This is a genomic window from Achromobacter pestifer, assembly GCF_013267355.1.
GTDB lineage: Bacteria > Pseudomonadota > Gammaproteobacteria > Burkholderiales > Burkholderiaceae_B > Achromobacter > Achromobacter pestifer_A.
The window spans coordinates 3036042-3092461 of sequence record NZ_CP053985.1 but is presented as its reverse complement, the minus strand read 5'-3'; the positions used below and the strand labels follow the sequence as shown (position 1 = coordinate 3092461).

Here is a 56420-nt window from a genome sequence, read left to right as displayed (position 1 = left end):
TGCTTGAAGGAGGTTTCGAAGTCGTAGATCGGTACGAAGGGCACGCGGACCCTGGCGGCCATCATCCGTATATGCGTTTTCTCAGGGACGCGGGCTATGGCGGACCGAACCCATGGGATGAATTCGTAATGTCCGCAACGGATGCAAACGGCAAGCGCGTCAGCGGCTGGAAAATGCGAAACGTGCATTTGCCGGCGCGCGTGCGCGAGGAGCACTCGGAAACCGCCTACACCACGGACGTGGCAATCGACTTTATCCGTCGGCAGGACGACCAGCCCTGGTTTCTGCACCTTTCGTACATCAAGCCGCACTGGCCTTACCTTGCTCCAGCGCCCTACAACGATATGTACGGTGTGGAGGATTGCCTGCCAACCGTCAAGTCCGACGCCGAGCTGATCAACCCGCATCCCGTTTACGCAGCCTATCTGAAGCATCGCGAGTCGGTGAACTTTGCGCGCGACGAGGTCGCGGCTCGCGTCAAGATTCCCTACATGGGGTTGGTTTCCCAGGTCGATCACCATCTTGGCCGCGTGATGGCCGCCTTGCGCGAAACCGGGCAGGACCGCAACACGCTCATCGTCTTCACCTCGGATCATGGTGATTATCTGGGCGATCATTGGCTGGGCGACAAGGACCTTTTCCATGAACCCTCAGTCCGCATTCCGATGATAGTGGTGGACCCTCACGATGATGCGTCGGCGAGCCGCGGCAATACTTCGACCGCGCTGGTCGAATCCATAGACTTCCTGCCAACGGTCATGGATGCGCTTGGGCTCGAACGCCCGAACCACTTGCTAGAAGGCGACTCCCTGCTTGGATTCACCCGCGGCCGCGGCCCAGGCTGGCGGGATGCGGCCATTAGCGAGATTGACTACGCCTATCGCGAGGCGCGCATCGCGCTGGGGCAGGATCCCAGGCGTTGCCGAGGCTACATGGTGCGCACCGAGCGCTGGAAGTACATCTTTTGGGACGGACACGCCGAGCAGCTATTCGACATGACGCTCGACCCCGATGAATTGCACGACGTCGGCGGCGACGAGGCGCTTTCCAGCGTGCGTTCGGAGCACAAGGAGCGACTCTTCGAATGGATGCGCACGCGCAAGCTCAGCGTAACCGTACCCGACCAGAACATCGTCGTCTCCCGTCACTCGATCGAACCGAGGCACGGCATCGAAATCGGCGTTTGGTAAGCGCGGCAAGTTGAACAAAAGCGGGACGCGCCACGCGCGTCCCGCGTAAAGCGCTAGCTGGCGCGGCGCGCAGTCAGCCACTGCGCGGGCTTGAGCGCCTTGTCCACGATGCGTATCTCGCCAATGCTTCCAAAGAAGCCGTCGGCGCGCTCGCCGTCCCACGAACCCGCTCCTATCACCCAGGGCATGTCGGCGGCCAGCGCCGCCAGTCCGGGCGCATTGCTGACGTTGCGCAGGACCGGCGCGCCCTCGATGTAAAGGATGGTCTCGTGCGTAGTCTCGTCGTTCACCACGGCGACATGGAACCATTTATCCGCGATGATCTCGCCCGACCAGTTGGTCTTGCCACCGCGCTCGCCCGCCACGACCGGCACGACTTCCCACTGGATCTCGCGCAGGCTGGACACGGCGAAGATCAGGGGCGGAGATTCCGGATCGCCGCCATTGAATCCCGTCAGGGCGCCGCGCTTGCCGTCGCGCGTCATCACGTTCATCCAGGCGTGCTTCTGCGCGCTCCAGTCCCGGTCGATCTTGAGGAACGCCTCGACCGTGTAGCCGTTGGGCATCGTGGCGCTGTTGATCGCCGCCGCCGCATCGGTGGTGAAGTAGCTCATGCGCGCGCTGTTCTTGTCCGTGTTCAGGAAACGCACCGAACCGGGCGCGGCGGACAGGTAGTGGCGATCGTCCGACCAGAGCAGGTCGCCTTCCTGCGCCCCAGCCACGCCGTCCACGTTGAGCGCCGCGCGGCGGATCGGATTCATGCCGGTCATATCGGCGATGGTCTGCCCCACCTTGACCGGCTGGCCAGCCTGGCCGCCGAAGAAGCGCCAGTGCGCCAGCGTCCCCGCCACCAGCGGGTAGTCATTGATGTCGGCAGCCGGCTTCTGTTCGACGGTCGCGGGATCCGTGTAGTTGGCGAGGATGAGCGCCGAGGCCTGTTCGACCAGCGAAGTATGCGTGGGCGCCGCAGCCTTGAACGTCTTGTTGAAGCCGGAGAAGCGGCTGGCGAAGTCCATCTTGATGGTGAACTGCTCATTGGGCGCGGTCAGCACCGCCTGGTCGAACGCGTTGAGCGTATCCTTGGGCTTCTGCGGTACCCAGGGCGAGAAGGACAGCACCCGGATCTCATTGTTGCCGAGATCGAACTCGTACAGCCGCATCAGGCCGTTGCCGCCCTGATAGGCCATCTGGTAGTCCACCACCATTTCCTCCACCGCATGGCCGTAGGCATTGGTCTTGGTCAGGCGAGTGGCGCCATGATAGTGGCCGTTGAGCGTCATGAAGATCTGATCGTTGTCGCGGATCAGCTTGTCCCACAACATCTTGCCGTAGGGGACTTCTAGCGGGCTCACGCCGTCCTTGTCGATGTTCAGCAGTTGGTGGTTGATCAGGATGGCGGGCAGCGTGGGATGGGCGCGCAGCACCTGGTTGGCCCAGGCCAGCGCTTCGTTCGACGCGCGCCAGGACAGCGACAGCACCAGGAACTTCTGCCCTTCGGCTTCGAACACGTGGTACTCGTGAAAGCCGCTGGCGTCGCGGCCGCCGAAGGTGGCCTGTTGCTTGGCCCGCGTGACGCTGAAGTGCTGCAGGTAGGGTTCCTTGGCCAGATCGCGCTGCGCGTCGGTATTGGCCGACTGGCTGTTCTCGTCGACATAATCGCGGTCGACGATCACGTCGTGGTTGCCCGCCAGGATCGAGTACGGCACCTTGGCGTCTTCCAGCACCTTCATCGCGGCGCTGGCCACCTTCCATTGGTCGGGCTTGCCCTGCTGGTCGACCACGTCGCCCAGATGGACCAGGAACGGAATATTGAGCGCCTTCGCGTGCTCGGCCACCCAGCGCGTCTGCGCCTGGTAGGGCTCGCTGCCGTACTTGCGCATGAACTGCTGGTTTTCGGCGTCGGTGGCATAGCGCGAATAGAACTGCGTATCCGGCAGCACCGCGAGCGCGAAACTCGACACCAGGGCAGGTTGAGGCTTGCCCGTGCCACCGTCATCATCGTCGTCGTCATCGCCGCCGCCGTTGCAGCCGCTGAGCAGGAAGCTGCCGCCCATGGGCAACAGCGTCACGCCCAGGCCCGCGCGCAACAGGCTGCGCCGCCGGTTGTCGGGCGCCGGCGGCAAGGCCTGCGCCGCCTGTTCCACGATCTGCGTATCACCCTGACCGTGCTTGCTGTCCTTCGTCATCTCTGCTGCCTGTTCAAAAAAGATGGCAGTCTAGAGAGGCCGAATGACGGCGGCATGACTGAGCCCTTGCTGCACGCAAGGACGCAGGCACTCACTGCGCCAGGAATCCCTCGCGCGCAAGCCGGCCTTCCTGGCTGTCGCGGCAGACCAGGGCCTGATCCGCGTCCATGTAGATGCCCAGGCGGTCAAGCGCGCCAGCGTGCAGGTTGACGGACTCCTTGGTCATGCGCAGGATCGCGGGCGGCGTCTGGTTCGCGCGCGCGGCCAGGGCCTGGGCCTGGGCGAGCGCCCTGCCCTGCGGCGCGATTTCATCGATCAGCCCCCAATCCAGGGCCTGCGCCATCCCCAGGCGCTCGGCCAGCAGAATGGCGCGCTTGGTGCGCGGCCCGCCGATCAGATTGACCATGCGCGGGATGGCGCCCCAGCCCATGTTCAGCCCCACCTTGGCTTCAGGCAGGTAAAAAATGGAGTTCTCCGCCGCCACGCGCCAGTCGCAGGCCAGCGCCAGCGCCACCGAGCCCCCGACCGCGGCGCCCTCGATGGCCGCGACGGTCAGCTGGGGCAGTTCTTCCCACAGGCGGCACAGGCGCGCGCCGCGCTGCGCGATGTCGCGCCGGGCCAGCAGCTGCGTATCGTTCTCCTGCCACTTCTGCGGATCCTTCAGATCGATGCCCGCCGAGAATATATCCGCCGCACCGGTCAGGACCACGGCATGGATCGTCAGAGACTCCGCCAAGTCGCGCGCCACCTGCGTGAGCGCCAGCAGCGTGTCCTGGTCGAGCGCGTTGCGATTGACGCCACGGTCGAACCGCACCAAGGCCTGCGTCCCTTCTATCTCGACCGTGACACTCTTGCCATACTTGTTCTGCATTGCGACTTCCTCTTGCGGGTTATGAATGATCAACTTCGTGCCTTGTGCTTCCCTTCGCTGCGCGACAGCCGGGTGACATAGCGGAATTCGTAAGGGGGATAGAAGCTGACCGCGACCTCCAGCAGCTTGCCCGCCGGGTTGCGGAACGAGCGGATGATGAGCAAGGCGGGATCCACGGTTTCATACTCCAGGAAGCGCGCCACCCGTGGCGGAAAGCGCGAGGCCGAGATTTCCATCTCGATCACCTCCACCACCTCGCCGCAGTGCTCTTCCAGCAGGGGATAGACGCCTCCCGGCTTGGAGGAGATGAAATCGGCCACCGCGGCATACTCGTTGCGCAGGTAGATGTCGGTCCAGGAAATGGCCCGCCTGGTTCCCGGCACGCAACGATAGGTCTCGACCTTGAACCACTCCGACGGCTCGCCTTCCAGCTCCGTCTCCCGCGGCTGCTTGGTCAGGTTCATGACGCGCTTGTATACGTGCAGGTCGGTGAACTCCAGATATCGCTGCAACTGGTCCGTCGTTTCCAGCTCCAGGCCGAACTGGGCCTTGGGGTGCTGGCGCACCACCGTGGTCCCAGCGCGGCGGCGGCGCTCGACCACGCCCAGATCGGTGAGCTTGCGCACCGCTTCCCGAGCCGTGTGGCGGCCCACGCCAAACATGTCGCACAGCTCCATCTCGGTGGGCAGTTTGGCACCCACAGGAAACTGCCCGTCGCGGATCATCTCCAGCAGATGGTCGCTGATGCTCTGGTAGAGCGAGGGCTTGGCAGCCGGAGTCTGCGTTTTGTTGGTCATACTGAGGTCGGTCTATAGAGACAGGCGGGCCATGGCGGCGCGCGTGTCCTGATAAAAGGGCTCCGGGCACTCGCTTTGCGGAAAATGCCCGACGTTGCTCCATTCTATATATTCCACCGGGATGCTGGCCGTGCGCAGCTGCCGCGCCACTTCGCGCGCGGATTCGGGCGGCACGGACCAATCCTCCAGGCCTTCGACGATCACCACCGGGCAGCGTATGGCGTGCAATATCTGCTCCATGCGAAAGCCGCCAAAAGCGCAGATATCCGCGTAGGCGACGGCCGGATTGCAGCGGCGCGCATCCCAGATGATGTCGTCGACGCGGCCGGCTTCCACGGCGCTCCCCATCAGCGTGCGGAATGTCACCTCGAACCAGTCGCCCGGATTGATGCGGGCCATGCTGAGGATGTGCGGGTTGTATCCCGAGGACTTCACCACATTGACCGAGGCGCCATCCACCAGGACCAGTCCGCGCACCCGCTCGGGCGCGAACGCCGCCGCCTGCGCCACGATGCCGCCGCCCATGGAATGCCCCATCAGCACGGCCTGGGCTATCCCCATGGCGTCCAGGAACTGCAGCACGTAGCGCGCATTGTCCGGCGTGGCGTCATTCGGCCCGCCCGCGGGCAGGCTGCTCTTGCCATGGCCCGGCAGGTCCAGCACATAGACGCTGTAGTGCCGCGCGTACAGGTCGATCACGTACTTCCACGACAGGCTGCACTGGCTCGCGCCGTGCACCATCACCAGAGCCGGCCCCGCGCCCGCATGATCGTAGTAGGCTCGCACGCCATCGGCGGTCATCACGTAAGGCATCGTCAGGGTTCCAGGTTCGCGGTCAGGCGGGTCAAGGCGTAGAGCAGCAGCCAGTTCTGCACACAGCGGCGCAGATCGCCGCTAACGGTCAGGCGGTGCTGGCGCACGAGGCGGTTGAAAGGAAAGCCCCGGCCGAGGTCGTCAAAGGCGTCCTGCGCTCCCTCCAGATGGAACGCCACGCCATCCAAGCCTAGGCCGCCTTGCACGCCTGCTTCCGTGACGGATAGCCAGAGGGTCTCGCCGCTGTCGGTATTGCGCAGGCCCAGCCGCAGATCGGCCAGCACCGACTGGCGCGCGACGAGGCCGTCGGCCGATGCCAGGCGCGTCCAGGCCGCCAGCACGGTGGGATCGAACAGATTGAGCGTATTGGATGTGGTCATGATAGAAATAGCTCCCGCAGGCGGAATTTCTGCACCTTGCCGGAGGATGACTGCGGCAAGGAATCTACGATGAAAATGCGCTTGGGCACCTTGAAGCCCGACAGCTGATTGCGGCAATGCTCGCGCAAGTCGGCCACATCGGGGCTGCGTCCGGCCGCCGGCACCACCGCCGCCACCAGCTCCTCGCCCCAGTATTCATGCGGCAGCCCGAAAGCGGCGGCCTCGCGCACGTCGGTATGGCCGGTCAGGCAATTCTCGACTTCGAGCGCCGCGACGTTCTCGCCGCCCGTCTTGATCATGTCCTTGCTGCGTCCCAGGAAATGCGCGTAGCCGTCGCCGTCGATACGGATCAGGTCGCCTGTGTGCAGCCAGCCCTGGCCGTCCAGCATCTGCGCGGTCAGTTCCGGCTGCTTCCAGTAGCCCTTGAATACCGTGGGGCCTCTGACCTGCAGTTCGCCGGGACCGCGCTGGTCTTCCAGCACGTCGCCGTCGGCGTTCACCAGGCGGTACTGCACATGCCGCCAAAGGTAGCCGATGGAACCCGGATGATCCAGGATCTCGCGGGTGTAGCGGTTCTTGATGGTCGTGACGCAGCTTTCCGTCATGCCGAAACCCCAGCTGAATTCAGCGTTTGGAAACACGCTGCGTATCAGCGCCTGGCGCCACTCGCCCAGGGGCGCGGCCGCCGTCTGCACGAACGTCACCGACGGCAGGCGGTGCGAGCCGAAACCGGGATGGTCGGTCAGCCCCACCCACATCGCCGACAGCAGGAACAGGTGCGTGGGCTGGTGCCGCAGCAGGGCCTGGATCACAGCGTCGGCATCGAAGCGCGGCACGACGTGCAGGCTGCCGCCGGCATACAGGATCGGGCCATTGACCACGCCGAAGCCGCCGATGTGAAACAGCGGCGTCGCCAGCAGCGAGTGCGCCTGCGAATCGATGCCCAGCTCCATGATGTAGTTGACCGCGTTGGCGGACAGGTTGCCATGCGTCAGCATGGCTCCCTTGGGGGTGGAGGTGGTGCCCGATGTGTACATGATGATGGCGACATCGCCATCCTGCACCGTGCCGAATCGGCGCGTGACCGGATCGGCGGGAGGATCGGGCAGTTCGGCAGGCAAGGTTTCCAGCCAGACCGGCTGCGCCGACAATTCCCGGTCCTGCCGCAGCGCCTCCACCAGTGGCTGGTGCACGGCGTCGTACAGGCAGACCTTGGGCTCCGCGTCACGCACCAGGTGCTTCAATTCCGCCAGGCCGTAGCGGGTATTGACCGGAACCAGCGCAAACCCGCCCAGCGCGGTCGCATGCAACAGGGCCAGGTAGTCAATGGAGTTGCCCGTCATCACGGCCACCCGGTCGCCGTGCGCCACGCCCAATCCGGCCAGATAGCGCGCCAGCGCCCGCGCCCGTTCGCATAGCTGCGCGAACGTCAATTGCTGCCTGTCGTCAGACACCGCCGTCTTGCCGGGATGCCGCTCGGCGTTGAACATGGCAACCTGATAGATGTTAGGCATGGTGGGTAGTCTCGGCTCCGTGCCCCAGGTACGCCGCCGCCACCTGGGGATTGTTCAAAATCGACACGCTGTCGCCGGCCAGGACCAGACGCCCGGTTTCCAGCACGACCGCGTGGTGGGATAGTTTGAGCGCAAGCCGCGCATTCTGCTCGACCAGGATGATGGTGGTGCCATCCTGGCTGATCTGCCTGATCGCGCGGGCCATCTCCAGCGTCACCGCCGGCGCCAGGCCCAGGGAAGGCTCGTCCAGCAGCAACAGCCGCGGGCGCGACATCAGCGCGCGGCCGATGGCCGCCATCTGCTGCTCGCCGCCGGACAGATGCCTGCCCTGGCTGCATTCGCGCTCCTTCAGTCTGGGGAAGTAGCCGTAGACACGCGCGATGTCCGCCTGGATTGCGGCACGGTCGTGGCGCAGGTACGCGCCCATCATCAGGTTCTCGCGCACGCTGAGTTCCGGGAACAGCCGCCGCCCCTCCGGCGACAAGGCCAGGCCCATGGCCACGCGTTTCTCCGTTCCTAGCGCATGAACCGCCGTGCCCTGCAGGCGGATTTCGCCGCCGCGCACCGGGACCAGCCCAATGATGGCCTTCATCAGCGTGGACTTCCCCGCACCGTTGGCGCCGATCACCGCGCACACCGTGCCGGCGTCCACACTGAACGACACCTGGTCCAGGGCCAGAACCGCGCCGTAACTGACCGACAGGCGGTCGACTTCAAGCATCGTCAAGATCCGCTCCCAAATAGGCTTCGATCACCCTGGGGTCCCGCTGCACCTGCTCCCGTTCGCCCTCGGCCAGCAGCCTGCCGTTGACCAGTACCACCAGGCGCTGGCAGAGCCTCATGACCAGGCCCATGTCGTGCTCGACCACGACCACGTCGATGCCGGTGCCATGTATGCGTTCGATCAGGTCCGCCATCGCCACGGTTTCGACGGGATTCAGGCCCGCCGCAGGCTCATCCATCAGAAGCATGGCCGGCATCGCGGTCAAGGCCATGCCCACGCCCAGGATCTTCTGCAAGCCATACGCCAATGAACCCGCCTGCGCATCGGCCAGGGCCGTCTGGCCGATCAGCTCGAGCGCCTGCCCGGCCATGCGCGCCGCCTGCTGGCGGCCGCGCCGCAAGCCCCAGGGATTGAACAGCAACGGCGGCGACGGAAACTGGCGGAACAAGGCCGCGCGGTACAGATTCTCGTAGACGCTATGGCCTGCGAACACGTTGGTGGACTGGAAGGTCCTAACCAGCCCTTTCCTGGCCACGGCGGCCGCCGGCGTGCCGGTGAGAGTTTCGCCATTCATGCGCACCGTGCCGGCGGACGGACGCGCCGATCCGGCGATCAGGTTGAACAGGGTGGTCTTGCCGGCGCCATTGGGTCCGATCACGCCGGTAATCTGCCCAGGCACCGTGGCGAAGGACACGTCGTCGACGGCGCGGATGCCGCCGTAGAACCGGCTCAGGCCTTCCACGCTGAGTTGCGCCGTCATGGCTGGCCTCCGCGTTCGATGCGGACGCGCGCCACCACGGAGCGCGCCAGCGCGGTCAAGCCTTGCGGCATGAAGAGCAGCAGCAGGATCAGGGTAAGGCCGTAAATGAGCCGCTGATACTGCTGCAACCCACGCAGCAGTTCCGGCAACGGCACCAGCAGCATCGCTCCGATCACGGCTCCGATCAAGGCGCCGACCCCGCCCAGCACGTTCATGATGACGGCATTGACGGCGGTCCAGAATCCGAAGGCATCCGGTGAAATATAGCCCTGGTAGTGGGCGTAGAGGCTGCCCGCGAAACCCGTAATCGCGGCGCTCAGGACGAAGACGCTGACGCGGAAGCTGAGCACGTTGAGTCCGCCGGAAACCACCAGGGCTTCGTTCTGCTGCAGCGATGCCGCGATCATGCCCCACTCCCGCCGGTAGAGCAGACGCAGGCCGAAGTAGACCAGCAGGGCGAAGCACACCGCCACCAGATAGGCGCCGTAACGCCCTTCAGGCAGAGGCAGGCTGGCCGACATGGGCGGGATGTCTCCAAAGCCATTGTTGCCGCCGAACAGGCCATGGAACTCGATGAAGCACAGCACGACGGCCTCGCCCAGGGCGAAGGTCAGCAACGCAAAATGCACGCCCTTGATCCGCATGAACACCGGCCCCACTAGCCCGGCGAGCAGCGCAGTCACGATGCCCGCGCCTAGAAAGGCGGCGGGAAAGGAGAAGCCGTGGTCGCGGCTCAGGATCGCGGAGACGTAGGCGCCAAGTCCGAAAAGCGCCCCATGCGCAAGGGAAAGCTGGCCGATGCGCAGCAGCAGATTCATGCTCATGGCCAACACCGCATAGATGGCCACCATGATGGCCAGGTGCAGGTAGAAGCGCGGCTGTCCGGCCCACACGGGCCACCACAGCAACAGCAGGACGGCCAGGCCATGCAGCAGCCACTGCCAGCGCCCGTCCTTGCGGTACAGCGCGGAAGATCGCGATACGCTCATGATGATTTACCCATCAGGCCGCTGGGTTTGACCAGCAGCACCGCCATGACGATCAGGAACGACACCATGGTCGCGACCGTCGCGTTGTAGAAGGTCGAAGCGATCGCCTCGGTGAAACTGAGGATCAGCGACGCCACCACGGCCCCGGGCAGGCTTCCCAGACCGCCAAGCACCACGATGATGAAGGCCTTGACCACGACGGCCTCGCCCATGTACGGATGCACGGTGTAGACCGGCGCCATCAGCGCGCCGGACAGGCCGGCCAGGCCGCAGCTCAGCGCGAAGGTGAAGGCCATGATCTTCCAGGAACTCACTCCCTGCAGGCGCGCAACCTCGCGGTCCTGCGCCACCGCGCGGATGGTGATGCCCAGCCGCGTGCGTTCGATCAAGTAGTAGAACGCCGCCAGGGCGATCACACTCACGCCGACGATCAGCAACTGGTCCTTGGCGAAGAAGGCGGGGCCGACCTGCCATGCTCCCTCCACCGGGCGGCGCACCGATTGCTCGTCGACCGAGAACACCAGCGACATCGCCGCCTGCAGCGTGATGGCCAGGGCCAGCGACATGATCATCCCGCCCATTTCATCGCCGACGAGGCGGCGAAACAGGCCGCGCTCGACCAGCAGCCCGAGCGCGCCCACGGCCAGCGCGGCGGCCGCCAGAGAAGGCAGGTACGGCCAGGACAGCGTGCCGTAGAAAATGAACATCGCATAGGCGCCCAGCATGTAGAACTCGCCGTGCGCAAAATTGACGACGCGCAGGATGCCGAACACCAGTGTGAATCCCAGAGCCACGAGCGCGTAGACGAACGTCGACATCAACGCGATGATGACAATCTGCAAGGTAATTTGCATGGTGGTATGCCGTTATGGTCTTGGCCCCGCGCCAACCCGGCGCGGGACGATGCCGTGCTCAGCGGGCGTCGAACTTGCCTATGACCTCGGCCTTGCCGCCCTTGATGATCCCCAGGTAGGCGGGCGTGGCGATCTGGTGGTTGACGCCGTAGACGTCCTTGCCGCCCCAGACGATGCTGCCCTGGATGCCATCGAAGCTCGGGCTGGCCTCGATCTTCTTCACGACGGCGGCGGTATCGTCCACGGTGCCGGCCTCGGCGATCGCCTTGAACAGCAGGCGCGTGGCGTCATAAAAGTAGAAGGCGAAGTCGTCCATGCTGTTGCCATGGAACTTGGCGTATGCCGAGCTCAGGCGCGCATAGGGCGCGCTCGTCGGGTCCGCCGAGAGATAGACCAGCGTGCCCTCGGCGTTCTCCGCACCGGCGGACTTCACCGTCTCGGCCACGTTGTTGCCACCGAATTTGGTGAAGCGCCCCTTGAATCCCATCTCGCGCGCCTGCCGGATGACGATACCGGCCGGACCGGGCGGGACAGTGTCGAGTTCGATGAAGTCGACGTTCTTGGCCAGGATGCTGGTCAGCAGCGTGCGGAAATCGTTCTGCGAGCGCTCGAAGAACTTCGCTTCGGCCACGGTATAGCCCGCGTCCTCGTAAGCTTTCTTCTGCGTCTTCTGGGTGCTCCAGCCGGTGGCGTCATTGGGCGACAGGATCGCCAGACGCTTGAGTTCCGGTTGATTCGTCTTCAACCAGCCGATCAATTGGCTGTTGTATTCGTAGGTCGTCGGCAACACGCGGAACATGTAGCGCGTGTTCGCGTCCAGGATTTCCGTCGAATAGCTGTTGGACAGCAACACGACCTTGTTGCGCTCGGTGATGGGCTTCATGGCCATCACCGAGGCGGAGCCGATGGGCCCGATGATGAATTTGACGTCGTCCTGATCGATCAGACGGTTGGCGGCGGTGACGGCATCGGCCGCCTTGTAATGGTCGTCGTAGGTCACGACCTCGACCTTGTACTTCTTGCCGTTGACCGCCAAGCCGCCGGCCTGGTTGACCTCTTCGACCGCAACCTTGACGCCGCCGTCGATGGCCAGCCCCCACGGCGCGCCGGGTCCCGTCATGCCTCCCACCACGCCAAGCTTCAAGGTTTGCGCCTGCGCCGCCACTGCCACCAGCAGGCCCGCCGTGATGATTGCCCCTCGCACACCCATCTTCATTGTCTTTCCTCAAATTTAATTGACCGGACATATTTATTTATGATCCGAACAATAAGGTATCAAGGAAGGCGTGTCCAGAGAACTTTCGATTTTTTATTTTGATATTCCTGCGACAGGGGGAACGCCCTGCTGGGCCAGATCGAGGTTTTCCCGCCAGGGGAAGCCGGGCCGGCAGGACCGGAGCCTGCCCGCAACCGCCGATCGCGTCAGCGCAAGCGGCGGGGAAGAGCGGTGCGCCAAGGGTTAGCTGGAGCTCCGCGAGCGCAAGGCCATGTCCAGCGCGCGTCGCACGCCTTCGGTCTGCAAATTCTCTGCCGCGTGATAGCCCACGATCTTGTGCCAGTAGGCGGCGGTCACCAGGCTCAAGTAGGTGCACTGCGGGGCGGTCGGGAGGTAGGTGATGTCGGCCACCCAGACCTGCTCGGGGTGGCCTTTCCCCCTGCAAAGATCCGATAGGAGCCAGGGTTCGCCGACGGGTTGCCGGCGTCGATCAGTCGGACGCTCGGCGAAGAATCATCCGCGCCTGCGGCTGCGCCGGTAGTGCCGAGCAGTTCGCCATTCACCACCAGCGGCCGGATCGTCTGACCGTTCTGCACGCGTTGCAAGTTCTTGCCGTTGCCGTCGATCACCAGGGTCTGGTCTTGGCGCCGTCCTTGCCGTCAACCGCGCCGATCAGGTTGCCGTTGATGTCGTATTGGTATGTGGTCTGGCTCGGATCCAACGCCGTGCTGACGCCGGATAGCGTCACCTCGCGGCCGCCTTCTCCTTCTTAATGAGCATCGCGGAGTACAGGTAATCCCCGCCGTCGTAGCTATTGCGCCGCTGTTCGCCCGCCAGCCCAGATCGGTCAACGAACGCCTTACCGAGCGAACCGGCGCATTAACCCAAACCGTGCGCAGACTAAATTTGCAGGGCCCAGCCTGTTAAATCCACTTCACAAACACAAATATCTGCCCGCAAAAACTCATTCCCAGACTGTGCCTTGGGGACGCACTCCCGTTAAGCACCGCCTGAAAAACTAAAAAATATCAAACTTTAATTAATTTTAGATATCGTAGGCAAAGGCTGCTCAGGAGTCCAATTCCAACCCGTAATCTCCACAACATAATCTTCGAAATCACATGATGCAACGACAAATTTTGCGCGCTCCCGCAGCCAAATAATCATCTTCGAAACACCAAATCTAAATGCATCCTCAGAGCCTATCGCATCCGATTCCGCATCAATTTCAACATAATACCGCGACCGGTCTACTGGATAAGTCATCGACTCTGGTGTAGCGTTTGAAAAAAAAACTTCATTTCTGAACACGTCCCACTGAACGGCACCGCGACCAAAGAAAAGAGCAACCCCTTCACCTAGCAACGAATCCATAGTGGCTTTGTCAGCACTGGAATCGATGTAAATTTTGCAGTAACTCACAAACAACTCCTAAAGGAATGTATATACCAAGGCGTATTGAAGGCAGTTATCGAAGGCAATCAAAATGCAGATGAGAGAAATTTGCACGCCATCTGATGTCACTGCTATATTTTTGGCAACCAATCGACCGAGCTTACTTAACCCAACCTCCCCCGCATGAATGCGGCCATTTTCTATAGATGGCCGCCGTCGTGGGGGTTCGTGCATTTATTGCATTTTGGAAAACCCTGAGCAATAAAAATGCTCCTCTGAAACACGAATTCCCATGTCAATATTCGATTCAACATTTGCGGCCCCTCCAGCCCTTGAACCTATGACGGAAATACCATCTTCCAGTCCCATCGGGTCAGCGGTGGATCTAACTCCTGAAGATATACGATCGAACTGTCTAGCTGTAAGTCCTTGCGGAATATCGAGACCAGCGCAAACGGGGCCAAACGCCCCAGCACTGACTTCTGAAAATGTTCTTTCAGTCCATTCGCGCGTACTTTCAATCATTATCCGCCTAAAATATGCCGTAACCCAACAGCCGAAAGGCCGTTATTTATGGCTAGCAAAAAACCCCTCTGGATATGCAAACCAATCTGGTAGATTCTTCATCTCGAATAATTCTCTTTTTATAAAACTGTGTGCCCGCACAAGGAGAACCCGATGTATGAGTACCTCTAAAAATTGACTCAAATCATATTTGCAATACTAGCCGTAGGTGTAGATGATAATTTTCAACAGGATGCAAGCGGCCTTAACATCCAAGTCATCTGCCATCGCATTAAATTCCGCTTCAGCATGCACACCCCTAATTGGCGGCTTCACACAATTTACCGTTCATATCTCCGTCACGCTCTCTAAGCAGCGACAACATCTATATTTATACTCCCTGAAAAATCGACAAACACCTCCCCCCCCCACTTAGTGGTGAAATCTATTGGAAACAACGAATTAAATTCCAAACCCTCGTAGCCCCCCATATTAGAAATCAAATCCCTGAGCTGCTCTCTGGATATATCAGGTAGATTTTTATTTAAATGATAAATTGAATTTTTATAAAACAAACCGATAGAGAATATTCTTTCAACTCCGACTACATATCCGTCAAATCTTAAGCCTGAAGCTGTTACCAACTCCGCGCTGATGAACAAATCTCTCGTCCGCTCCGGCAGATCATTCATCTCTACAACTGGATGAAACAACTCACTGTCTTCGTCATACTTCCATACTGGGAAAAACTGAAAATCGGCCAACCTCAAGTACTCTCTCGTTTTATTTTCCAAGCTGGGCTCCTTTAATCATCCAATATTCCATAAGTAGTCGTTGCACAGCATCTCGACTAGATTTTGGAACAATCACAATACTCACACGTTCTCCAGCGATCGGGTCAAAACGATCGAGAAAACGACTCGCAACAGACGGATCCTTAATACTCACCACCTCGATACGCACATCTGGAACAAATGCCGCATTAAACGCGGCAAGACGACGATTGTCGATGGAAAAGGCTTCCCGTTATACATCACGATCTGTAACGGCCTACCTACCTCATCTGCGCTTATTTTTCCTGCCCTCAAGTCTGTCATCAGACTATCAATCGTTCCAATTTGGCGCTTGGTGCCAGCTTCAATAAAATTGGGCGACGCATCAAATTGCGAGAATCGTAATTGGCGAGGATCCGCCCGATGGTAATCCCCCCATTCTTAGCGATTGCCAGAAGTAGGAACGCTATGCGGCCATGGCTAGCCGCTGTTTGGGGGTGAAGCCGCCCAGTGCCATATTCGGGCGTTCGTAATTGTAGGACCACATCCATTCGGTCGCGGCGCGCTGCACGTGATCCAGGTCTTCCCAGTGGTACTGAGATAGCCACTCGTAGCGCACGGTCCTGTTGAATCGCTCGACATAGGCATTTTGCTGCGGCTTGCCCGGCTGGATGTATTCGAGCTTGATACCCCATTGCCCAGCCCACTCGGTAATAGCGGCGCTTAGATATTCCGGTCCGTTGTCGCAGCGTATCGCCAGCGGTTTTCCCCGCCAACCGATAATCTGCTTCAAGGATCGGATCACGCGCTCGGACGGCAGCGAAAAGTCGATTTCGATGCCCAGGGCCTCTCGATTGAAGTCATCGATCACGTTGAACAATCGGATGCTTCGGCCATCGGCCAACTGATCGTGCATGAAGTCCATCGACCATACATGGTTGAGCTGGTTTGGCACGGTCAGCGGCTCGGGCGCTTGACGCACCAGGCGCTTGCGCGGCTTGATACGAAGATTCAGCTCCAGATCCCGATAGATACGGTAGATCCGCTTGTGATTCCACGAGTAGCCTTTGACGTTGCGCAGATACAGGTAGCACAGCCCGAACCCCCAACTGCGGTGGTTGTCTGTAAGCCGCATCGCCAGTCTGCAATCTCATCGTTCTCGATGCTGCGCTTGCAGACGTACCGGTAGCAGGTCTGGCTGATGCCAACCACCTCGCAGGCCAGGCGCACTGAAATTCCTCGCTCGCGCACCATGTGTTGGGCCATCTCGCGTCGGCGAGATGGCCTCACCACTTTTTTTCGAGTGCCTCCGCTCGAAGCTCAGCTTTGAGCTTCTCCTCGACATACATCTTGCGAAGCCGGGCGTTCTCGGCCTCCAGCTCCTTCATCCGCGACATCATTGACACATCCATGCCGCCGAACTTGGCCCGCCATTTGTAGAACGTTGCCGAACTGATTCCCAGCTCGCGGCACAGCTCGGGCACTGCCAAGCCTGCCTCGGCCCGCTTGATCGCTTCGATGATCTGGCTGTCTGTAAATCTCGACTTCTTCATGCTGTAGAACTCCTCAACGAGAAAATTCTACTTCTGGATGCGACGCTTCTATGGGGGGATTACCTCACCACGTTAAGCCACCGGCCCTCAGCCAGAAAAAAAGCCCCTATGCCAATACCCGGTCGGGGCTTCCTCAGCACAGTCGCGTCAAACGTAGTCTGACACGTTAAATTGATGAATGAATTACTACCTTAACTCCAAGCTCATTTAATCTAGCTTTTACGGCACCAGCCAATATGGGATCACTTACTGGCAGATCAAAGTGTCTTCCCTTATCATTTACAAAACAAATTACCTCCCCCACAGGGGTTTTTTCGATGTAAAAATTTGACAATAAAAGCCCACCTCCGAACAAATATTCGTCGGCCATGGCTTCAAGCTTTTTGGCGTCCATATGATCTGAATTTTCCCTAACATAGGATCCTTACCAAACCCAAGATAAAAAAATGCATTATCCGAATTTTCTTCCTCCCAGAAAATACGAGATGGCTGAACACGAGCACTCGGCTTATCCCCCAACGCTCTAAAGTAGCGAACATTCACCATTTCCATATCCTCGGGAGCCGCCCAACGCTGGAAGAACTTTCATTCGGATGAACACACCCAACAAGCCGAGAATCACCTGGCACAGGGCTTACCCAAGCATCGCCACTATGGATTTTCTTAACCGATTGATCATTAACTCGTTAAAATTATCCCGAAACGTTAAATTTCTTGACACCCATCAGCGGCAATTTTTCAATCATCGATGATAAAAAGCCAGGAATACTCTTTCATATAGTTCCCCCTCGCCACCTCCGAGTTCACTATATAAACAACAAATGCGCAAAAATCCAGCTCTTCGTCCCCAGGCATCCCGTAAGCAGGAGAAGCGAGCGGAAAGTTTCGCCACCAAGATTCATAAGGTATCTCAACTTTAAAATCCGCATCGGCAGCGGAAAACCGTGTTACGCCTCCGTCAAGATGCTTATATTTCAGCTCCAAAACTGGGCCTTGCAGGTTTATCACCTTATCCGACACCCGAAGAAGAAGCTTTGCATCGCTCACATACAAGGCAACTAGGTTTCCGCCTACAAAGTCTCCTTCCCCGGACAGGGCCAGACCCTCAGCCCATGAGGCGCTTTCCCGAAACCCCCCATCCATTTCATCCACATAGATATAACTATTACTAGTAAATCTCTTCAGTATCATCACCAACCCCGATAGGCGTCATCAATCGCGATGAACTTCCATAGTGCAGGATCTTTCCTTAAAGAGCTAGCGATGCGGCATCGTCCGTTGCGTGTCTCCAATCAGCTTGGCCGGGTTGTAACGCCTGAAGGACTTGTAGTCATTGTGGTTGCCCAACACCCGGTTCGGGATCATCGCGTTAAGCCCTGAAGGCAATCAACAAACTCGCCGCGAACGCCAACGTCAGAGCCCTCGACGCCCGCATTGAGAGCAACTGCCGCAAAGCGTCGGCCGGCGCACGTGCGCCCAATCGGCTATGTCTCGGCAGACGCCACGGGGTATTTCGTCGGTAAATTGCACGATTGGGCCGCGGACCCGAGTTACAACGTAAGTCCACAGAGTAATTTTAGAATTACACGTAGTCTGACACGTTAAATTTCGTTAAACGCAGCCAGACACGTTTAATGTGAAATCCGCAACCAACCACGCCTAATTGAATTAGGCGCAGCAAAATCACTATTCACAGAGAAATTCTCAATCTGATAACCATTTCTGACTTCTTTTTCAAACAATTCATCCCATAAAATTTCAAAAACCCTTACCGGAGGATCGAGATCTGGCAGTGGACAATGGGATGAGCCCAACATACCCACGAGCGCTTCCTTGTTATTTTCCAAATAAAAACCAAATGACATTTTTATGTCTTCCCTATTTTTTTCATCAATAGATGAAAAATACGGAACTATCAAATTCTTAAAGACTTTTCTAATTTCCCCCTCAGAATCAGGACCAATAATACTCAGCTCATTTTTCTCATCATCATCGAGAAAAAGAAACGGCTCGAGGAGAATTTCAATTAAGTATGGATTAACAACCTTCACCCCATTCACCTCAGCAAAGGATATTGCGTCAAAATTCGCCCATTTTTAAATACGACAACAATCTTCGCTCTCTCAACACAGCCCAAGCCAAACCCATTCGACACCGCTTCAGTAATAATATTAACTATATTATCGTGCGCTTCCATTCTGACCGACGAAATTTGGTTCTGGAGTAGATCAACTGCGCACGCCGAATTTCCGAAACTTGATCTTGCGCAATAAGCAATCTTGAGGAATCGCTAAAAAAACTCTGCTGATATGCGGTCGAGCGGTCTCGCTGACTTACTCACCCTCCCCCCCCCGGGGGCATTAGCCTTAATACGTAAATCTGACGCTATATTTCCAATTGCCGTCTGACGCCTGCTCCAGCCGATACGTGACAGAACTCCACATCCTCCCATATTCTCTATACAAGTTAGAGAGCTTGTAGAGTCCAGCATGAATTTCCTCTGTCGGGCCAACGAGATCCCGATATCCCTCGGGACTCAAGATGGAAATGCTCATTCTTTCATGGGAAGCGTCATCATCTCGTTCCACCACCATTTCCGCCACACGCCAAGATTCTGGTGTGGCCACAATCAGTGCATTCGCCAATTCAAAATCAATTGGCGCCTGGCGCTTCACAAGCGATTCCATCATCATTCTCACAGGTCTATTTATTTACAATTGAAATGGTTTGAACGAGTTTTTTTATTTTCCAAAAAAATTGGACTGTACGCATCTACGACATATAACATATGACCCATAAATACCCCCAATAATTTGAAATTTACGCAAGAATCTTCACTTTCAATTTTCAAATACTATACAAACGGTCCCACTCCGAACCTCTTCCTGAGTTAGGCGAACGAAATCGTCAGTCTCCAGCGCAAGAATATTCTCATTTTTACTTCTATTAATAAGAATATGTTCTCGCACTTTTTCAATTTTCTGCCTTTCCTTTGCAGCGACATAAATTATCGCCCGCATCCCAAAGCAGTCGCTCAAAGCTCCCGATTTTTTGCATGCAAGAACAGTCATACCACTGGACAACAGAAACATATCTCTTACCACCAATGAAACTGACATTTCTGAAGGCCCTTATTTCTTGATATCTTGAGGATGCGAGCATCTTAAAGGACCCGATGTCGTTGAACGCCATCTCATCCAGCGAACCGCCGTACTTCCCCTGACCTTGCACGCCCTCCTGGGCTGCGAGATGGGGCGGCTGGAAGCGTTCCTTACATTCAATAAAGCCGGTCGTTTCCTGTCCGGAGTGGGTAACACGGCGAAAGAGACGTCAAAGACCATTGTTGGCGCTGTGCAGCAAATCGGCTATGTCTCGGCAGACGCTACAAGGTATTTCGTCGGTAAATTGCACGATTGGGCCGGGGACCCGAGTTACAACGTAAGTTCTCAGAGTAATTTTGGCAGACAAGTTGCCGACAAGGGCTTGGCCCTTGCTACCTCAAAACTGGGCATTGGGATAGTCGATGGCGTTATTGCACGCCCGCTTAGAGCTGTCTATCGAGGCAACCTGGAGGAATTGGGAGGGGTTGCGTTTGAACTGAGTCTGGGGGGGTATCCATCGGTCGGGTAGCCCAGAGAAGCAATTTTTCAAAAATGGTAGAGGAAGAATAAATGGGTACATATGACGATCTCTTGAGTTTGAAGGGAAGTGGCACTCCATTTGATAAGTTGAGAAAAATGCGACCCATTGTTCCGACGCAAGATAAAATTCCTCAGGATTATGTGGATTTCATCACGGATGTAGGGGCTGGAGAGCTAGGGGATGCGAGATTCATGTTGTACGATGGGTTGATCCCCTCTGAAGAGATATATGGAAAATTGCCTCCAGACTGGGGAAGGATTCTAATTTTTGGTGATGATTTTTCGGGTTACAACTCTGGATTCAGAGTGTCCGATTGGAGTGTTGTAGAAATTAATCCCTCTGATATGGAGATAGACGTGATCGCATCAAAATTTCAGATTTTTATTCGAGGAAAAATTAATAATATGATGTGATTTTTTATCGACTTTTTCGCCCTTAGGCGGTGAGAAAGGCGCTTTGATTTATTGGAGAAAATGAAAGTTTAGCGTGCCAGACTACGTTGAACGAACAACCAAATCACGACCGAGATCCGGTCGACGGTAATCCTCCCATAGACGCGTTGCAGTGGATTCAGGCGGTCAGTGCAATATTTCGTCCAACGCTTCAGCTGGAGTCTTGAAGCCCAGCGTCTTTCTGGGACGGGCGTTTAGCTTGGCGCCGACTGCGTCGAGGTCACGCGGCGTATAACTTGCCAAGCTTGTTCTTTTTGGGAAGTACTGGCGTAACAGGCCGTTCGTATTTTCGTTGGTGTCCCGTTGCCAAGGGCAGCCCGGATCGCAGAAGTAAACGGCCATATGGGTATCCATACTAAAGCGTCTGTGTGCTGACAATTCAACCCCGCGGTCCCATGTCAGGCTTTTCCTCAGTTGAGCGGGAAGCTGACGCATCTGCTCTATAAGAGCTCGGGTGACGGGGTAATCCCCCCATTCTTAGCGATTGCCAGAAGTAGGAACGCTATGCGGCCATGGCTAGCCGCTGTTTGGGGGTGAAGCCGCCCAGTGCCATATTCGGGCGTTCGTGATTGTAGGACCACATCCATTCGGTCGCGGCGCGCTGCACGTGATCCAGGTCTTCCCAGTGGTACTGAGATAGCCACTCGTAGCGCACGGTCCTGTTGAATCGCTCGACATAGGCATTTTGCTGTGGCTTGCCCGGCTGGATGTATTCGAGCTTGATACCCCATTGCCCAGCCCACTCGGTAATAGCGGCGCTTAGATATTCCGGTCCGTTGTCGCAGCGTATCGCCAGCGGTTTGCCCCGCCAACCGATAATCTGCTTCAAGGATCGGATCACGCGCTCGAACGGCAGCGAGAAGTCGATTTCGATGCCCAGGGCCTCTCGATTGAAGTCATCGATTACGTTGAACAATCGGATGCTTCGGCCATCGGCCAACTGATCGTGCATGAAGTCCATCGACCATACATGGTTGAGCTGGTTTGGCACAGTCAGCGGCTCGGGCGCTTGGCGCACCAGGCGCTTGCGCGGCTTGATACGAAGATTCAGCTCCAGATCCCGATAGATACGGTAGATCCGCTTGTGATTCCACGAGTAGCCTTTGACGTTGCGCAGATACAGGTAGCACAGCCCGAACCCCCAACTGCGGTGGTTGTCTGTAAGACGCATCAGCCAGTCTGCAATCTCATCATTCTCGGTGCTGCGTTTGCAGACGTACCGGTAGCAGGTCTGGCTGATGCCAACCGCTTCGCAGGCCAGGCGCACTGAAATCCCACGCTCGCGCACCATGTGCTGGGCCATCTCGCGTCGGCGAGATGGCCTCACCACTTTTTTTCGAGTGCCTCCGCTCGAAGCTCGGCTTTGAGCTTCTCCTCGACATACATCTTGCGAAGCCGGGCGTTCTCGGCCTCGAGCTCCTTCATCCGCGACATCATCGACACATCCATGCCGCCGAACTTGGCCCGCCATTTGTAGAACGTTGCCGAACTGATTCCCAGCTCGCGGCACAGCTCGGGCACTGCCAAGCCTGCCTCGGCCCGTTTGATCGCTTCGATGATCTGGCTGTCTGTAAATCTCGACTTCTTCATGCTGTAGAACTCCTCAACGAGAAAATTCTACTTCTGGATGCGACGCTTCTATGGGGGGATTACCGTTGCCCGCCCCCCGGTTCGAGATCGCCACTTTAAACCCTAAAGGCAATCAATGAACTTAAATTAATGAAGGTCGGTTTTCGACACGGGATTATTCCACGCAAAAATACCTTCCTTCAAAACTTCGTCTCTCGCCCGCGTCAGCGTCTCATAGCCAATCAAGTAAATTCCATCCATATCTTCGGCATCAAGCTCATTTATTTCAAGAAGATCTTTATATATCAAGAAATAACTCTCGACGTGGCACTTATCCAGAGCAGGAACCTTGTTGTCGTTCATAAAAAAAGAGAACGCATCAATGCCCAAATAGCGATTTAAAAAAACTATGTCGCAATACGCAGCCATCGGTTCAATATTTCGAGAGGGGTCCGGTCTGGGAGAAAGATGGCGCATCAAGTCTATCCAATCGCGCGACGAGAATTCTTCCCACACATACGGAGCCCCCATGAGAAACTCCAATACGTAATCATGCGAATAGGTCTTAATTTGAAGAGAAATTACTTCCTTCGGCTCATATTTCTTCAATTCAGATTTATATCTTGAAAAATATGCAACCCCGTAATCCTCCGAGGACCCAAATCCGTCATATATAAAACCCAAAATCTCCCGCAAGGCATCAAGATTTTTCATCGCTTCAGACCTCACTTACCATGGGATATCCACTGATAATATATTATCGCCATCGACCGAAACTTCCCATGCTTGGAATCTTGTATTTTTAACGTTCAATCCCGCCCCTCGAAAGATATCCGGGAATCTCGTCGCATCCGAAGCTGTGGGCCGCTAGTGGCCAGATTGATTATCGATAACTCGAATTCTGCCCGCACCTGCAATTTTCATCTTCCCGGCAGCGGGCGAAGATCTTCCCTGCCCGGTCAAAGTTGTCATTGGGAAATTCATGTGATGCGGGCGCCATCCCATACAACTCGATCGGGATGGCCTGCCCCCCATGCACCCTGGAAATACGGGGAATGCGCCAGGGCAGGACCGCGCACGACCGTCACGCCGCAACGCGCAGCCGCGAACGGATGCACGGATCTCCTTCGCGATTCTTGACCTCGTCCTTGACGTCAGGCTTGCTCATGCACAGCTCGTGCTTAAACTCGAAGCGCGTGTAACCCAAGTCCAGTAGCGCCAGCAAGAACACCGCGAGCGCCAACTTCAGTGCCTTCGACGCCTGCATCGCGAGCAACTGCCGCAAAGCCTCCGCCGGCGCATGTGCGCCCGGCAGGTACAGCAGCGGGCGCAAATCCTGGATCATCAGATACAACACCCGAGCCAGTCCCGCCACCTTGCTCGGGCTCTTGACCGTCTCGTACACCGTCGGCAACGAGAAGAGGCGCCTCAGACCGCGGGCCCGTATGCCCAGCCCCAGTTCGACCAGCGGAGACGTCGCCGCGGCAGGGGCAACCGGCATGAAGCTCAGACCGTACATGTTGCCGCATGCCGCGATCACGGCGCGATGTTCACATCGTTGCGCGAGCGTTTGAGCATCCCCGTGCATGACGCGTACACCGCGTTTCCAAACTGGCTGAACGACGCTCATCGTTCAACAGGCAACTTTGGTTGCACTCGGAGAACGCCTGCATAGCCGCATGAGACGGGTCCACATGGGAAGCGCGCAAACGCAAAAAAGCCGGCACCGCTTTCGCAGGTCCGGCTATTGCTGTTGGTGTCGAGAACACCATCAAAAATTCGACCACAAATCAGTGGTCGGGGCGAGAGGATTCGAACCTCCGACTCCTGCGTCCCGAACGCAGTACTCTACCAGGCTGAGCTACGCCCCGAGTCTTACTACTACTGACTTCGTTGCGCTCAGTGCAACCAAATCATCTTTCGCTTTCACTATCAACCGCTACGTTTCAGGCTGCTGGGTTTCCCCAATTTTTCCGCCTAATTCGCTTAGCGATCTCTATTCACCGCGAAAGCGCAGAATTCTAACAGAGAATTTAGAAAAGGGGAAATGGGGTAAGCAGAAAGTGCTTTTCTGGCCAGATCGGCCTCGGCCACGGCGGCCTGGCGGGCGTGCTCCAGGGCATCGGTGGCCTGGATGGCGGCGGCCACGGCGGCGAAGTCGGCGTCGCCGGTCTTGATGGCGTCACGGATCAGTTGCTGTTGTTCCGGGGTGCCCACTTCCATCACGCGGATCAGCGGCAGCGTGGGCTTGCCCTCGCGCAGGTCGTCGCCCACGTTCTTGCCCAGGGCGGCGGCGTCGCCGCTGTAGTCCAGCACGTCGTCCACCAGTTGGAAGGCGGTGCCTACATGGCGGCCGTAGGCGGCCGCGGCGGCTTCCTGCTCGGGGGTGGCGCCCGCCAGCACGGCGCCCACCTGGGCGGCGGCCTCGAACAGCTTGGCGGTCTTGTAGCGCACCACTTGCAGATAGCGTTCCTGGGAGACGTCCGGGTCATGCACGTTCAGCAGCTGCAGCACCTCGCCTTCGGCGATCACCGTGGTGGCTTCGGACAGGATGCTCATGACGCGCATCGAATTCGCTTCCACCATCATCTCGAAGGAGCGCGAATACAGGTAGTCGCCTACCAGCACGCTGGCGGCGTTGCCGAAGACCGCGTTGGCGGTTTCGCGGCCGCGGCGCAGGTCGGATTCGTCCACCACGTCGTCGTGCAGCAGCGTGGCGGTATGGATGAACTCCACCACGGCGGCCAGCAGTTGGTGGTGCGTGCCCTCGTAGCCCAGCGCGCGCGCCACCATCAGCACCATGGCCGGGCGCATGCGTTTGCCGCCCGCGCCTATGATGTAGTCGCCGATCGTGCGGATCAGGACCACCTCGGAATTCAGCCGCTCGCGGATAACCGCATCGACGGCTTTCATGTCGTCTGCAATGGGGGCAACAAGCTCGGGGAGATTCAAGACGTATCCGGGAGAGTGAAACGAGCCGTGGCGCGGACGCGCGCCGGCTCTTACCGCTGGGCCCGCCGCAGAGGGCGGGGGATTCGACCAACGATTATACGGGGAGTAAGGGACACGAGCTGCCGGCCGGGCGGAACCGCCGGCCGGAGATGGCGCCCGGTGTGCGCGCCCTCCCCCCGGCGCCTCCCTCCCGCGGATCAGGCTCCTCGCGGCAACAGGCCGCGTGCGGCCAGGTTGGCATAGAGTGCGCGCACTCCGAAGGTCCAGGGCTCGATCTCGGTGGCCAGCCGCACTTCGTTCACCAGGGAGCCCAGGTGTTTCGACGCAATCACGACGCGGTCGCCCAGCTTGTGGGTGAAGCCGGTGCCCGGGCCCATGCGGTCCTGGGTGGGCGAGAACATGGTGCCCAGGAACAGCATGAAACCGTCCGGATACTGGTGGTGCCTGCCGCAAGCCTGGCGCACCAGGTCCAGGGGATCGCGGCTGATTTCGCGCATGTGGCTCACACCGTCCAGCTCGAAGCCGTCCAGGCCCTCGATGCGCAGGGACACATCGGCCTGACGCACGCTGTCCAGGTTGAAGCTGCCGTCGAACAGGCGGATGAAGGGACCGATGGCGCAGGAGCCGTTGTTGTCCTTGGCCTTGGTCAGCAGCAAGGCGCTGCGGCCTTCGATGTCGCGCAGGTTGACGTCGTTGCCCAGGGTGGCGCCGACGACTTCGCCGCGGCTGTCCACCGCCAGCACGATCTCGGGTTCGGGATTGTTCCAGCGGGATTCGGGCAGTACGCCGATCCGCGCGCCGCTGCCCACCGACGCCATGGGCGGCGCCTTGGAGAAGACCTCGGCGTCCGGGCCTATGCCGACTTCCAGGTATTGCGACCACTGGCCGCGCTCGGTGAGTTCGGCCTTCAGCTTGGCCGCTTCGGGCGAGCCCGGGCGCAGGCGGGACAGGTCGGAGCCGATCAGGGCCTGCATGCGGACGCGGATTTCCTCGGCGCGGCTGGCGTCGCCGCCCGCCTCTTCCTCGATCATGCGTTCCAGCAGGCTGATGGCGAAGGTGACGCCGGCCGCCTTGACGGGCTGCAGGTCGCAAGGCGCCAGCAGGCGCAAGCCCTCCTGGCCCGCCAGGCTGGCGGCCATCAGGGCATGCACGCCGCCCAGCGACTCGCCCGCGGCGCTGGCCGCGAGCGCCACGCGGTCGGGGCGGTCCAGCAGGTCCGCCATGGTGGGCGCAGCCGCCGTGATGTCGATCACCTCGCCGCGGCGGACTATCACCACACTGGGGCCATGCACCGAGCCCGGCCGCCACACCCGCCCCACCAGCAGCGCCTGTTCCAGGTCAGCAGGCAACGCCTTCGCTTGGTCCATGGGTCCCCTCGCCTTGTTCGAATGATGTGCGGGGCAGTCTAGGAGAGTTCCATTATCATGTCCAACATCATGAATTTATGTCCAATATATTGGACAAATTGCACATGGCTTCCGAACACGACGTCCCCGCCATCCGGCGCACTCATGACATCCTGCGGCTGCTGGCCAGCCGCCGCGCTCCCGTCAAGGCATCGGAACTGGCCGCGTGCTGCCAGCTCGCCCGCAGCACGCTGTACCTGCTGCTCGATTGCCTGGAGCAACGCCGCTGGATCGAACGCCGCGACGGCGGCTACGTCATCGGCATCGAACTGATGGCGCTGGGCTACGCCTATCTGCGCCAGGACGGATTGCAGACGGCATTCCAGGCCGCCGCCGGCGCCTTCGTGGCGCGGCACAACGAAGTGGTGCAGCTGGCGACGCTGGACGGATTCGATGTGGTCTATCTGGCCCGCGAGGACGCGCGCCGCCCGGTGCGGCTGGTATCGGACCTGGGCCTGCGACTGCCCGCGCACGCCTGCGCGCTGGGCAAGGCTTTGCTCGCCAGCCTGCCGCCGCAAGCGCTGGCCACCTGCGTGCCCGCGGTGTTGCCGCGCGTCACCGAGCGCAGCCTCGCCACTCGCGCCGCGCTCGACCAGGAATTGGAACAGGTGCGCAGCACCGGACTGGCGCAGGACCTGGAGGAAGTGGCGACCGGCCTGGTCTGCTTTGCCGCCTACGTGGGCATGACGCCGCTGGGCAAGCGGGTGGCCGTGAGCACCTCCATCCCCACTGACCGGCTGGACGAAGCGCACCGCCGCGGCGTAATCGACGGGATCCGGCTCGTGGCGCGGGACATCGCCCTGCGGGCGATCCCCGGCGCTTGAAGCGTGCACGCGACACCTAAGCCCTTAGCCTGCAAGCGCTTTTTGACTTTCTGAAAGTCCCGGGCTAATATCCCGGATTCGGTCAGCAATGCCCGAATTACGTCGGTTGCATTTGCGTCAACCCTCTGGGTGCCAAGGAAGGCTTAACTTTCCCAGGCATCGAGGCCTTTCCTCTTCTTGCCAGGCTCTGGCGCCAGAAGAAGAAAGCGTCCCGCCAGAGCGGCAATCCCGCCCAGCAGGGCAGGCAGCGCGAATGAACCCATTTACCTATTTAAGGAATCCCCCATGTACGCGGTCGTAAAAACCGGTGGCAAGCAGTATCGCGTTGCCGCTGGCGAAAAACTCAAGATAGAACAGATACCGGCAGACATTGGGCAAGAAATCACCCTGGACCAAGTGCTGTCCGTGGGCGAAGGCGACCAACTGAAAGTTGGCACGCCCCTCGTCTCCGGCGCCGTGGTCAAGGCAACGGTTCTTGCGCAAGGCCGCCACGACAAGGTCAAGATCTTCAAGATGCGCCGTCGCAAGCACTATCAGAAGCGTCAGGGCCACCGTCAGAACTACACCGAAATCCGCATCGAAGCCATCACGGCTTAAGAAGCGACTCGGTACCACTTAGCAGGAGCTAAACATGGCACAGAAAAAGGGCGGCGGCTCTACGCGAAACGGACGCGACTCAGAATCAAAGCGTCTGGGCGTCAAGACCTTCGGCGGTGAATTGATTCCCGCTGGTTCGATCATCGTGCGTCAGCGCGGTACTCGCTTCCACGCTGGCGTGAACGTCGGCATGGGCAAGGACCACACCCTGTTCGCGCTGGTCGACGGCAAGGTTCAATTCGGCTTCAAGGGCGCATTGAACAAGCAAACCGTTTCGATCATCGCTGCCGAGTAATCGGACAAGCGCGGTCAGAGCTCGCGGTTCGCCGCGAGCTCGAACGGTAAAAGCCCTGTCGCATGCGGCAGGGCTTTTTTGTTTTAAGCTTTTCTGTTTTCAGGCAGCCGCTGGAAGTCTCCGGCCCCTGCCTCCTGGCGGCACCCAATATTGGGGCTCCGCCCCAATACTTACTACACGCGCGGACACCATGAAATTCGTAGACGAAGCCACCATCGAAGTCGTCGCCGGCAAAGGCGGCAATGGCGTGGCGAGCTTTCGCCGCGAAAAATTCATCCCCAAGGGTGGCCCGGACGGCGGCGACGGCGGCCGCGGAGGCACCATCTATGCGGTGGCCGACCGCAACATCAATACGCTGATCGACTTCCGCTACGCCCGCCTGCACCGCGCAAAGGGCGGCGAAAATGGCCGCGGTTCGGACCAATACGGCGCCGCCGCCCCGGACATCACCCTGCGCGTGCCCGTCGGCACCATCATCCATGACGCCGAGACCGGCGAAGTCCTGTTCGACCTGGACACGCACGAGCAGAAAGTCGTGCTGGCCGCGGGCGGCCAGGGCGGCATGGGCAACATCCACTTCAAGTCCAGCCTGAACCGCGCGCCCCGCCAGTGGACGCCCGGCAAGGAAGGCGAACACCGCTACCTGCGCATGGAACTGAAGGTGCTGGCGGACGTAGGCCTGCTGGGCCTGCCGAACGCCGGCAAGTCCACGCTGATCACCCGCATTTCCAATGCGAAGCCGAAGATCGCGGACTACCCCTTCACCACGCTGCATCCCAATCTGGGCGTGGTGCGCACCTCGCCGTCGCGCAGCTTTGTCGTGGCCGACATTCCCGGCCTGATCGAAGGCGCCTCCGAAGGCGCCGGCCTGGGCCACCTGTTCCTGCGCCACCTGGCGCGCACCCGCGTGCTGCTGCACCTGGTGGACGTGTCCACGCCGGATCCCGATGCCGATCCGGTCGAGCAAGCCGTGGTGGACGCGCGCGCCATCGTCGAGGAGCTGCGCCGCTACGACCCCGAACTGGCCGCCAAGCCGCGCTGGCTGATCCTCAACAAGCTGGACATGGTGCCCGATCCCGAGGACACCCAGCGCCGCTTTCTCGAACTCTACGACTGGAAGGGTCCGGTGTTCGGCATCTCGGGCCTGTCGGGCGAGGGCACGCAAGACCTGCTCTACGCGCTGCAGGACTACCTGGACGCCGAACGCGAAAAGGAACACCTGTCGCAAGACCAGGCCAAGGACAGCTACGTGGCGCCGGACCCGCGCTTCGACGACAAGCGCTCGGACGCCGAACAGCGCCCCGCGCCGCGCGGCGACGACGAATAAGCCATAATCGCAGTCCTTACGATTACGCCTTTTTCTCGCCGCAGCCGGCCGCCATCATGTCTGCTGAAACACCCGCCGTTTCCGTCGTCACCAACGCCCAGCGCCTCGTCGCCAAAGTCGGCTCGTCGCTGGTCACCAATGAAGGCCGCGGCCTGGACCGCGCCGCCGTGGCGCACTGGGCCGCGCAGATCGCCGCCCTGCACAAGCAGGGCAAGCAGATCGTGCTGGTCTCCAGCGGCGCCATCGCCGAAGGCATGGCGCGCCTGGGCTGGCGCAAGCGCCCGTCGGTCATGCACGAACTGCAGGCCGCCGCGGCCGTGGGCCAGATGGGCCTGTGCCAGGCTTATGAGGCGGCTTTCGCCGAATACGGCCTGCGCACCGCGCAGATCCTGCTGACGCACGAAGACCTGGCCGACCGCCACCGCTACCTGAACGCGCGCAGCACGCTGTTCGCGCTGCTGCGCCTGGGCGTGGTGCCGATCGTGAACGAAAACGACACTGTCGTCACCGACGAAATCCGGCTGGGCGACAACGATACGCTGGGCGCGCTGGTCACCAACCTGATCGAAGCCGACACGCTGATCATTCTGACGGATCAGCGCGGCCTGTACGACTCGGATCCCCGCAAGAACCCGGACGCCAAGTTCATGTCGCACGCCCAGGCCGGCGACCCGGCGCTGGAAGCCATGGCTGGCGGCGCCGGCAGCGGCATCGGCACCGGCGGCATGCTGACCAAGGTGCTGGCGGCCAAGCGCGCGGCGCATAGCGGCGCGCACACCGTCATCGCGTCGGGCCATGAACGCAATGTGCTCACGCGCCTGGCCCAAGGCGAATGCATCGGCAGCGAGTTGCGCGCCGTGCTGCCCGTGTGGTCCGCCCGCAAGCAATGGCTGGCCGACCATCTGCGCCTGCGCGGACGCGTGGTGCTGGACGATGGCGCCGTGCAAGCGCTATTGCGCGAGGGCAAAAGCCTGCTGCCCATCGGCGTGACCGAGGTGGAAGGCGAGTTCGGCCGGGGCGATGTGGTCGCCTGCGTGGATGGCCAGGGCCGCGAATGCGCCCGCGGCCTGATCAACTACTCATCGGTCGACACCCGCCGCATCCTGCGCCAGCCTTCGTCGCAGATCGCGCGCATCCTGGGCAGCATGACCGAACCCGAACTCATGCATCGGGATAACCTGGTAGTGCTGTAAAGTCCCGCTCTCTCGCGGCGCCCTCGGGCAGCAGGATATAGCCCCATCCCCGCACCGCGAGCACGGGCAAGTCGATGTTGAGGCGGCGCGCCTTGCTGCGCAGCCGCGACAACAGCACATCCACCCGCCGCGCTCCATCCAGGGACTTACGCCTATCTGCCGGGAAGAAGCACTCCCGGCGCAGGCAATAGCCCGGCGCGTTCAATAAGCGGACAAAAAAAGCGCGCTCCGTGACCGTCAACGGCAGGTACTCGCCTGCCGGCCCGGCCAGCGCGCCGACGTGCGGATCGAGCCGCCAGGGCAAGGCGACGGACGGCGCGCGCCGGTACAGATTGCGCAGCAGGGCATCCCATTCCAACGCGTCCATGCCTGCGGGAGCACAGACGTCAGCGCCCGCATCCAGCGCGGCAATGCGATCGGCCGCGCTGGCCGCCGTGGCGTGCCACAGCACCGCCGCGGCTGGCGCCGCGCGGCGCAGCATGGCAATCAAACCCGGCACGCCCTCAATACCTCCCAAAAGTACCAGGGCGTCAGCGGCCTGAGCCTGCAAGTGTTCCAATAGCCCGGCGGTCGTATCGAAGACGCTGGCTTGCCAACGCAACAGGCGCAAGGCCTCGGCGAATTCCTCGCCCGCCGTTTCGTCGAGCCGTACGACGAAGACGCTGCCTCGTTGCTCCATGCGCTCACCTTTGATAAATATCACCTAAGTAATATTTATAACCACCAAAGCGCGTGACCAGCAAGCTTCAATCGCCGGTGTGAAAACATTCTCAGACCGACTGAAGCATGCGCGCCTGCTGCGTGGCCACACGCAGAAAGACCTCGCACGTCTAGCACGCATTTCGCAAAGCGCCATCGGCAGCTACGAAAGCGGCTTGCGGCATTCAAGCCGCTCGGCGCGCAAGCTGGCGCAGGTCCTGAAGGTCGAAGCCGAATGGCTGGAAACCGGCAAAGGCCCCATGGAACTTCCCGTGGATGGCTACGACCTCAGCAACACCCTGCCCGCGCCCGGCGTAGCCGAACCCGTGCCGCGCCCCGGCGGCCGGCCGCGTCCGATGGCGCCCTGGCCCTTTCCGAATATTTCGCCTTCGCAGTTCGAATCGCTCACGGCCGACGACCGCCTGATCCTTGAATCGATCACGCAGGCCTACATCGAAAAGACCATCCTGATCCGCCGCGGCGCCAAGACGCGCGGCCGCAAGCTGGGCTGATCGCGGGCTATCTTTCCTGCAGACGTAAAAAAGCCCGGCATGCCGGGCTTTTTTGTCGCTTGCTGCGCCGTTCAGGGCTTGGCAGCGGGCGCCGCCGGAGCAGCACCGCCGGCCGGCGGCGCGCCAGCGTCGCCGCGGATCTTGGCGGCGATTTCCGAAGCGGCCTGGGCCGAGGCCACGCCGAAGGCGAGGACGCCGCGGTTCAGCGGTTCGCCGATGAGCGGGGCGGCGACCAGTTCCTGGTCGATCACGAGCGCCAGCATGTTGCCGACGTTCTTGGTGCTGACGTCATTGAGCTTGCGGGCGCCGGCTTCCGAGAAGCGCAGGCCGACGAAGTTCTGGCCCTGGCGATCCACCAGCGCGGCGGCGTCGGTCAGGTCGGCGCGCGTCAGCACGGGCACGGTCTGCATGTAGAGCTTGCCGTCGGGCAGCGCGATTTCGCGCATGCCGGCGCCAGGTTGCTTCTGCGCCAGGTAAAAGTCCACGGAGGCCGCGGCGGCCGGCTTGGAGGCCTCTTGGCCGGCTTGCGGCGTGGCGGTATCGCCGGACGTCTTAGTCGGGGCGGTCTTGCAACCCGCTAGCGCCAACGTCACGACTACCAAGGCGGGCGCCAATTTGCGTAGGGTCAGTTGCATGCTCGTTTCCTTCTTAATGTGGACTAAGACCAGGCGATGCACTCCATCCCCGGTACTGGGAAAAGTGTACCGAACCTGAATGACGGTGTCGCCCCAGTCTGAATCTAAATGTAAAGCGGTAATACCAGCTCCCGCCTGCACCGGCTGACGCGGCGCAGCAGCGGCGCGATTCGTCGGAACGCGCGCCAGCCTCTATACTTCGCTTTCGCGCAGGGGTACTCGTCCCGCCTACATGGCCGGACGTGTTGAGAGAGTCCCTTCGTACCAGTACGGATAATGCCGATGCTGGGAGCCGTATTCCCGCCATGCGTCTTTGCGCGCGCGGCGGGAATTCCTTCCCGATCGGCTCCAACCACTCGCTTGGAGCTTTCCATGAACGCCAATCCCAAATTCCTGGCCGCTACCGCCGAAGTCGACGCGGCGGCCGTCGCACCGCTGCCCAAATCCCGCCGCGTGTATGAAGTGGGCTCGCGCCCCGACATCCGCGTGCCGTTCCGCGAAATCGAGCAGGACGACACGCCGACGATGTTCGGCGGTGAGAAGAACCCGCCGCTGACCGTCTATGACTGCAGCGGCCCCTACACCGACCCCGAAGCCAAGATCGACATCCGCCGCGGCCTGCCCGAACTGCGCCGCGTCTGGATCGAAGAGCGCGGCGACACGGAAGTGCTGTCAGGTCCGACCAGCGACTACGGCAAGGAACGTCTGACCGATCCCAAGCTGACGGCGATGCGCTTCGACCTGCAGCGCCCGCCGCGCCGCGCCAAGTCCGGCGCCAACGTGTCGCAAATGCATTACGCCCGCCGCGGCATCATCACCCCGGAAATGGAATACGTGGCAATCCGCGAAAGTCTGCGCCGCGAGCACTATCTGCAGACGCTGCGCGACAGCGGCCCCGACGGCGAGAAGATGGTCAAGCGCCTGCTGCGCCAGCACCCGGGCCAATCGTTCGGCGCCGCCATTCCCGCCGCCATCACGCCCGAGTTCGTGCGCGACGAGATCGCGCGCGGCCGCGCCATCATCCCGGCCAACATCAACCACCCGGAAGTGGAGCCGATGGCCATCGGCCGCAACTTCCTGGTGAAGATCAACGCCAACATCGGCAACTCCGCCGTCAGCTCCGGCATCGGCGAAGAAGTGGAAAAGATGACCTGGGCGATCCGCTGGGGCGGCGACACGGTCATGGACCTGTCCACCGGCAAGCACATTCACGAAACGCGCGAATGGATCATCCGCAACTCGCCCGTGCCCATCGGCACCGTGCCGATCTACCAGGCGCTGGAAAAGGTCGACGGCAAGGCCGAGGACCTGACCTGGGAGATCTTCCGCGACACGCTGATCGAGCAGGCCGAACAGGGCGTGGACTACTTCACGATCCACGCGGGCGTGCGCCTGCCGTTCATCCCCATGACGGCCGACCGCATGACCGGCATCGTCTCGCGCGGCGGCTCGATCATGGCGAAGTGGTGCCTGGCGCATCACAAGGAGAGCTTCCTGTACGAGCGCTTCGAGGAAATCTGCGAAATCATGAAGGCCTACGACGTCAGCTTCTCGCTGGGCGACGGCCTGCGCCCGGGTTCGGGCTACGACGCCAACGACGAGGCGCAATTCGCCGAACTGAAGACGCTGGGCGAGCTGACCCAGGTGGCATGGAAGCATGATGTGCAGGTCATGATCGAAGGCCCGGGCCACGTGCCGATGCAGATGATCAAGGAGAACATGGAGCTGCAGCTGGAACACTGCCACGAGGCGCCGTTCTACACGCTCGGCCCCCTGACCACCGACATCGCTCCGGGCTACGACCACATCACGTCCGGCATCGGCGCAGCGCTGATCGGCTGGTACGGCACGGCGATGCTCTGTTATGTGACGCCCAAGGAGCACCTCGGCCTGCCGAACAAGAAGGACGTGAAGGACGGCATCATCACGTACAAGATCGCGGCCCACGCGGCGGACCTGGCCAAGGGTCATCCGGGCGCGGCGATCCGCGACAACGCGCTGTCCAAAGCGCGCTTCGAATTCCGCTGGGACGACCAGTTCAACCTGGGGCTGGATCCGGACACCGCCAAGGAATTCCACGACGAGACGCTACCCAAGGATTCGATGAAGGTGGCGCACTTCTGCTCGATGTGCGGACCGCATTTCTGCTCGATGAAGATCACCCAGGACGTGCGGGATTATGCGGCGGCGCAGGGGGTTAGCGAGAAGGATGCGTTGCAGAAGGGGATGCAGGAGAAGTCCGTGGAGTTCGTTAAGAAGGGGGCCGAGGTTTATCATCGGCAGTGATGTTGTTGCTGCGTCTGCGTTGAGTTCTTAAGACGCACGGCGCGGCGGCGGCTTGCCGGGCGCGGGGCAACGATTGCGGTCCGGAGCCTTCGCTCCGGACTGCCCCGTCGTCATCCTCGTCCTCGCCTTCGGCGACTCCTTCGGATTCCCTCGGGCTTATCGACGCCCCGCGCCCGGCAAGCCGCTGCCGCGCCGTGCTCGGTTTATTGAATCTTCACGGGAGCTGGGGCGAGCGGTGTGCTTGGCGTTCTCGCCACCGGTGGGGGTGGGCGAGGATCTTGCGGGGCCCGCCCCCGGCCGGCCGCGCGGGCGGCCGGCCGGGGGCTTACGCGGTGTCTGGCGTCAAGTGATGACGCTGCGCGATGATGGAGATGAGTTCAAGTCGTGCGATCGGTGATGCGCATGCGAGTCTGTCCACGAGTGTGGCGTATACGGCCATCGTCATTTCAACTCCGCCGCCGGATGGGCGGCGCGCGCGAGAGGATCTGCGTGCGCAAGATTCTGCCCAACGCGCGCCGCCCATCACCGCCCCTCCCCCAAAACGGCGACAACCACCAGCAAACCACTCGCCGCATTCGCGCCAGCGCACCCATCACGACGCACGCAAGCGCGTATGCTCATTACGGCCGCCCGGGCGGCCGTAATGAGCGGGCTCCGCAAGACTCGCCACTGAACACGGCTCTAGCGACGCAACAGGCCAAGACGCAGGTAGCACGGCGGCGCTGGCGGTGTGGCGGCGAGCAACCTCGATGCGCCCGAGGGAATCCGTAGGGAAGGCCGAAGGCCTGGACGAGGATGACAACGGGGCAGTCCGGATCGAAGGCTCCGGACCGCAATCGTGGGCGCTCGCCGCCACACCGCCAGCGCCGCCGTGCGGCCTACGAAGCTTCGTTCAGTCACGCTGACTGACAAGCCCACGAAGCCAACTACAGCAACTTCCCAGGATTCATAATCCCCGCAGGATCCAACACAGCCTTGATTTCCCGCATCAACCGCAACTCCAGCGCATCCTTGCTATGCAGGAAATGGTCCCGCTTCAACTGCCCAATCCCATGTTCCGCGGAAATGCTCCCGCCATAGCGATTGACCTCGTCCAGCACCGCATCCGTGATCGCCGCCCCATGCACCGCCACCCAGTCGCGGTCGGCGCCGGCCGGGCGCGACAGGTTGTAGTGCAGGTTGCCGTCGCCGAAGTGGCCGAAGATGAAGGGGCGGAGGTCCGGGTACAGCGCGCGCACGCGTGCCTCGGCGGATTCCATGAAGTCGGGGATGCATTCGATCGGCAGCGACACGTCGTGCTTCAGGTGCGGGCCGTCGGCGCGCTGCGCTTCGGAGATTTCCTCGCGCAGCTTCCACAGCGCCTGCAACTGCGCCAGCGATGCCGACACGGCTGCATCCAGGCACAGGCCGCGCTCCAGCGCCGTGCCGATCACGTTTTCAAGCAGGCCGTTGAGCGCCGTCTCGTCGGCGGTGTCCGCCAACTCCACGAGCACATAGGCCGGATAGCGCTGATCAAAGGGTTCCTGCACGCCTGCGGCATGCGCCAGCACCAGATCCAGGCAATCGCCCGAGAAGTACTCGAACGCCTGCAGGCGCGCGCCGCATTGTTCGAACAGGATCTCGAACAGTTGCAGGGCCTGCGCCGGCGACTCCACGGCGGCCAGCACCACCGAGCGCACGTCGGTGCGCGGGAACAGGCGCAAGGCGACGGCGGTGATGACGCCCAGCGTGCCTTCGGAACCGATCAGCAATTGCTTGAGGTCGTAGCCGGTGTTGTCCTTGCGCAGCGTGCGCAGGCCATGGAAGATCTCGCCCGTGGGCAGCACGGCCTCCAGGCCCAGCACCAGTTCGCGCGCCATGCCGTAGCGCACCACGTTCACGCCGCCGGCGTTGGTGGCGACGTTGCCGCCGATCTGGCTCGAGTCTTCCGCCGCCAGGCTCAGCGGCAACAGGCGGCCCGCGTCCTGCGCGGCGCGGCGCAGATTGCCCAGGATCGCGCCCGCCTCGGCCACCATGGTGTTGGCGATGGTGTCGATGGAGCGCACGGCGTTCATGCGGTCCAGGCTCAGCACCACGTTGCCCGCGGCCGCGTCCGGCGTGGCGCCGCCGCACAGGCCGGTGTTGCCGCCGCGCGGCACCACCGGCACGCCTGCCTCCTGGCATAGCGCCAGGCAGGTGGCGACCTCGGCGGTCGTGCGCGGGCGCACCACCGCTTGCGCGTTGCCTTTGTACAGGCCGCGCCAGTCGGACAGCCAAGGCGCGATGTCGGCCTCGGCGGTGATGACGGTATCGGGGCCCAGTGCCTGGACCAGGCGTTGCGTAAAGTCGGATGCGCTCATGATGTCTGCCTTGCGGCGGGAGAGAGGTGATCGAGTTGCAGGCGGCTGGCCGCCTGTTGCAAATGACGGGCGGCGGCCTGTCGCGCCCGTTCGGGATCGCGTTCGCGGATGGCCTCGAACACGGCCACGTGTTCCTGGTGCACGGCGGCCGTCAGGCCGGCCTGGCGGCGGCTGTTGCTGCGCGCGGTGCTGACAGCCAGCCTGAGTTGCAGGTTCAGGTACTGCAGCAGATCCTGGTAGCAGCTGTTGTGCGTGGCGGCGGCAATGGCGCGGTGGAAGGCGATGTCGTGTTCCACCCCCTGCTCCGGATCTTCCAGATGGGATTCCAGGTCGGCCAGGGCGCGCGCCATCGCGGCCAGGTCTGCCTCGTCGCGCCGCAGCGCGGCCAGCGCGGCCGCCCCGCCTTCCAGCTCCATGCGCAGTTCGTAGACGCCGGCCAGCTGCTTGCGGTCCACGGCGATCCCGGCGGATAGCTGGAAGCCCTGCGCGCCGGTGCGCGACAGCACGGTGCTGCCGGAACCCTGCCGGCTCTGGATCAGGCCCTGCGCACGCAGGCGTTCGGTGGCCTCGCGGATGACCGCGGCGCTGACGCCGTATTGCTCGGCCAGCACGCGGCCCGCAGGCAGCTTGGCGCCAACGGGATAGGCGCCTGCGGCGATGTCAGCGGCGATCTGGCGGGCGACCTGTTCGGTCAGGGTGAGGCTCTTGGTCAACATCTGAGCATTATAGGCATACTTTTCAGGTTATCTGATAACTTTTCGGAAGCAGGCCGTAGGTGATGTGGTTCAGGCTCGGGGGACCGCCGCGGGCGGCGCAGCTCAGGCGACGACGGGCTCGCCGTCCGGCACGGTCTTCTCGGCCTCGTCGGCCCCCGCCACGGCGCAGCAGCGGCCGCCCTGCGCCTTGGCGCGGTAGAGGGCGGCATCGGCGGAATGCATGGCCGCTTCCGGGCTGCGATTGGCGCCGGACACGATGGAAATACCGATGGACAGGCCTACGCTGACCCGCGTGCCGTCCGCCAAGGTGATCGGCTGGGAGGCGTCATGCAGCAGGTGTTCGCCCAGCCGCAGGGCGGCGGTAGCGTCGATGCCGGTCACCAGCACGATGAATTCGTCGCCGCCGATGCGCGCGGCCACATCGTCCACCCGCAGCATGGAGCGCATGCGCTGGGCGATGGTCATCAGCACCTGGTCGCCGGCCGCATGGCCGTAGGTGTCGTTGATGAGCTTGAAGTCGTCCATGTCCATGTACAGCAGCGCGGCCGAGCTGTCCTGGCCGCGCGCGCTGGTGCAGACGCGCTCCAGCGCGGCCTGCAGGCCGGCGCGGTTGGCCAGGCCGGTCAGCGCGTCTTCGCTGGCGCGGCGCTCGCTGGCGCGCTCGGCAAGCATGGTGGACACCAGGATGCGGTTGAGCCGGTGCGAGGCGACGCTCATGCTGACCAGATAGAACGGGATCTGGATGAAGACGATGGCCGTGACGTATTCGCCGGTGAAGGCCGCGCCCAGGCACATCGGCCCCAGGCTCAGGAAGATCATGGCGCCGACCAGCCGCGGCGCGCCATAGTTCCGGAAGCAGATGCCGCCGGCCATGGCGCCGCAAGAGACCCCGGCCAGGGTGGCGGCCAGCCAGTCGCCGTTGAGGAAGGTGACGAAGACGCCATAGCCCACGCTGAACGCCCACAGCAGCGCCAGCAGGATGTAGATGTCGGTATGGGTATTGCCGCCCTTGGGCGCGGCGCGCAAGGCGGACCGCAGGATCAGGACGCGGATCAGCGCCAGCACCACCTCCATTGCCAGCCAGGACAGATACAGCGGCTCTGGGCGGCGCCAGGCGACCACGCCGGAGATCATCAGCGTGTTGATGACGCCGCCGGCAAAAATGGGCAGCGTGCCGAACAAGCTGGCGATCAGGGCCGAGCGGATGTCCGCAGGGGTATCGTGCCCGGAATGCGTCAGCCAACGCGTCAGGCGCCATTTGGGCAAACTGAACTTCAGTGCTGTATCCACGCGGTCACGTCCCAGGCCGTCTACCCAATTTCGGGTAGGCTGGCTGGCGTTATAGCAGGTATTTCAAGCCTTTAATATTGTCCGCGGGGCCAATCCCGGGCAGGGAATCAGTGCCCGCGATGCCCGCAGACCGCGCATTCGGGGTCGCGCTGGACGTTGACGCTGCGCCATTGCATGGTGCGCACGTCCAGCCAGAGCAGGCGGCCGGACAGGCTTTCGCCCACGCCGGACAGCAGCTTGAGGGCTTCTGCCGCCTGCATGCTGCCGATGATGCCGACGACCGGCGCGAACACGCCCATCGTGGCGCAATTGGCTTGCTCGACGTCGTCGCCTTCGGGAAACAGGCAGTGGTAACAGGGCGCGTTGTCGTCGCGCAGGTCATAGACGCTGACCTGGCCGTCGAAGCGGATCGCAGCGCCCGACACCAGCGGCTTGCGGTGCTGCACGCAGGCGCGGTTGATGGCGTGGCGGGTGGCGAAGTTGTCGGTGCAGTCCAGCACCAGGTCCGCCTGCGCGACGGCGTCGGACAGGGCCTGGCCTTCCAGCCGTTCGACGCGGGCATGGACCCGGGTCTGCGGATTGAACGCCGCCAGCATGTCGCGTCCGGACTCGGCCTTGTGGCGGCCGACGCTGGCGGCGGTGTGCAGGATCTGGCGTTGGAGGTTGCTCAGCTCGACGACGTCGTCGTCGGCCAGGGTGATGTCGCCCACGCCGGCGGTGGCCAGGTAGAGCGCGGCGGGGGAACCCAGTCCGCCCGCCCCCACGATGAGCACACGCGCCGCCAGCAGTTTTTCCTGCCCTTCTATTCCCAGCTCGTCGAGCAGGATGTGGCGGGCGTAGCGCAGCAGTTGCTCGTCGTTCATTTGTCCTTGCTGGGCTCGACTCCGGTCGGCGTGATCTTCATGCGCTGGGGCGTGCCGCCGCCGGCCTTGGAATCGGCCTTGGCCTGGGCCCGGGCCGAACCCTTCTGCACCGGCTTGCCGGCCAGCACGTTCAGGGCCTGCTGCAGCTGGAAGTCGTCCTTGCCGCCGAATTCGAACACCTTGGTCGGAACGTCGACGTTGTCTTCGCCGGCGCTGGACTTCACTTCGTTGGCGGTCTGCTGGTTGGACAGGTGACGCTGCAGGTCGGCTTCGCGCGGCAGGCGGAACAGGTCGCCTTCGGCCGTGTCGGCAACGACGTAGTCAGGCTCGATGCCGGTAGCCTGGATGGAGCGGCCGCTAGGCGTGAAATAGCGCGAGGTGGTGAGCTTGACCGCGGTGGTTTCGGACAGCGGCAGGATCACCTGCACCGAGCCCTTGCCGAAAGTGCGGTTGCCCAGAACCTTGGCGCGCTTGTGGTCCTGCAGCGCGCCGGCCACGATCTCGGAGGCCGAGGCGGAGCCCACGTTCACCAGCACCACCATCGGCACGGTCTTGGTCCAGGCCGGCAGGCCGGCCAGGTAGTTGCTTTCGCCGCGGGCGTATTCCGACGGCGTGGCCAGGTACTTGTGGCGGGCGTCGGGGGTGCGGCCGTCGGTGGTCACCACCACGGAGTCGGGCGGCAGGAACGCGCCGGACACGCCGATGGCGCTGGTCAGCAAGCCGCCCGGGTCGTTGCGCAGGTCCAGCACCAGGCCCTTGGGGGCTTCCTTGGCGCCGAGGTCCTTCAGCTGCTTGGCGAGATCGGCGCCGGTCTTTTCCTGGAACTGGGCGATGCGCACGTAGCCGATGCCGTTGTCCAGCATCTTGCTGCGCACGCTGCGCACCTTGATGATGTCGCGCACGATCTTCAGCACGATGGGCTGCGGACGGTCGGCGCGCATGATGGTCAGCGTGATCGGCGACTTGGGCGCGCCGCGCATCAGCTTGACGGCGTCGTTGAGCGTCATGCCCTTGGTGGGCGTGTCGTCGATCTTGATGATGAGGTCGCCGGCCATCACGCCGGCTCGGGCGGCAGGCGTGTCTTCGATCGGGGAGATGACCTTCACGAAGCCGTCTTCGGCGCCGACCTCGATGCCCAGGCCGCCGAATTCGCCTTGCGTGGCCGTCTGCATTTCGCGGAAGGCGTCGGCGTCCAGGTAGGCCGAGTGCGGATCCAGGTTCGACACCATGCCGGAGATGGCATTGTCGATCAGGGTCTTGTCGTCGACGGCCTCGACGTAGTTGTTCTTGATGGCGGCGAACACATTGCTCAGCTGCCTGAGTTCGTCCAGTGGCAGAGGGCTGCCGCGCTGGGCGACCGCGGTCACGCCTACGCTGAGCAACACACCAGCCACCGCACCGATGGCAATCAGACCGAAACCGCGAAACTTACGAGTGCCCATGCACACTTCCCGAATTTTGTTTTCGCCGATGGGGTTTGGTAATTACCAACGACATCAATCTACTGCGCCAGCCATTGTGCCGGATCCACAGGAGCGCCACGATGGCGAATTTCAAAGTATAGGCCGGATTCCACTTGGCCGCCGGTCGCCCCGACCGTAGCGATAGTATCGCCACCCGTCACCGAATCTCCCACCCGTTTGAGCAGACTTTGGTTGTAAGCATAGACGGTCAGGTATTGCTGCCCATGATCCACAATGATGAGGTTGCCAAAACCACGCAGCCAATCGGCGTAGACCACCGTGCCGGGGGCCACCACCTTGACCGGCGTGCCTTCGGCCGCGCGCAGCACCACGCCGCGCCATACGCCGCCGTCCGGACGGTCGACCCCGAAACGCCCCTGGACCTGGCCGCGCACCGGCATGGACAGCCCATGGCGCAAGCCATTGCCGCCGCCCACCGGCGCGGCGCGCGCGGTCTGGGTCTGGGTCTGCTGAGCGGGCTCAATACGGCTTGGAGCGGGTTTTTCCTCTGGAGGTTCCGCCTTCTTGGGCGGTTCCGCGGGTTTGGCCTGAGGCGGCTCGGGCGTGGTCAGGCGGGACTGCTTCTGGTCGGCCGGACGCAGGCCGGCGGCATCCGGATCGGCCACGGCCACGGGACCGCGGCTCTGGCGCGAGGCGGCTTCGACCTGCTCGCGCGCCTGGGCCGCATCGCGCGCGTCACGGGCGTCGCGCTCGCGCTTGGCGTTGTCGGCGGCCTGCTTGGCGTTATCGGCGGCGAGCTTGCGGTCGGCCTCGGCCTTCTTGCGGGCGTCCTCGGCGGCGCGGCGCTCGGCGTCGGCGCGCTTTTTGGCTTCCTCGGCGGCGCGGCGCGCCTCTTCCGCGCGGCGTACTTCCTCGGCCCGCTTGCGCGCTTCCTCGGCGCGGCGGGCATCCTCGATCTGCTTGGCGATGGCCGCGTCCAGATCGGTAATGAGCCGCGACAGGCGCTGATCGTCGCGTCCCAGCTTGTTGGCTTCGGTGCGCTGGGCGGCGATCTGCCCTTCCAGCTGCGCCAGCAGCGTGGCGCGCTCCTTCTGCTGACCGACCAGCGCAGTCTTCTGCTCGGACGTTTCGGCCACGACTTTTTCGATTTCGGCGCGGCGGGCGTCGGCGCGCCCCTGCAGGGCGGCCAGGCGCTCGATGTCCTCGCGCAGAGCCTGCACGGCGTCGGCGCGGGCCCGCGAGACGTAATCCAGATAGCCCAGGTTGCGCCCCAGCACCTGGGGATCATCGCCCGACAGCAGGGCCGTCCAGGGCGACACGCCGCTGGTGTACTGGGTGCGCAGCTGTTCGGCCAGTTCGGTGCGGCGCTTGGCCAGCACGACCTGTTGGGTGCCAATCTGCTTTTCCAGGCCGGTCAGGTCGGCCTGGGCCTGGCGGTTAGCCTCGGCCAGCTCCCGCAGGCGCAGGTTGATCTTGGAAATGGCCGACTCGGACTGCTTGAGCGCGTCGGCGGCTTCCTTGCGGGCGGCCTCGCGGTCATCGATATCCTTTTGCAGGTTCTCGATGCGGTCGCGCAAGGCGGCCTGCTGCTTTTCCGCGTCGGACTGGCGGCCGGCAAGGTCGTTGGGCGCGGCGCGAGCCGACAGCGCCCCACCGGTCAACATGACCGCCAACAACAACCCTGCCGCGCGACGCATAGGAATATCAGTCCTTCTTAGCCTTGCCCTGGGCTGCCACCGCAGCCATGGCCGCCTCGATCTCGGCGGCATCGCCGAGATAATAGTGGCGGATCGGGCGCAGGTCATCATCCAATTCGTACACCAGCGGCTGGCCGGTGGGAATGTTCAGGTTGACGATGTCTTCGTCCGAAACGTTGTCCAGGTGCTTGATCAGGGCGCGCAGGCTGTTGCCGTGGGCGGCGATCAGGACATTGCGGCCGGCGCGGATGGCCGGGGCGATGGATTCGTTCCAGAACGGCAGCACGCGCTCCACGGTGTCCTTCAGGCATTCGGTGGCGGGCAGCTGGTCGGCCGGCACCTTGGCGTAGCGCTTGTCGAAACGCGGATGGCGCTCGTCGTCCAGCGCCAGCGGCAGCGGGGCGATGGCGTAGGCGCGGCGCCAGATCAGCACCTGCTCGTCGCCGTACTTGGCGGCGGTTTCCGCCTTGTTCAGGCCTTGCAGCGCGCCGTAGTGGCGTTCGTTCAGGCGCCAGGTCACGCCGACCGGGGTGTACATGGCGTCCATGGCGTCCAGGGCGATCCACAGGGTGCGGATGGCGCGCTTGAGCAGCGACGAGTAGGCCAGGTCGAAGGTAAAGCCTTCTTTCTTGAGCAGTTCGCCGGCCTTGCGGGCCTGTTCGCGGCCGGTCTCGGTCAGGTCGACGTCGGTCCAACCGGTGAAGCGGTTTTCCAGATTCCACTGGCTTTCGCCGTGGCGCATCAGAACGAGTTTGTGCATGATTTGGGACGCTTGTAACGCGGGTTAAAGTGAAAGAATGCGCTCATTTTATAATTGAGCGATTTTGCCCTTGATTTTGCCCCGGCGCACCCGCCCATTTCCGCGGCGCGGCGCATCAGGGTTTGCCTATACCAGGCTAGTCGCCGCACTTCAGGATGCCCCGTGGACCTTTTGCAATTCTTGATCGATAAAAACAACGTCTTCATCGTCGCCGTTGCCGTGATCTCCGGCATCATGCTGGCCATCCCCGCCCTGCGCAAGGGCCGCACCGGTTCGGCCGTGAGCACGACCGAGGCCATCCAGATGGTCAACCAGCGCCAGGCCGTCTGGGTCGACGTGCGCCCCGCCGAGCAGTTCCAGGCCGGCCACATCGCCCAGGCCCGCAACGTGCCGGCTGCCGACCTGGAGCAAAAGGCCGCCTCGCTGCCCAAGAACAAGCCGCTGGTCGTGGTTTGCGACAATGGCCGCGATTCGGCCCGCGCCGCCGCCAAGCTGCGCGCCCAGGGCTTTGCCGACGTCGTGCCGCTGGACGGCGGCATGCGCGCCTGGTCGGCCGCCAGCCTGCCTGTGACCCAGAAGGGTTGAAGCCAGGGGCCGCGCCCCCATCTACCTATTCTTGTACCCACAGGAGCGCCCATGAATAAAGTCGTCATGTACAGCAAGGACTATTGTCCCTATTGCGCCCGCGCCAAGACCTTGCTCGAGCAGCGCGGCGTGACTGACCTGGAAATCATCCAGATCGACCGGGACCCGTCCCAGCGCGAGGTCATGATCGAACGCACCGGCCGGCGCACCGTCCCGCAGATCTTCATCGGCGATACCCATGTCGGCGGTTGCGACGACCTGATGGCCCTGGACCGCTCGGGTGGCCTTGCCCCCATGCTGGCCAGCTAATCGCCCCCTTTTTTGCCCATCCCACCAACGGAAACACTCATGGCTGATCAAGACCAAAACACCCAGCAAGAAGGCGGCAACGACGCGCCCTCGTTCAATCTGCAACGCGTCTACCTGAAAGACCTTTCGCTGGAAATGCCGAATGCGCCCCACGTCTTCCTGGAGCAGGAAGCGCCCCAGGTCGAGGTGAGCATTACCGTGGGCGGTCAGCGCCTGGCCGAAACCGTGTTCGAAACCACGGTCACCGTCACGGTCACCACCCGCATCAATGAAAAGGTCGTGTACCTGGTCGAAGGCACGCAGGCCGGCATCTTCGAGGCCGCCAACATCCCCGAAGAACAGCTCGACCCGCTGCTGGGCATCGTCTGCCCGACCATGCTGTACCCGTACCTGCGCGCCAACATCGCCGATGCGATCACCCGCACCTCGATGCCGCCGCTGCACCTGACCGAAGTGAACTTCCAGGCCCTGTACGAGCAGCGCCTGGCCGAGCTGCAGCAACAGCAAAGCTCCGCCAACGGCAGCGACTCGGGCATCATCCTGCCCCCCAGCGCGACCCGCCAGTAAAGCAAGCCGCGGCGCCCCCTGATGAACAATCCCGTCAAGCCACGCCTGCGCGTTGCCGTCCTGGGTGCGGGAAGTTGGGGCACCGCGCTGGCGGCGGCCGCCAGCCGCCGCCACGCCACCGTACTCTGGGCGCGCGACGCCGCGCAGGCGGCCGACATGGCCGCCTCGCACGAAAACGCGCGCTACCTGCCTGGCATCGCGCTGCCCCAGGCGCTGAATATTTCTTCCGATCTCGACGCCACGCTGCGCAGCCTGCAAGAAGATGGCGCACGACGCCTGATTGTGCTGGGCGTGCCCGTGGCCGGCCTGACCGCCATCTGCGGCGAACTTTCCCGCCGCCTGCCCGCGCTGGGACTGCAGGACACCCCCATCGTCTGGACGTGCAAGGGCTTTGAAGCCGACACGGCCAGGCTGCCCCACGAAATCATGCGCGAGGCCCTGCCTGGCGCCACTGGCGGCGCATTGTCGGGCCCCTCGTTCGCGCGCGAAGTCGCGCAGGGCCTGCCGGTGGCGCTGACCGTGGCCAGCGACAGCCCCGCCTTGCGCGAGGCCACCACCGCCGCCTTCCATGGCGCGGCGCTGCGCGTGTATGCCAGCACCGACCTGGTCGGCGTGGAAGTGGGCGGCGCGCTGAAGAACGTGATCGCCGTCGCCTGCGGCATTGGCGACGGCCTGGCCCTGGGCACCAATGCCCGCGCCGCGCTGATCACCCGAGGCCTGGCCGAGATGACCCGCTTCGGCGTGGCGCTGGGCGCCCAGGCCGAGACCTTCGCCGGGCTGACCGGCCTGGGCGACCTGGTGCTGACCGCGACGGGCGAGCTGTCGCGCAACCGCCGCGTGGGCCTGGAGATCGGCGCCGGCCGCAAGCTGGCCGACATCCTGGCCAGCGGCATCACGGCCGAAGGCGTGCGCTGCGCGCGCGCCGCGCTGGACCGCGCCCGCGCCATCGGGGTCGAACTGCCGATCACCGAAGCCGTCTGCGCCGTGCTGTTCGATGGCGTGGCCCCCATGACGGCCGTGTCCGCCCTGCTGGCGCGCGACGCCCGCTACGAAAGCGGGGAAGGCGGCGGCCAGCCGGACGCGGCGCCGGAGCGCCAGCCCGACTGATCCGCCCAATAACAAACACCACGCACAACCCCGAGGAGACATCCTTCATGACGCAAGCCCGCAAGTTCCGGGTCGGCCCGCTGCTACGCGGCCTGTGCCTGAGCCTGGCCGCCATCCTGCCGGCCGCCGCCCATGCCGACTGGCCCGACCGTCCGATCCACATGGTCGTGCCCTTCCCGCCAGGCTCATCGCCCGACATCCTGGCGCGCACGATTTCGGAACCGTTGTCCCAGGCGCTGGGCCAGCCCATCGTGATCGACAACAAGCCGGGCGCCGGCGGCAATATCGGTACCCGCATCGTGTCGCAGGCCAAGCCGGACGGCTATACGCTGCTCTACACGATCAACGGCCCGCTGGTGACCGCGCCCACGCTGTACAAGAAGACGCTGGGCTACGATCCGCTGCGCGACCTGCAACCGGTTTCGCTGGTGGGCACCAGCCCCAACGTGCTAGTCGTGCCCAGCAGCCTGAAGGTCGATAACGTCAAGGATTTCGTCGCGCTGGTGAAGGGCCGCGGCAATTCGCTGAACTACGGCTCCGTCGGCCCGGGCAGCTCGGCCCACCTGGCGATGGAAATGTTCAAGGAAAGCGCGGGCGTGGACCTGGCGCACATCCCCTATTCCGGCTTCCCGCAGGTCATCTCGGCCATCATCGGCGGCGACGTCCAGGCCGGCTTCATGGTGCCGGCCATCGCCGTGCCCCAGGCGCGCGACGGCAAGGTGAAGCTGCTGGCCGTGACCAGCCTGCAGCCCAGCGAGGCGCTGCCCGGCGTGCCGACGATGGCGTCCCAGGGCTATCCGGATTTTGAAGCCATTTCCTGGAACGCCGTGCTGGTTCCGGCCGGCACGCCCACGCCCATCGTCGAACGGCTCAACAGCGAGCTGGCGCGCATCATCGGCAGCGACGCGGTGCGCAAGCAGTTGGCGCTGCAGTACTTCACGCCCGCGCCGTCCACGCCCGAAGCCCTGACCGCCCGCATCAAGAACGAAAAGGCGCGCTGGGACCAGGTGATCGAAAAGCTGAATCTGTCGCTGGATTGATAGCGACGCCGCAGTGACGGGCCATGCGCGCCGGATTCAGCGCGCCCCCGTCACACTCCCCCTTCATACCCCTGCTGCCGCCAGGCCTCGAACACTGTCACCGCGACGGCATTGGACAGGTTCAGGCTGCGCTGGCCTGCGCGCATCGGCAGGCGCAGGCGCTGCTGGGGCGGGAACATCGCCTGATGTTCCTCCGACAGCCCGGCCGTTTCACGGCCGAACACGAACACGTCGCCCGGCTTGAAGCCGATATCCGCCACGCTGCGCTGCGCGTGCGTGGTCAGCGCGTAGATACTGGACGGCGCGGCGCCGGTATCGGCCAGAGCCTCCTCCAGCGAGTCATGCACCCGGACCGGCTGCCATTCGTGGTAGTCCAACCCGGCGCGGCGCATGCGCGCGTCGTCGAGTTCGAAGCCCAAGGGGCGTACCAGATGCAGCTGCGCACCCGTATTGGCGCACAGGCGGATGGCGTTGCCGGTATTGGGAGGGATTTCAGGGCAGACGAGGATGACGTGGAACATGGCGCTAGGGACTCGGGACGGCTTGCGGCGGGAAGTTCGCCGCACACCGGGAATTGTCGCCGATTTGCCTGCAGGCCGGCTCAAGGCGTGCGCGCGGCCACCAGCACCGTGACGTCCGCGGCCCCCGCGGCCAGCAACGCGGCGGCCGCCGCGTTGGCGGTGCTGCCGGTGGTCATGACGTCGTCCACCAACAGCAGCGGCCGGCCGCGCAGGTCGCCCACGCAATAAAACAGGTTTTGCGCGCCGCGCCGGCGCGCATGGCGGCCCTGCGCGGTCTGCCTGGGCGTCTCGCGGCGCCGCCTCAACAGGCCGCGCGCCAGCGGCAGCCCCAGCTCGGCCGCCAGACTGCGCGCGATCTCGCCCGCCGGATTCATGCCGCGCTGGCGCAGGGACGCGCGGCTGGCAGGAATGGCGACCAGCAAGGCGCCATCCGGCAGAGGGCCGCCGCGGGCCACGGCGGCGGCGATCAGCCGGGCCAGCACGGGCGCCATGCTGAGCCGCAGCCGGGTCTTCAGCGTCAGGATCAGGGTATCGGCGGGTGGCGCGTAGTCGAAGGCGGCGAGCGTGCGTGAAAACGCCCGTGGCGCGCCCAAGCAGGCGGCGCAATGCGGCGCGTCCAGGCGCAGCCGTAACGCGCAACGCGGGCAGCGTGGCGGGGCCTCGCAGATGTCAGCCTCGCAGCCGGCACAAAGCCGCGCCCCCGCCACGCGGGCGCCGCACAGCGGGCAGTCGCAGCCGACCCGCGACAGCAGCCACCGCCCCATGGCCCGTAGGGACAATCGGAAGCCGCGGCCGGGATGCGCAATAATGGATGCCATCCCTCATGAAACCATGATCCGCCCGCGATATAGACGCGGGTGCGACCGAAATGTCCCTGCCAGAATCCGCAACGCTCCCCACCCTGCCCCTCGTCAGCGCCGACGTGCCCCGGCAATTCGCCCGCCGCGGCGACCTGGCCGAGGCTCAGTTCCTGTACGGGGAAGTCGCCCGCCGCATGCTGGGCCGCCTGCAATACATCCGGGCCCAGCCCCAGGCGATGCTGGACGCCGGCTGTGGCGCGGGAGACAACCTGCCGCTGCTGCGCGAACGCTATCCCGACGCCGCCTATACCGGCCTGGACAACTGCGAACCGCTGCTGGAGCAGGCGCGCAAGCGCCACGCCCCCGGCGGCCTGTCGGCCTGGATCGGCAAGCTGGCGCGCCGCGGCCCGGCCGCTCCGGCCTTCATCAATGCCGACCTGGCGGCTAGCGGCCTGGCGCCCGAATCGCTGGAACTGGTGTGGTCCAACCTGGCCATGCACTGGCACCGCGCCCCGCACGCCGTGCTGGCGGAATGGCGGCGCATTCTCAAAGTGGGCGGGCTGGCGATGTTCTCCTGTCTGGGACCGGCCACGCTGCGCGAGCTGCGCCAGGCCCTGGACGATGCCGGGCTGCGTACGGCCACGCCGTCCTTCGTGGACATGCATGATTTCGGCGACCTGCTGGTGGAAAACGGCTTCGCCGACCCGGTCATGGACCAGGAGATCCTGACCCTGACCTACCGCAGCCCCGAAAAACTGCTGCAGGACGTGCGCGCGCTGGGCGGCAATCCCGCCGAAGGCCGGCGCGGCGGCCTGGTCGGCCGCGACTGGCGCGACCGCCTCTGCGCCGCGCTGGAAGCGCAGCGCAGGCCCGACGGCCTGATCGTCCTGAGCATCGAAGTCGCCTACGGCCACGCCTGGCGGGCCGCCGCGCATCGCAACACGGCCGGCGAAACCCGGTTGTCGGTCAGCGCAATCGGCGGCCGGCACCGCACGCCCTGATCGGGGCGGAACGCGGCTGACCGGCAGAGCCAGCGCTTTGCGAGCGCCGGCCGTCCCGCCTAGTGCAGCCGTTCCGGCAGCGGCACGCTGACCCCGGGCTCGGAAGCCGGCAAGGCCGACATGGGTTCAGAAGTCGCCCGGATGCGCCGCCTCAGGACTGCCGTCGGTTCCGCGGGCCCTACGCCAGGCGCGGCCACGCCGCGCCATGCGTTCGACATGGCTTCGACCACCAGCGGCAGGTCGCGCAAGCGATGGAACTGGCTGCGCAGCCAGCGGGAATCATTGCCGCTGCGCATGGATTCATCGCGCAGGGCGGCGATCATGTCGCCCGTGCCCAGTTCTTCGGCCACCGGCATCAGGCGCTGGAACAGGTTGCGCAAATGATCCATCAGGCGCAGGCGCTGGCCGTCAGGCGTCACGTAGCTGCCCTGCAGACCGAAGCGGCAAGCCTGGAAGTGGTTGCTGCGGTAGGACAGCCAGGCGCCGTCGCCAGGATCGCCCTCGCGCATCAGCAGCACCGCCAGGGCCTGGGCGAAAGCCGCCAGCTGGCAAGCCCGCTCGACCGTCAGCGGCGTGTCGCACACGCGGATCTCGACCGTGCCGAATTCCGGCTTGGGGCGGATGTCCCAGTACAAGTCCTTGATGCTCTCGGCCAGGCCGTAGGCCCGCAGCTGCGCCAGATGCGCCTCGAACTGGTACCAGTCCTTCACTTCGGGCGGCATGTGGCCGGCCAGCGGGAAGCTGTTGACCGCGTTCAGGCGCGAGCACGAGAACAGGGTATCCACGCCCTCGCAATACGGCGAGGAGGCCGACAGCGCGATGAAATGCGGCACATAGGGCGACAGGCGGCGCAACAGTTTGATGGAATCGTCGCCGCTTTTGACGCCCAGGTGGATGTGCTGGCCGAAGACCGTAAATTGACGCGCCAGGTAACCGTACATTTCGGCCAGGTACTGGAAGCGCGGGGTGTCCGAAATGGAACGTTCCTGCCAGCGCATGAAGGGATGGGCGCCGCCGCCGGCCACCGACACGCCCACGGCGTCCGCCGCTTCGATCAGGGCGTCGCGCATCTCGCGCATCTCGGCCAGCAAGCCCATGGGGTGCTCGTGCACCGAGGAATTCAGTTCGATCATGGACCGCGTGATTTCCGGTTTAACGCGGTCGGCGATGGGGTGGTTGGCCATTTGGGCCAGCAGCTCGTCCGAGGCTGCGGTCAGGTCAAAACTGCGCGGGTCTATCAGTTGCAGCTCGAGCTCGATGCCCAGGGTGTTGGGGGCCGACGAAATGAACGGGATCTGTTCCATCTCGGACTCCTTTCTGAATGTTTGATGAGGGTGTGCGCCGTTCGACCTTGAAGCCCGGCAACATCCCGGGGGGCACTAGACGGCAGCTTGTGCACGCATGATAGCCGCTGTTTTGTGGCAAGAAGATGGAAAATCGTGACATTTATGTGCAACATCACGAAGCAATCGGTTTTTCCCTGTGAAGGAAAGTGAGCGAGCGCTCACGGCATAGAAACGGCGCGGGCTCCCGGCCCGCAGCGGCCGGATAGCCAGCGTGGAAGGGGCTTTCGAGAGGGGATGGGACAACCCTTTATAGGGTTATCCCTAGTCTATTTCCGCCAAAAAATAGGCGTGAACAGCACCAGCACGGTCAGCAATTCCAGGCGCCCGATCAGCATCGCGAAGGTGCAGACCCAGATCTGGAAATCGGACAAGACAGCGAAGTTGCCCATGGGGCCGACCGGGCCCAGGCCGGGACCGGTGTTGTTGATGCTGGCGAAAACCGCCGAGAAAGCCGTGATCGGGTCCAGGCCCGACAGCAGCAGCAGGCTGGTGAAAACGGCGATGGAAAGACCGTAAAACAGCATGAAGGCCAGCACCGACGACATGGTGCGGGTCTCGACCGCCCGCCCGTTGATGCGCACCGGGCTGACCGCATGCGGATGCAACATTGTTACCAGCTCATTGCGGGCCTGCTTGACCAGCAGGATCGCCCGGATCATCTTGATGCCGCCCCCGGTAGACCCGGCCGACGTGGCGAAGCCCGACAGCAGCAGCATCGTCAGCGGTGCAAACAGGGGCCATTGCGCGAAATCGGTATTGGCGTAACCCGTGGTGGTTGCCATGGAAATCGTGTTGAACATGCCGTAGCGCAGCGCCTGCAGCGGATCGTCGTAGACCCCCTTCAGGAACAGGAACACGGATATGACCAGCCCGACCCCCAGCACCACGACCAGGTAGGGAATCGCCTCCGGACACCGCAGGTAGGCGCGCCCGCTGCGCTGGCGGAAAGCATTGAAATGGGTGGCAAAGTTGATGCCGGCGATCAGCATGAACACCATCGCCACCATTTCCACCGCCACCGAATCGAAATGGGCGAAGCCGTCGTCCCAGGTCGAAAAACCGCCCAGCCCCATGGTGGTGGCCATGTGGCACCAGGCCTCGAACCACGACAGGCCGACCGCCCGATAGGCCAGGAAGCAGAGGATGGAGAACACGAAATAGACCGCGTACAGCGCCTTGGCGGTGCTGGCGATGCGGGGCGTGAGCCGTTCGTCCTTCATGGGTCCAGGCGTTTCCGCCCGCACCACCTGGTGCCCGCCCACCCCGAGCAAGGGCAGGATGGCCACAGCCAGCACCAGGATGCCCATGCCGCCGATCCAGATCAGCGTGGCCCGCCACAGGTTGATCGACGCGGGCAGCGTGTCCAGGTTGGTCAGGACCGTGGCGCCGGTGGTGGTCAGGCCCGACATGGCCTCGAAATAGGCGCTGGTGAACGACAGCGGCAGCCCGGCGCCGTGGAAGTAGAGCAGCAGCGGGATCGCGGCCAGCAGGGGCAGGCCCGCCCACACGGCCGACACCAGCACGAAGCCATCGCGCGCGCGCAACTCGCAACGGGCGCGGCGCGTCACCGCGGCCAGGCCGCCGCCTATGCCCACCGAAATCAGGAAGCCGTCCAGGAAGGCCTCGCGCGCGCCGTCGCCGCCCACGTAGGCGACGATCAGCGGGATCAACATGGTGAGAGCGAACATCACCATCGTCAGACCCAGGATGTAGAGGGTGCCCAGGACGCGCTTCATGGAGCTATCCGGCCGCGCGCGGCCCGCGCAGAAGGAGGGAGGCGGCGCGCATCAGAAGAAGGACGCCGAGACTTGGAACAGCTTTTCCACGCGCGGCATCTGCCGGCGCGAGGGCACGAAGACAATGACGTGGTCGTCGGATTCGATCACGGTATCGGCGTCCGGCAGGATGATTTCGTCTTCCCGCACCAGGGCGCCGATGCTGGCGCCCTTGGGCAGGCTGATTTGCCCGACCGCGCGGCCCACCACCTTGGAGGTGGAGCGGTCGCCGTGGGCGATGGCCTCCAGCGCTTCCGCCACGCCCTGGCGCAGCCGGTGCACGGCGGCCACGTCGCCGCGGCGCACGTGGCGCAGCAGCTCGCTCATGGTGGCCTGGGACGGCGACACGGCGATGTCGATATGGCTGCCCTGCATCAGTTCACCGTAGGCCTGGCGGTTGATCAGCGCGATCACCTTGCGGGCGCCCAGACGCTTGGCCAGCAGCGAGGACATGATGTTGTCCTCGTCGTCGCTGGTCAGCGCCAGCCACGTGTCCATGTCCTCGATGTTCTCGCGTTCCAGCAGCGCTTCGTCGGTGCCGCTGCCGTGCAGGACCAGCACGCTGTCGGGCAACTGGGTCGCCAGGTATTCGCAGCGCTTCTGGTCGCGCTCGATGATGCGGACGCTGTATTTTTCCTCGGCCAGCTGGCGCGCCAGGCGCAGGCCGATATTGCCGCCGCCCGCGATCATCACGCGGCGCACGGCGCGCTCGGCCTCGCGCAGCTGCCGCACCGCGCGGCGCGCGTCGCGCGAGTCCACCACCAGCACCACCTCGTCGCCCGGGGCGATGACGGTGCCGCTGCCGGCCCGCAGCGGCCGGCCGCCGCGCAGCACGTCGATGACGCGCGCCTTCACGTCGGGCCAGACGTCGCGCAGCTTGTCGACCGGGGAATGGGCCATCGGGCTGCCCGCCCCGACCCGCACGGTCACGACGCTGACCCGGCCTTCGGCGAATTCCACCACCTGCAGGGCTTCGGGGAACTCGATCAGGCTGTGCAGATAGGTGGTGACGCTGCGCTCGGGGCTGATCAGGGCGTCGATGCAGAAGCCCTCTTCGCTCATGAGTTCCGGGTGTTCGGCGAACTCGACCGAGCGGATGCGGGCGATGCGGCGGGGAATGTTGAACAGCTGGCGCGCGATCTTGCAGGCCACCATATTGGCCGAATCCAAGGCCGCACAGGCGATCAGCAGGTCGGTGTCGGCGGCGCCGGCGGCCTCCAGCACCGATACCTGCGAGCCGTCGCCATGGACGACGCGCAGGTCGAAGTGTTCTTGCAGGTATTGGAGCTGGACAGGATCCGAATCGATCACCGTGATGTCGTTCTCTTCGGACACCAGGTTCTCGGCCACGCTGGTGCCTACGCGACCAGCGCCCATGATCAGGATCTTCATGAGCTCCGCTTGCGGGCGGACTCGATGCCCAATTGCTTGAGCTTGCGGTACAGGTGGGTGCGTTCCAGCCCCGTGCGTTCCGACACGCGGGTCATGCTGTGGCTTTCGCGGACCAGGTGGTATTCAAAGTAGATGCGCTCGAATTCGTCGCGGGCCTCGCGCAGCGGCTGGTCCAGCGAGATGCTGCCCAACTGGCCGTTGGAGGTGACCGGGACTTCGTTGGCGGGCGCGGCGGCCAGGACCGGGGGGTCCAGTTCGTCTTCCAGCGCCACGGCGGCGTTGGACGCGGCCGGATGCGCGGCGGCGGGCGCCGGGTGCGGCGCGCGGCCGCGGGCCAGGCCGGCTGCGACGGTCTTCAGCAGACGCTGCAGCGTGATCGGCTTTTCGAGGAAATCCATGGCGCCGATGCGCGTGGCCTCGACCGCCGTGTCGATGGTGGCGTGGCCGCTCATCATGATCACGGGCATGTCCAGCAGGCCTTGCGAGCCCCACTCCTTGAGCAGGCTGACGCCATCGGTGTCGGGCATCCAGATGTCCAGCAACACCAGATCGGGGCGCATGCGCAAGCGTGCCGCGCGCGCTTGCGCCGCGTTTTCAGCCAACTCGACCGTGTGTCCTTCGTCGTATAGGATTTCCGACAAAAGCTCGCGTATACCGACTTCGTCGTCAACCACCAGAATTCTGGCCATAAAGCATCCACCTATTGCGTAGCCGCATTATCCTTTGCTTGCGCGGTCGCGTCTATTGTATCGGCCTCGGAAGCCAGCCGGGTCAACAAGATCGAGATCCGCGCGCCTCCTTCCTTGCGGTTGGCAAGGTCGATACGCCCGCCGTGTTCTTCCACGATCTTGCGTACGATTGCCAATCCTAACCCAGTCCCGTGGGACTTGGTGGTGACGTAGGGCTCGAACGCGCGCTGCATGACCTGGGGCGGAAAGCCCGGCCCGGTGTCGGCGACCGTGAATCTGAGCGCCTGATGGGCCGCCCGGTCGGGCTGCTCGCTGCGCATGAGCTGCGTGGTCACGCTGACCCGCCCTAGTCCACCCTGCTCGGCGATGGCGTCGCGGGCATTGGACATCAGGTTGTGGATCACCTGGCGCAACTGGGTGGGATCCCCCTCGATGAGAGGCAGGTCCGGCGCCAGCGTCACGTCCAGGTTCAAGGCCTTCTCGGCCAGGCGCGGCGAGCCGCCTTCGGGCTCCCAGCCATACAGCGACAGCACGTCCGCCACCAGGGCGTTGAAATCGATGCGCTGCATCACGGCCGGCGGCGTGCGGGCGTATTCGCGGAAGTCGTCCACCATCTGCTTGAGCGACGCCACCTGGTTGACGATGGTATTGGTGGACCTTTCCACGATCTGCGCCTCGGCGGGGGGCAGCTTGCCCTCCAGCTTCATGGCCAGGCGCTCGGCCGACAGCTGGATCGGCGTCAGCGGGTTCTTGATCTCGTGCGCCAGGCGGCGCGCGACCTCGCCCCAGGCCACGGTCCGGTTGGCCGAGATCACCTCGGTGATGTCGTCGAACACCACCAGATAGCCGTTGCCGCGCCCGTCCACGCGCAGATGCGTGCCGCGCGCCAGCAGGGTCAAGGGCTGCGCTCCCGCGGGCCCCTCGCCCTGGCCCGGAGCGATTTCGAATTGCTGCTGCCAGTGCTGGCGCTCGGAACCCACCGCGGCATGGGCGGAAAACGCCTGCCGGACGATGTTGGCGAACTCCAGCATGCCGCCCACCGTCTCCAGCGGACGGCCGATCACCGAGCGCAAATCCGCGCCCAGGATGGTCTGGGCGCCCTGGTTGACGGTCGTGACGCGGAACGATTCGTCGAACACCAACACCCCGGAGGACAGGTTCGACAACACGCTTTCCAGGTAGACGTTGGAGCGTTCCAGCTGCTGCCGGTTGCTCTCGACCATGCGGCGGGCCTCGTCGAGCTGGCGCGTCATGGCGTTGAACGAGCGCGTGAGCTGGCCGACTTCGTCGC

55 protein-coding genes, 1 tRNA gene and 3 pseudogenes (2 of these 59 cut by a window edge) are annotated in these 56420 nt (G+C 63.0%); 16 read left to right on the top strand and 43 right to left on the bottom strand.

Annotated elements, in window-relative coordinates; all coding sequences use genetic code 11:
* Positions 1–1190: the 3' portion of a sulfatase-like hydrolase/transferase gene (locus tag FOC84_RS15030; RefSeq protein WP_173145101.1), read on the top strand. It extends 394 nt beyond the left edge of the window; the window shows 1190 of its 1584 coding nt (coding positions 395–1584); its start codon lies off the left edge, out of view; it ends in the stop codon at positions 1188–1190.
* 53 nt (positions 1191–1243) lie between these two features.
* On the opposite strand, the gene FOC84_RS15025 is transcribed toward FOC84_RS15030, so the two are convergent.
* The 19 genes and pseudogenes from FOC84_RS15025 to FOC84_RS14940 form a co-directional block, all read right to left on the bottom strand.
* Positions 1244–3376: a LamG-like jellyroll fold domain-containing protein gene (locus FOC84_RS15025; RefSeq protein WP_173145100.1), complete on the bottom strand. Its 2133-nt coding sequence runs from the start codon at positions 3374–3376 to the stop codon at positions 1244–1246.
* Between the two features lie 91 nt (positions 3377–3467).
* Positions 3468–4247: an enoyl-CoA hydratase/isomerase family protein gene (locus FOC84_RS15020; protein WP_173145099.1), complete on the bottom strand. Its 780-nt coding sequence runs from the start codon at positions 4245–4247 to the stop codon at positions 3468–3470.
* Between the two features lie 29 nt (positions 4248–4276).
* Positions 4277–5044 carry a GntR family transcriptional regulator gene (locus tag FOC84_RS15015; protein ID WP_173145098.1) on the bottom strand — a complete coding sequence of 256 codons (768 nt, stop codon included), beginning with the start codon at positions 5042–5044 and terminating at the stop codon, positions 4277–4279.
* Between the two features lie 12 nt (positions 5045–5056).
* Positions 5057–5857: an alpha/beta fold hydrolase gene (locus tag FOC84_RS15010; RefSeq protein ID WP_173145097.1), complete on the bottom strand. Its 801-nt coding sequence runs from the start codon at positions 5855–5857 to the stop codon at positions 5057–5059.
* Between the two features lie 2 nt (positions 5858–5859).
* On the bottom strand, positions 5860–6237 hold the full coding sequence (locus FOC84_RS15005; RefSeq protein ID WP_173145096.1) for a hypothetical protein: 378 nt from the start codon (positions 6235–6237) through the stop codon (positions 5860–5862).
* The gene (locus FOC84_RS15000; protein ID WP_173145095.1) at positions 6234–7751 is read right to left on the bottom strand and encodes a class I adenylate-forming enzyme family protein; all 1518 of its coding nucleotides are present in this window, start codon (positions 7749–7751) and stop codon (positions 6234–6236) included. The genes FOC84_RS15005 and FOC84_RS15000 overlap by 4 nt, the downstream gene beginning before the upstream one ends.
* Complete coding sequence (locus tag FOC84_RS14995; RefSeq protein ID WP_173150163.1) at positions 7744–8472, bottom strand: ABC transporter ATP-binding protein; 729 nt, start codon at positions 8470–8472, stop codon at positions 7744–7746. Before FOC84_RS14995 ends, FOC84_RS15000 begins: the two co-directional genes overlap by 8 nt.
* Positions 8465–9235, bottom strand: coding sequence for an ABC transporter ATP-binding protein (locus FOC84_RS14990; protein ID WP_173145094.1), 771 nt, complete (start codon positions 9233–9235; stop codon positions 8465–8467). The genes FOC84_RS14995 and FOC84_RS14990 overlap by 8 nt, the downstream gene beginning before the upstream one ends.
* Positions 9232–10224, bottom strand: a complete 993-nt coding sequence (locus FOC84_RS14985; protein ID WP_173145093.1) for a branched-chain amino acid ABC transporter permease — start codon at positions 10222–10224, stop codon at positions 9232–9234. The genes FOC84_RS14990 and FOC84_RS14985 overlap by 4 nt, the downstream gene beginning before the upstream one ends.
* Positions 10221–11078, bottom strand: coding sequence for a branched-chain amino acid ABC transporter permease (locus tag FOC84_RS14980; protein ID WP_173145092.1), 858 nt, complete (start codon positions 11076–11078; stop codon positions 10221–10223). The genes FOC84_RS14985 and FOC84_RS14980 overlap by 4 nt, the downstream gene beginning before the upstream one ends.
* 58 nt (positions 11079–11136) lie before the next feature.
* Positions 11137–12294, bottom strand: coding sequence for an ABC transporter substrate-binding protein (locus tag FOC84_RS14975; RefSeq protein ID WP_173145091.1), 1158 nt, complete (start codon positions 12292–12294; stop codon positions 11137–11139).
* 249 nt (positions 12295–12543) lie between these two features.
* Positions 12544–12720 (bottom strand): annotated as a pseudogene (locus FOC84_RS14970) (IS3 family transposase); the annotation flags it as partial.
* 199 nt (positions 12721–12919) lie between these two features.
* On the bottom strand, positions 12920–13042 hold the full coding sequence (locus FOC84_RS33485) for a hypothetical protein (protein WP_302053197.1): 123 nt from the start codon (positions 13040–13042) through the stop codon (positions 12920–12922).
* A gap of 287 nt (positions 13043–13329) precedes the next feature.
* The gene (locus FOC84_RS14965; protein WP_173145089.1) at positions 13330–13716 is read right to left on the bottom strand and encodes a hypothetical protein; all 387 of its coding nucleotides are present in this window, start codon (positions 13714–13716) and stop codon (positions 13330–13332) included.
* Between the two features lie 845 nt (positions 13717–14561).
* Positions 14562–14987 (bottom strand): hypothetical protein, encoded by a 426-nt coding sequence (locus tag FOC84_RS14960; RefSeq protein WP_173145088.1) that lies wholly within the window; start codon positions 14985–14987, stop codon positions 14562–14564.
* Positions 14988–15432: 445 nt separating this feature from the next.
* A pseudogene (locus FOC84_RS14955) lies at positions 15433–16519 on the bottom strand (IS3 family transposase).
* Between the two features lie 166 nt (positions 16520–16685).
* A complete protein-coding gene (locus FOC84_RS14950; RefSeq protein ID WP_173145087.1) occupies positions 16686–16913 on the bottom strand; it encodes a hypothetical protein in 228 nt (75 codons plus the stop codon).
* A gap of 344 nt (positions 16914–17257) precedes the next feature.
* Positions 17258–17710, bottom strand: a complete 453-nt coding sequence (locus FOC84_RS14945) for a hypothetical protein (protein ID WP_173145086.1) — start codon at positions 17708–17710, stop codon at positions 17258–17260.
* A gap of 440 nt (positions 17711–18150) precedes the next feature.
* A complete protein-coding gene (locus FOC84_RS14940) occupies positions 18151–18570 on the bottom strand; it encodes a hypothetical protein (protein WP_173145085.1) in 420 nt (139 codons plus the stop codon).
* Positions 18571–19060: 490 nt separating this feature from the next.
* Between FOC84_RS14940 and FOC84_RS14935 the strand changes: the two genes are divergently transcribed.
* The gene (locus FOC84_RS14935) at positions 19061–19240 is read left to right on the top strand and encodes a hypothetical protein (protein ID WP_173145084.1); all 180 of its coding nucleotides are present in this window, start codon (positions 19061–19063) and stop codon (positions 19238–19240) included.
* A gap of 119 nt (positions 19241–19359) precedes the next feature.
* Here FOC84_RS14935 and FOC84_RS14930 read toward each other — a convergent pair whose 3' ends face one another.
* Positions 19360–19611, bottom strand: a complete 252-nt coding sequence (locus tag FOC84_RS14930; protein ID WP_173145083.1) for a hypothetical protein — start codon at positions 19609–19611, stop codon at positions 19360–19362.
* Between the two features lie 579 nt (positions 19612–20190).
* Between FOC84_RS14930 and FOC84_RS14925 the strand changes: the two genes are divergently transcribed.
* Complete coding sequence (locus tag FOC84_RS14925; protein WP_173145082.1) at positions 20191–20574, top strand: hypothetical protein; 384 nt, start codon at positions 20191–20193, stop codon at positions 20572–20574.
* A 165-nt stretch (positions 20575–20739) separates the two neighbouring features.
* Here the strand turns inward: FOC84_RS14925 and FOC84_RS14920 are convergent.
* From FOC84_RS14920 to FOC84_RS14890, 7 genes and pseudogenes are all read right to left on the bottom strand, one after another.
* Positions 20740–21072 (bottom strand): annotated as a pseudogene (locus FOC84_RS14920) (IS30 family transposase); the annotation flags it as partial.
* Positions 21073–21115: 43 nt separating this feature from the next.
* A protein-coding gene (locus FOC84_RS14915; RefSeq protein WP_173145081.1) for an IS3 family transposase occupies positions 21116–22203 on the bottom strand; the annotation gives its coding sequence in 2 pieces (ribosomal slippage) (positions 21116–21951 and positions 21951–22203; 1089 coding nt in all).
* Between the two features lie 126 nt (positions 22204–22329).
* Entirely contained in the window at positions 22330–22896 is a 567-nt protein-coding gene (locus FOC84_RS14910; protein WP_173145080.1) for a hypothetical protein, read from the bottom strand.
* Positions 22897–23266: 370 nt separating this feature from the next.
* Positions 23267–23770, bottom strand: coding sequence for an EscU/YscU/HrcU family type III secretion system export apparatus switch protein (locus FOC84_RS14905; protein ID WP_173145079.1), 504 nt, complete (start codon positions 23768–23770; stop codon positions 23267–23269).
* A gap of 206 nt (positions 23771–23976) precedes the next feature.
* A tRNA-Pro gene (locus FOC84_RS14900) sits at positions 23977–24053 on the bottom strand.
* A 115-nt stretch (positions 24054–24168) separates the two neighbouring features.
* Positions 24169–25134, bottom strand: a complete 966-nt coding sequence (gene ispB / locus FOC84_RS14895; protein ID WP_088159146.1) for an octaprenyl diphosphate synthase — start codon at positions 25132–25134, stop codon at positions 24169–24171.
* 197 nt (positions 25135–25331) lie between these two features.
* The gene (locus tag FOC84_RS14890; protein ID WP_173145078.1) at positions 25332–26501 is read right to left on the bottom strand and encodes a fumarylacetoacetate hydrolase family protein; all 1170 of its coding nucleotides are present in this window, start codon (positions 26499–26501) and stop codon (positions 25332–25334) included.
* 104 nt (positions 26502–26605) lie between these two features.
* Here FOC84_RS14890 and FOC84_RS14885 point away from each other — a divergent pair, with 104 nt between their 5' ends.
* The 5 genes from FOC84_RS14885 (at position 26606) to proB (ending at position 30776) form a co-directional block, all read left to right on the top strand.
* Positions 26606–27364: an IclR family transcriptional regulator gene (locus tag FOC84_RS14885; protein ID WP_173145077.1), complete on the top strand. Its 759-nt coding sequence runs from the start codon at positions 26606–26608 to the stop codon at positions 27362–27364.
* 285 nt (positions 27365–27649) lie between these two features.
* Complete coding sequence (gene rplU, locus FOC84_RS14880; RefSeq protein WP_006216228.1) at positions 27650–27961, top strand: 50S ribosomal protein L21; 312 nt, start codon at positions 27650–27652, stop codon at positions 27959–27961.
* Between the two features lie 34 nt (positions 27962–27995).
* Entirely contained in the window at positions 27996–28256 is a 261-nt protein-coding gene (rpmA, locus tag FOC84_RS14875) for a 50S ribosomal protein L27 (RefSeq protein WP_006224659.1), read from the top strand.
* Between the two features lie 190 nt (positions 28257–28446).
* On the top strand, positions 28447–29583 hold the full coding sequence (gene obgE, locus FOC84_RS14870; protein ID WP_173145076.1) for a GTPase ObgE: 1137 nt from the start codon (positions 28447–28449) through the stop codon (positions 29581–29583).
* A gap of 56 nt (positions 29584–29639) precedes the next feature.
* Entirely contained in the window at positions 29640–30776 is a 1137-nt protein-coding gene (proB, locus tag FOC84_RS14865) for a glutamate 5-kinase (RefSeq protein WP_173145075.1), read from the top strand.
* On the opposite strand, the gene FOC84_RS14860 is transcribed toward proB, so the two are convergent.
* Positions 30745–31455, bottom strand: coding sequence for a transcriptional regulator (locus tag FOC84_RS14860; protein WP_173145074.1), 711 nt, complete (start codon positions 31453–31455; stop codon positions 30745–30747). The two genes, proB and FOC84_RS14860, sit on opposite strands and share 32 nt — an antisense overlap.
* A 79-nt stretch (positions 31456–31534) precedes the next feature.
* Between FOC84_RS14860 and FOC84_RS14855 the strand changes: the two genes are divergently transcribed.
* The gene (locus tag FOC84_RS14855; RefSeq protein ID WP_088143210.1) at positions 31535–31987 is read left to right on the top strand and encodes a helix-turn-helix domain-containing protein; all 453 of its coding nucleotides are present in this window, start codon (positions 31535–31537) and stop codon (positions 31985–31987) included.
* Positions 31988–32058: 71 nt separating this feature from the next.
* Here the strand turns inward: FOC84_RS14855 and FOC84_RS14850 are convergent, their stop codons facing one another.
* The gene (locus FOC84_RS14850; protein ID WP_173145073.1) at positions 32059–32622 is read right to left on the bottom strand and encodes a SecDF P1 head subdomain-containing protein; all 564 of its coding nucleotides are present in this window, start codon (positions 32620–32622) and stop codon (positions 32059–32061) included.
* A 372-nt stretch (positions 32623–32994) separates the two neighbouring features.
* Between FOC84_RS14850 and thiC the strand changes: the two genes are divergently transcribed.
* The gene (thiC, locus tag FOC84_RS14845; protein ID WP_173145072.1) at positions 32995–34908 is read left to right on the top strand and encodes a phosphomethylpyrimidine synthase ThiC; all 1914 of its coding nucleotides are present in this window, start codon (positions 32995–32997) and stop codon (positions 34906–34908) included.
* A gap of 926 nt (positions 34909–35834) precedes the next feature.
* Here the strand turns inward: thiC and FOC84_RS14840 are convergent.
* The 7 genes from FOC84_RS14840 to gpmA all read right to left on the bottom strand — a co-directional run bounded on the left by FOC84_RS14840 (position 35835) and on the right by gpmA (position 43997).
* Positions 35835–37247, bottom strand: coding sequence for an FAD-binding oxidoreductase (locus FOC84_RS14840; RefSeq protein ID WP_173145071.1), 1413 nt, complete (start codon positions 37245–37247; stop codon positions 35835–35837).
* A complete protein-coding gene (locus tag FOC84_RS14835) occupies positions 37244–37963 on the bottom strand; it encodes a FadR/GntR family transcriptional regulator (protein WP_173145070.1) in 720 nt (239 codons plus the stop codon). Before FOC84_RS14835 ends, FOC84_RS14840 begins: the two co-directional genes overlap by 4 nt.
* Positions 37964–38065: 102 nt before the next feature.
* Positions 38066–39253 (bottom strand): GGDEF domain-containing protein, encoded by a 1188-nt coding sequence (locus tag FOC84_RS14830; protein WP_173145069.1) that lies wholly within the window; start codon positions 39251–39253, stop codon positions 38066–38068.
* 107 nt (positions 39254–39360) lie between these two features.
* A complete protein-coding gene (locus FOC84_RS14825) occupies positions 39361–40116 on the bottom strand; it encodes a HesA/MoeB/ThiF family protein (protein WP_173145068.1) in 756 nt (251 codons plus the stop codon).
* Positions 40113–41558 (bottom strand): S41 family peptidase, encoded by a 1446-nt coding sequence (locus FOC84_RS14820; RefSeq protein ID WP_173145067.1) that lies wholly within the window; start codon positions 41556–41558, stop codon positions 40113–40115. Before FOC84_RS14820 ends, FOC84_RS14825 begins: the two co-directional genes overlap by 4 nt.
* 59 nt (positions 41559–41617) lie before the next feature.
* Complete coding sequence (locus tag FOC84_RS14815; RefSeq protein ID WP_173145066.1) at positions 41618–43237, bottom strand: peptidoglycan DD-metalloendopeptidase family protein; 1620 nt, start codon at positions 43235–43237, stop codon at positions 41618–41620.
* Positions 43238–43244: 7 nt separating this feature from the next.
* Complete coding sequence (gene gpmA / locus FOC84_RS14810; RefSeq protein ID WP_173145065.1) at positions 43245–43997, bottom strand: 2,3-diphosphoglycerate-dependent phosphoglycerate mutase; 753 nt, start codon at positions 43995–43997, stop codon at positions 43245–43247.
* A 162-nt stretch (positions 43998–44159) separates the two neighbouring features.
* On the opposite strand from gpmA, the gene FOC84_RS14805 reads away from it, so the two are divergent.
* Genes FOC84_RS14805 through FOC84_RS14785 form a run of 5 tightly spaced genes read left to right on the top strand, consistent with a single transcriptional unit; the run spans position 44160 to position 47605 of the window.
* Positions 44160–44582: a rhodanese-like domain-containing protein gene (locus tag FOC84_RS14805; protein WP_173145064.1), complete on the top strand. Its 423-nt coding sequence runs from the start codon at positions 44160–44162 to the stop codon at positions 44580–44582.
* A 51-nt stretch (positions 44583–44633) separates the two neighbouring features.
* The gene (gene grxC / locus FOC84_RS14800; protein WP_173145063.1) at positions 44634–44891 is read left to right on the top strand and encodes a glutaredoxin 3; all 258 of its coding nucleotides are present in this window, start codon (positions 44634–44636) and stop codon (positions 44889–44891) included.
* Positions 44892–44930: 39 nt separating this feature from the next.
* Entirely contained in the window at positions 44931–45458 is a 528-nt protein-coding gene (gene secB / locus FOC84_RS14795; RefSeq protein ID WP_173145062.1) for a protein-export chaperone SecB, read from the top strand.
* Between the two features lie 21 nt (positions 45459–45479).
* Positions 45480–46565: an NAD(P)H-dependent glycerol-3-phosphate dehydrogenase gene (locus FOC84_RS14790; protein ID WP_173145061.1), complete on the top strand. Its 1086-nt coding sequence runs from the start codon at positions 45480–45482 to the stop codon at positions 46563–46565.
* 47 nt (positions 46566–46612) lie between these two features.
* The gene (locus tag FOC84_RS14785) at positions 46613–47605 is read left to right on the top strand and encodes a Bug family tripartite tricarboxylate transporter substrate binding protein (RefSeq protein ID WP_059378192.1); all 993 of its coding nucleotides are present in this window, start codon (positions 46613–46615) and stop codon (positions 47603–47605) included.
* Between the two features lie 50 nt (positions 47606–47655).
* Here the strand turns inward: FOC84_RS14785 and FOC84_RS14780 are convergent, their stop codons facing one another.
* Both FOC84_RS14780 and FOC84_RS14775 read right to left on the bottom strand, forming a co-directional pair.
* Complete coding sequence (locus tag FOC84_RS14780; RefSeq protein WP_173145060.1) at positions 47656–48126, bottom strand: tRNA (cytidine(34)-2'-O)-methyltransferase; 471 nt, start codon at positions 48124–48126, stop codon at positions 47656–47658.
* Between the two features lie 80 nt (positions 48127–48206).
* Positions 48207–48944 carry a ComF family protein gene (locus FOC84_RS14775; protein ID WP_367949491.1) on the bottom strand — a complete coding sequence of 246 codons (738 nt, stop codon included), beginning with the start codon at positions 48942–48944 and terminating at the stop codon, positions 48207–48209.
* Positions 48945–48994: 50 nt separating this feature from the next.
* Between FOC84_RS14775 and FOC84_RS14770 the strand changes: the two genes are divergently transcribed.
* On the top strand, positions 48995–49927 hold the full coding sequence (locus FOC84_RS14770; RefSeq protein ID WP_173145059.1) for a methyltransferase domain-containing protein: 933 nt from the start codon (positions 48995–48997) through the stop codon (positions 49925–49927).
* 59 nt (positions 49928–49986) lie between these two features.
* On the opposite strand, the gene FOC84_RS14765 is transcribed toward FOC84_RS14770, so the two are convergent.
* From FOC84_RS14765 to FOC84_RS14745, 5 genes are all read right to left on the bottom strand, one after another.
* Positions 49987–51231, bottom strand: a complete 1245-nt coding sequence (locus FOC84_RS14765; protein ID WP_013396665.1) for a YbdK family carboxylate-amine ligase — start codon at positions 51229–51231, stop codon at positions 49987–49989.
* 308 nt (positions 51232–51539) lie between these two features.
* Complete coding sequence (locus tag FOC84_RS14760) at positions 51540–53009, bottom strand: TrkH family potassium uptake protein (RefSeq protein ID WP_173145058.1); 1470 nt, start codon at positions 53007–53009, stop codon at positions 51540–51542.
* Between the two features lie 51 nt (positions 53010–53060).
* Entirely contained in the window at positions 53061–54440 is a 1380-nt protein-coding gene (gene trkA, locus FOC84_RS14755) for a Trk system potassium transporter TrkA (RefSeq protein WP_173145057.1), read from the bottom strand.
* Positions 54437–55129, bottom strand: a complete 693-nt coding sequence (locus FOC84_RS14750; protein ID WP_173145056.1) for a response regulator — start codon at positions 55127–55129, stop codon at positions 54437–54439. The genes trkA and FOC84_RS14750 overlap by 4 nt, the downstream gene beginning before the upstream one ends.
* Before the next feature lie 11 nt (positions 55130–55140).
* Positions 55141–56420, bottom strand: partial view of a sensor histidine kinase gene (locus tag FOC84_RS14745; RefSeq protein ID WP_173145055.1) — the 3' portion only. Its footprint extends 1036 nt past the window's final position; the window shows 1280 of its 2316 coding nt (coding positions 1037–2316); its start codon lies off the right edge, out of view — the gene reads right to left on this strand; it ends in the stop codon at positions 55141–55143.

Excerpts from the sequence above, each read along its gene's own strand:
- FOC84_RS14780 (WP_173145060.1), bottom strand. The coding sequence starts at position 48,126 with ATGTTCCACGTCATCCTCGTCTGCCCTGAAATCCCTCCCAATACCGGC.
- rpmA (WP_006224659.1), top strand. The coding sequence starts at position 27,996 with ATGGCACAGAAAAAGGGCGGCGGCTCTACGCGAAACGGACGCGACTCA.
- thiC (WP_173145072.1), top strand. The coding sequence starts at position 32,995 with ATGAACGCCAATCCCAAATTCCTGGCCGCTACCGCCGAAGTCGACGCG.
- FOC84_RS14750 (WP_173145056.1), bottom strand. The coding sequence starts at position 55,129 with ATGGCCAGAATTCTGGTGGTTGACGACGAAGTCGGTATACGCGAGCTT.
- FOC84_RS14885 (WP_173145077.1), top strand. The coding sequence starts at position 26,606 with ATGGCTTCCGAACACGACGTCCCCGCCATCCGGCGCACTCATGACATC.
- FOC84_RS14930 (WP_173145083.1), bottom strand. The coding sequence starts at position 19,611 with ATGTTTCTGTTGTCCAGTGGTATGACTGTTCTTGCATGCAAAAAATCG.
- FOC84_RS14850 (WP_173145073.1), bottom strand. The coding sequence starts at position 32,622 with ATGCAACTGACCCTACGCAAATTGGCGCCCGCCTTGGTAGTCGTGACG.
- trkA (WP_173145057.1), bottom strand. The coding sequence starts at position 54,440 with ATGAAGATCCTGATCATGGGCGCTGGTCGCGTAGGCACCAGCGTGGCC.
- FOC84_RS14775 (WP_367949491.1), bottom strand. The coding sequence starts at position 48,944 with ATGGCATCCATTATTGCGCATCCCGGCCGCGGCTTCCGATTGTCCCTA.
- FOC84_RS14985 (WP_173145093.1), bottom strand. The coding sequence starts at position 10,224 with ATGAGCGTATCGCGATCTTCCGCGCTGTACCGCAAGGACGGGCGCTGG.
- FOC84_RS14905 (WP_173145079.1), bottom strand. The coding sequence starts at position 23,770 with ATGCACGGGGATGCTCAAACGCTCGCGCAACGATGTGAACATCGCGCC.
- FOC84_RS14770 (WP_173145059.1), top strand. The coding sequence starts at position 48,995 with ATGTCCCTGCCAGAATCCGCAACGCTCCCCACCCTGCCCCTCGTCAGC.
- FOC84_RS14760 (WP_173145058.1), bottom strand. The coding sequence starts at position 53,009 with ATGAAGCGCGTCCTGGGCACCCTCTACATCCTGGGTCTGACGATGGTG.
- FOC84_RS14975 (WP_173145091.1), bottom strand. The coding sequence starts at position 12,294 with ATGAAGATGGGTGTGCGAGGGGCAATCATCACGGCGGGCCTGCTGGTG.
- secB (WP_173145062.1), top strand. The coding sequence starts at position 44,931 with ATGGCTGATCAAGACCAAAACACCCAGCAAGAAGGCGGCAACGACGCG.
- FOC84_RS14815 (WP_173145066.1), bottom strand. The coding sequence starts at position 43,237 with ATGCGTCGCGCGGCAGGGTTGTTGTTGGCGGTCATGTTGACCGGTGGG.
- FOC84_RS14890 (WP_173145078.1), bottom strand. The coding sequence starts at position 26,501 with ATGGACCAAGCGAAGGCGTTGCCTGCTGACCTGGAACAGGCGCTGCTG.
- FOC84_RS15020 (WP_173145099.1), bottom strand. The coding sequence starts at position 4,247 with ATGCAGAACAAGTATGGCAAGAGTGTCACGGTCGAGATAGAAGGGACG.
- FOC84_RS15010 (WP_173145097.1), bottom strand. The coding sequence starts at position 5,857 with ATGCCTTACGTGATGACCGCCGATGGCGTGCGAGCCTACTACGATCAT.
- FOC84_RS14980 (WP_173145092.1), bottom strand. The coding sequence starts at position 11,078 with ATGCAAATTACCTTGCAGATTGTCATCATCGCGTTGATGTCGACGTTC.
- FOC84_RS15005 (WP_173145096.1), bottom strand. The coding sequence starts at position 6,237 with ATGACCACATCCAATACGCTCAATCTGTTCGATCCCACCGTGCTGGCG.
- FOC84_RS14835 (WP_173145070.1), bottom strand. The coding sequence starts at position 37,963 with ATGTTGACCAAGAGCCTCACCCTGACCGAACAGGTCGCCCGCCAGATC.
- FOC84_RS14785 (WP_059378192.1), top strand. The coding sequence starts at position 46,613 with ATGACGCAAGCCCGCAAGTTCCGGGTCGGCCCGCTGCTACGCGGCCTG.
- FOC84_RS14995 (WP_173150163.1), bottom strand. The coding sequence starts at position 8,472 with ATGCTTGAAGTCGACCGCCTGTCGGTCAGTTACGGCGCGGTTCTGGCC.
- FOC84_RS15000 (WP_173145095.1), bottom strand. The coding sequence starts at position 7,751 with ATGCCTAACATCTATCAGGTTGCCATGTTCAACGCCGAGCGGCATCCC.
- FOC84_RS14990 (WP_173145094.1), bottom strand. The coding sequence starts at position 9,235 with ATGACGGCGCAACTCAGCGTGGAAGGCCTGAGCCGGTTCTACGGCGGC.
- gpmA (WP_173145065.1), bottom strand. The coding sequence starts at position 43,997 with ATGCACAAACTCGTTCTGATGCGCCACGGCGAAAGCCAGTGGAATCTG.
- FOC84_RS14910 (WP_173145080.1), bottom strand. The coding sequence starts at position 22,896 with ATGAAAAATCTTGATGCCTTGCGGGAGATTTTGGGTTTTATATATGAC.
- FOC84_RS15025 (WP_173145100.1), bottom strand. The coding sequence starts at position 3,376 with ATGACGAAGGACAGCAAGCACGGTCAGGGTGATACGCAGATCGTGGAA.
- rplU (WP_006216228.1), top strand. The coding sequence starts at position 27,650 with ATGTACGCGGTCGTAAAAACCGGTGGCAAGCAGTATCGCGTTGCCGCT.
- FOC84_RS15015 (WP_173145098.1), bottom strand. The coding sequence starts at position 5,044 with ATGACCAACAAAACGCAGACTCCGGCTGCCAAGCCCTCGCTCTACCAG.
- grxC (WP_173145063.1), top strand. The coding sequence starts at position 44,634 with ATGAATAAAGTCGTCATGTACAGCAAGGACTATTGTCCCTATTGCGCC.
- obgE (WP_173145076.1), top strand. The coding sequence starts at position 28,447 with ATGAAATTCGTAGACGAAGCCACCATCGAAGTCGTCGCCGGCAAAGGC.
- FOC84_RS14840 (WP_173145071.1), bottom strand. The coding sequence starts at position 37,247 with ATGAGCGCATCCGACTTTACGCAACGCCTGGTCCAGGCACTGGGCCCC.
- FOC84_RS14935 (WP_173145084.1), top strand. The coding sequence starts at position 19,061 with ATGGAAATGCTCATTCTTTCATGGGAAGCGTCATCATCTCGTTCCACC.
- FOC84_RS14820 (WP_173145067.1), bottom strand. The coding sequence starts at position 41,558 with ATGGGCACTCGTAAGTTTCGCGGTTTCGGTCTGATTGCCATCGGTGCG.
- FOC84_RS14790 (WP_173145061.1), top strand. The coding sequence starts at position 45,480 with ATGAACAATCCCGTCAAGCCACGCCTGCGCGTTGCCGTCCTGGGTGCG.
- FOC84_RS14860 (WP_173145074.1), bottom strand. The coding sequence starts at position 31,455 with ATGGAGCAACGAGGCAGCGTCTTCGTCGTACGGCTCGACGAAACGGCG.
- FOC84_RS14925 (WP_173145082.1), top strand. The coding sequence starts at position 20,191 with ATGGGTACATATGACGATCTCTTGAGTTTGAAGGGAAGTGGCACTCCA.
- proB (WP_173145075.1), top strand. The coding sequence starts at position 29,640 with ATGTCTGCTGAAACACCCGCCGTTTCCGTCGTCACCAACGCCCAGCGC.
- FOC84_RS14765 (WP_013396665.1), bottom strand. The coding sequence starts at position 51,231 with ATGGAACAGATCCCGTTCATTTCGTCGGCCCCCAACACCCTGGGCATC.
- FOC84_RS14945 (WP_173145086.1), bottom strand. The coding sequence starts at position 17,710 with ATGATACTGAAGAGATTTACTAGTAATAGTTATATCTATGTGGATGAA.
- FOC84_RS14950 (WP_173145087.1), bottom strand. The coding sequence starts at position 16,913 with ATGGACGCCAAAAAGCTTGAAGCCATGGCCGACGAATATTTGTTCGGA.
- FOC84_RS14825 (WP_173145068.1), bottom strand. The coding sequence starts at position 40,116 with ATGAACGACGAGCAACTGCTGCGCTACGCCCGCCACATCCTGCTCGAC.